This is a genomic window from Gardnerella vaginalis (assembly GCF_001563665.1).
Taxonomy (GTDB): Bacteria; Actinomycetota; Actinomycetes; order Actinomycetales; family Bifidobacteriaceae; genus Bifidobacterium; species Bifidobacterium vaginale_A.
The window spans coordinates 1-47,278 of sequence record NZ_KQ961866.1 but is presented as its reverse complement, the minus strand read 5'-3'; the positions used below and the strand labels follow the sequence as shown (position 1 = coordinate 47,278).

Sequence of the window (47,278 nt, the reverse complement as noted above, 5' to 3'; positions counted from 1 at the left end):
CCCATTTGATAGGAAAATCCTGTAAATAAACCTATGTGTTTATTTAATGTTCTTATTGCGTTCTTATTGCGTTTGTATTGTGCTTATATCTTGTGAAAATGTCCATTATTATGCATAAATTTATGTTCTGTATGCTTTCGATAAGTAGATGCCGCGTAGTTTGCTTATCATCAGTCTAGCCTGCTTTATTTAAGATTTGGCAGATGGAAGCCCTGAAAAGCAAACTTTTTGGGAACGATTAGTCAAAGTAAAATCGCAATTTAGTTGATTTACTTTTGATGTAGCTTACGCCGATACGTGGCGGCGAGGAGGAATTATTATGGTGAATGCTGTAGAAGCATTTGATGCTAAGCATCTTAAGTCTGCTGAAGAAATCCCAGCTTTCCGTCCTGGTGACACTGTTGATGTAAACGTGAAAATTCAGGAAGGTAACAATTCTCGTATTCAGACTTTTACTGGTGTTGTTATCGCTCGTAAGGGTGCAGGTGTACGTGAAACTTTCGTAGTTCGTAAAGTAAGCTTTGGTACTGGTGTTGAGCGTCGCTTCCCACTTCATTCCCCAGCTATCGATTCGATTAAGCTGGTTCGTAGTGGTCGCGTTCGTCGCGCTAAGCTTTACTACTTGCGTTCTTTGCGTGGTAAAGCTGCTCGTATTGCTGAGCGTAGAGATAACTCTGCTAAGTAATACTTGCTTTAGCGTATTTGTTTGTTGAGTTAGCGTTTACTGTGATATCACTTTTATTGATTATATTGTGATTGATCAGTAAACGTTGCTTATAAAAGTCTTATTGTGCAAATGTGTTATGCGCTATGAGTATGCTACTTACGGTTGCGCTATGAGTATCGCTTTAAGATTTATTTAGTAGCGCTTTAGAGCTTTTATTGTATTTGCAAAATGCTAAATAGTATGTCAAAGGATTTATATGACTGCTGACAACATGGATGAAATCGATAATCACATCGTTACAGTTGCAGGGCATGGCATAGATCCTTCTCCTGTTCCTCAAGATGAGGATGCGGAGGATGCGAGTGCGCACGAAAGTTCTCGTAAAAATTCTACTAAAGATTCTCGCAATGGTAAGCATGCTAAAGATGCTAAAGATAATAATCGTTCTGAAAAAAGTTCATGGCGTGAGATACTCGCGTGGTATGTTACTCCAATAGTTTTGATTGTTCTTATACGCATGTTCGTTTTGGGAGCATACACAATCCCTTCAGGTTCTATGCTAGAAACAATTCACATTGGAGATAACGTTATTACTTCTAAGCTAACTCCTAAGATTTTCTCTTTGCATCGCGGAGATATAGTCGTTTTTGAAGATCCTGCAAATTGGTTAAGTCAAGACTCTCAAAATAAAGCTGGCATTCTTGGCTCAACTCGTGGAAACCTTATTAAGCGTTTAATTGGTTTACCTGGAGATACTGTTGAGTGCAAAGGTAAAGGTGAGCCGATTGTTGTAAACGGCGTAGAAGTGTTGGAATCTTCTTACATTCGGCCTGGTGTAGATCCTAGCGATTTTCCATTCAAAGTAAAAGTGAAACCTGGTCATGTATTTGTTTTAGGAGATAATCGCTCTAATTCTGCTGATTCGCGTTATCACAGGAATGACGGTGATGACGGCTTAGTTCCTATTTCAAAAATAGAGGGAGTAGCTGTTGCTCGTTTCTGGCCACTTAATCGCATTGGGTTATTAGATTCACATCATGATGCTTTTGAAAAAGTCCCTAATTACTCTAAATGATTAAGTCTAATTATTTTGTTTATTTAATTTAGTTTTATTGTTTAATTATTTTTGATTTGATATGTCTAAAATACCTTTAATTCCTTCGTTAGATTATGAGCGCGATCTTTTAATTAAAGGATACGATTTTGTTATTGGTATAGATGAAGTTGGACGTGGCTCTTTAGCTGGTCCTGTGATGGTTGGAGCTGCAATACTTGGAGCTAGTGAGATAAATCTAGAAAACGTTATGCCAGAAGGTTTAGCGGATTCTAAACTTCTTACAGAACGCAAGCGAGAAGCGTTATATGAGCCTTTGAAAAATTGGTGTAGCGCATATTCAGTTGGATCGTGTACGAATCATGAAATAGATGACTGGGGAATTGAATACTCTTTAGGAATTGCAGCTTTGAAAGCTATAGGCTCTGCTCAAGAAAATCTTATAAAGAATATAAATAATGCAAAGAACATAAATAGCATTACGAATACAAATAGTACAAATAATGCAAATAGTATCAATAATGCTAATAATGCAAATAAAAATCTTAACGAATTTGAATCTAATTTGTTAAATAAAATCGTTAAACACAATAAAATGGCAGTAATATTAGATGGGCCATACGATTATATACATAAAGTTTTTAATACTTTTGATGCGCCTATTTTACCTATTTCAATTGATGTGAACACTTTAGTAAAAGCGGATCGTAAATGTGCTAGTGTAGCTGCAGCGTCAGTTATTGCAAAAGTTACAAGAGATCATATGATGATAGATTATGCTGGTTTAGAAAAATATGCTGTTTACGATTGGGCGCATAATAAAGGTTACGGATCTGCTGCACATCGAGAAGCGATATCTAAATACGGAGCTAGTGATTTGCATAGGATTTCTTGGCATCTTTCATAATCTATACTAAAAAAGAAAGCTGGAAAAGTGGCGCATAATAAGCGTGTTTCTATGATAGATGTAGCGCGTGCTGCAGGAGTGAGTCATCAAACTGTTTCAAGAGTCATAAATAATTCCCCAGATGTTTCTGCAGCTACTCGCGTAAAAGTTATGGACGTGATCGATAAATTAGAATATCGTCCAAGTAATGCTGCTCGTGCGCTAGTTACAAGCAAATCGCATACTATTGGTCTTATTATTGGCGAATCAATGATTTTAGGCGTTAAAGATATAGTTAGTGCGATTGAGTCGTCTTCTAAGTCGCGTGGATATTTCCTATCTTTAAGCATGGTTAATGAGGTTTTGTGTACTCAAAGCGATATAGATCTTATTGTAAAAGGATTCGATGAGCAAAATATAGATGGGCTTATAATAATAGCTTCAACAGATGCGATGTTTTCTGCATCGTGTAAGCTTCGTTCGAATATTCCTCGAGTTATATTAACTTCTACGCATGGTTCAGTAAGTATTCACGAAGGAAGATCTTTACTGAAACAAAATTCATCTTCTAGCGTTTCAAAATTCTCGTTTATTGGAGTTAATCAATGGCGTGCTATGGCAGATGTTGTAAGTGTTGTAAATTCTAGCGGTCATAGGGATGCTTTGTATGTAGCTGGTCCTTTAATGTGGCGCGATGCTGCTACTCGTCTTAGTGCTTGGAATAAAATTTCTCAAGCAAATTCAATGAGATCTAGAATTATGCAATGCACGTCTTGGAAGTCTTCTGAAAGTTATTCGCGTATGAATCATGTTATAGAGCAATGCGGTATAGAAGGAGCGCAATTGCCAAGCGTGATTGTTACAGCAAGCGATTTACAGGCGATTGGCGTGATTCGTTCACTTTATGAACATGGATTTAAAGTTCCTGCAGATGTTAGCGTAGTAGGATTTGGCGATGATTGTGGAATGTGTGACTTATTTCCACCTCTCACAACTGTTAATATTGAGCCTTTAACTATAGGCTCGTTAGCTGTGCGAGAAATGATGCGACTTATTTACGGAGGTTCTGAGATTGTATTTGCAGATATGGCTCATGGAGTTGGATTGAATCCTGCAAGTGTTGTGCTGCGTGCATCTCTTGGGAAGCCAAACTATATAAAATAAATTTTGTTTTTTATTTTTGAATTTGTGTGCGTTAGTGCTTTTGTGTCTATGAGTGCGTATTTCAATAATATATAAATTCGTATAAGTCTACGGCTATATTTGTGCATTATGCCTACGTATGATTTGGGATTAGAACGAGTATCTCTTGAATTTGCGACTAAAACGATTTTTACAGATGTAACTCAAGGTGTATGTGAAGGGGATCGCATTGGAATAGTCGGGCGTAATGGAGATGGAAAATCAACATTATTACGTCTTCTTTCTGGCGCTCTTTTACCTGATTCTGGTCGTGTAACTAGGCGCGGTGGATTAACTTTTGGAATGTTGGATCAGCGAGATCCTCTAGACGATAATGCAACTGTGCGTGAAGCTGCTTTAGAAAATCGAGAAGATTACGAGTGGGCTGCGGATACTAAATCTCGTGAAATAGTTGAAGCATTATTAGGTGGAATAAATCTTGAAGCACGAGTTGGAACTCTTTCAGGCGGTCAGAGAAGAAGAGCTGATTTAGCGCGATTATTACTTCATGATTGGGATATTCTCGCTTTAGATGAGCCTACAAATCATTTGGATGTTGTAACAATACATTGGCTTGCTGAACATTTACTTCATCGTTGGACTCCTGCAACTGGAGCATTGCTTTTAGTTACGCATGATAGATGGTTTTTAGACGAAGTTTGTAACTCTATGTGGGAAGTTCACGATGGCACTATAGATCCTTTTGAAGGTGGTTACAGTGCATATATGTTACAGCGTGTTGAGAGAGAACGTCAGGCTGATGTTCGTGAGAATCGTAGGCGTAATTTAGCTCGTAAAGAGTTAGCTTGGCTTTCTAGAGGAGCAAGAGCTAGATCTACTAAACAAAAATTCCATGTAAAACAAGCTAGAGAATTGATTGCTGACGTTCCTCCAATGCGTAATACGCTTGAATTAAAGAAGATGGCAACTTCGCGTTTAGGTAAGCAGGTTGTGGATTTAATTGATGTGACTCAAATTTTTGAAAACAGCCATAAACTAGCAAATATTGATACAAATATTGATACAAATATTTCTAATAGCATAGTAGAAAATAATTTGCGAGATGATTCTAATACTGTAGATTCTTCGTCATCCTGCTCAAATTTGAATGAAATAGATATTGTTCATTCTTCTTTTGATCAGCCTATGCATAATGGTTCTGTAACTATTTCAATAGATAATACTTCAAAAAATTCTTCTCAAAGTAATTCAGAAGACATTTTGGAAGATAATTTAGAAGATAATTTAGAAACGTGTGCATCAATACAAAAGACTGTAACAGGCAGAATGATTCTTGATGATGTTACTTGGCTTATAGGGCCTGGAGATCGTTTTGGAATAGTAGGTGCTAATGGCGCTGGAAAATCTACATTATTAAGCATTATTGATGGTTCGTTAAAACCTACTTCAGGTCATGTAAACATTGGAAAAACAGTGAAGTTCGCTGTGCTTTCGCAAAGGCTTGATGAGCTAGAAAAACTTGGAAAATACAAAGTTAAAGAAGTTTTAAGCAGATACAAGCCAAGTTACGTAATTGATGGCAAGGAAGTAACTCCCGGACAATTGATGGAAAGGCTTGGTTTTAAGCCTGAGCAGTTGATGACTCCTATTCGAGATCTTTCTGGCGGTCAAAAACGACGTATGCAATTATTGCTGATTCTTCTTGATGAGCCAAATGTTCTAATTATGGACGAGCCTGGAAATGATCTTGATACTGATATGTTGGCTGTGATGGAAGATTTACTTGATACGTGGCCTGGAACTCTTATTGTTGTATCTCACGATAGATATTTGCTTGAACGAGTAACTGATCAGCAATTTGCTTTAATTGATGGTAAAATTCGTCATTTACCTGGAGGAGTAGATGAATATTTGCAAATTGTTGAACGTTTGCAGCTTAAAAATGCGAAGTCTTCTTTAGCAAATCCTTTTAATTCTTCTAATCCATCAAATTCTTCTAATTCTTATTTGCAATCTTCAAATAAGAATTTGGAAAGCTCTAAAAGTGATGCTTCACAGGGATTATTTGCTGAAACTTCTGATTCGTCTGATTCGTCTAATTCTTCTAAAACTTCTGATTTGTCAAAAGATTCTAATGATTCAAGCTCTCAAAAATTAACTGGCAAAGCTTATCACGATGCTGTAAGACGAATTGCTGCTATTGAACGAAAGTTAGCTAAACTTGAATCGCAAAAGGCAGATATTGAATCGAATATGGCTTGTCATGATCCAAGTGATTTTGTTGGATTGCAAAAGTTAAACGAGGAATTGCAAAGCTTTGAGCAAGAATCAAATTCGCTAGAAGAAGAATGGATGAGTCTTTCTGAGTCGATTGAGTAATAAAGCTGATTTTGTTAGTGTTGTAAAGCTAATTTTGTTAGTGTTTCTAGATGAATTTCTATTTAGTTTGTAGATATTTCTATTTATTTAGATGTAAAGATTTCTATTTATTTAATAAATTCTTCTATTTAGGTAGTTGTAAATACTTCTATTTGGTTGGTAAAGACTGCGCGTTGCAAGTGTGAAGAATTGAAAGCATTTCTTGTTTTTCAATAGAAGTTACAGATAAATCATACTTGCGCTTAACTGCGATTTGCCTTGCAACGTATGAGCATCTAAATGATTTGTTTGAAGGTAGCCAATAAGCTGCTGAAGCAGAACCTTTCTTTTGATTTGCATCTCCTTGTACTGCAAGAAGATTTAGCATGTCGTTTCCAAAGCGTAGTCGTTTAGCAGAATCCCATTTCCAAGCTCCAGATTGCCATGCGTTTTCTAGAGCTACAACATGATCTATTTGTACTAAAGAACTTGTTTTGCGTCCGCGCTTAAAGTTAATCTCTAGGCCTGTGTAAGGGTCGTGTAATATCCCAGATTTTACTTTGCATGAACCTACATAAGTAAAACGCACGTGTATTAAATCACGAGCTAGAACGTCATCTCGTACATCGCATCCATTTCCATCATCGTCTGTAGTGCGATATCCGAAAATATGACGTTCGTACCCGCCTTTGTGAGGTGATTTTACAGATAATTGTTTCAATGCGTCTGCAGCGCTACCGTATGCTTCATAAGATCCTGTAACTTGAGCTACGTTATTGTTAAAATGAGGTAGCATCAATCCTATTATGATTCCAATAATTGCAGCTAATAAAATTAGCCATAATAGTGATTTCCATGAACGTTTTCTAGTATAGGATTCGCTTTTAGAAAAACTTGAAGAATTAGCAAATCTTCTAGTCACTTGCGTTCACCACCCAAGGCGTGCGTCGCAAAACTACGTCAAGCATTTGCTTCAATAAGCTAGCTAATACAATCACAGCCATAACAGCGTAAACTGTGCTCCAAGATGGTACATTTGCAGGATTTGGATGCACATTTTGAGCAATTACCATCATTCCTACCATCATTCCTGTAAGTGAAAGCGACATAATAAGCGAGCACATTCCACCAAGTCTACGAGCTAATCTCATACGTTGTGTTGCAAGACGTTCCATAGTTTGAATCATATTGTCTACGCAACGCTCACCTAAACGGAATGCAAGAACTTCATCTATTCCAAGCTCTATATCTTTAACTTCGCGTTCAACAGCTTGCATGTGGTTGTTCATGCTCTTTAATATCTTGCGGGAGCGCATAAAACGATACCAAGGTATAAGCAAAACAGCTAAAACGTAAACAACAATGGATATTATCATCAGCTGAATGTTGAAATACCATAGTAGTAAGAATGCGGGTATTGATGCAATTGTTAAGCCTAAAGTCATTGTAAGAGTGATTTTGCGTTGACGGCTGTGATGTAGATCGATTCCAGCGAAAGATGCAATTAACGTTATAAGCCTTAAGAACATGCAAATTAACGCGCCTTGCAAACACTCTTTCATAGTAAATCCAAAAATAGAACGTCCAACTATAGCAAACATTGCAGCTACTGTGCAAACAGGAATGAAAATAGCAGCGAAAACGCTTATTGCTGTTGCAAAAGTAGAAAGAATAGCTTTTAGTAAACGAAGTGTCCAATATACGAATCTAGAACTTTTGCTTTCTTTATTCGAAGATTGCGCGTCTTGTGCTTCTTGCGATGAGCTACTTGTAACATAAGCATTCGCATTAGGACTTGCAAAAGAACTTGCATCAGAATTATTTTCTGAAGATCTGTAGATGCTTGATTTGGTGGCATTTTCAGCAGAAATTTGTGAAAATGAAGAATTCGTTACTTTAGTTTTATCTGGTTTATTTTCTGAAGTCTTATTATCTAATTTATTTAATTTATTTAATGAAATATCTAGTATTGAATTCTTATCTATAACGCCATATTCTTGTGCACTAGCTGGCATTAGAGCGATTACAATAGATTTTCTTGCTAATTTACGCAATATTGCACAGATTTTAGCAGCTTCGCTTTCGTCCATATAATCATTTGAAAAGTCAACTATATACACAGGAGTATGTCTTAAAATTGCGCGCGCTAAAACGAGTTTTCGCATAATGCATGCTTTAGAATTATTTTCTTTAGAAAGATTCTTCAATCTATCAATTCGTAAGTCTAAGCCATCATAATCTGCATATACCATTCCATCAATTCGAGCTTCGCGCAAAGCTTCCCACATTGACGTAGTAGTCGCTAGTGGCGCTGCCATAAGAAGATTTGCTCTTAAAGTATCGTCAAAAAGGTGGCTTCTATTACTTACAACGCTAACTAAATCAGCTAGTGCTCCAGGTTTAGCTCCGCAAAGAGATATGCTAGAAGATTTCTCTAAGTCAAAGGTTTTAGCTTCTACGAATGGTGAATCATTTTTATTGTAATTATTTGATGAATAGCTTGAGTAATCTGAACTATCGTCTAATTCATAGCGATCGTTATAAGTCAATTCTACTTGCGTATCAGTGCTAAAGCCTGCACAAGAGAATACTTTAGATTTCATAATTTCATTGAATTTAGCTGGTATTACATTAAGAGATCCTGCGCGTGCTACAAAAGTCATATTTGAATAATCTGAATAATCTGAATTGAGTTTAGAATCTTTCGTAGCTAGATTATATGATCCTTCGTTAGAATCTTTTGACTCAGATTGTAAATCTGCGCTTACATGTAAAACAAGATTATTTGCTCCGTCTGGCAAAGTTAATTTAGTTGAATCGTCTGTAAATGAATTTAAAGATGAAGAATTTGCGAATTTGTTTAGCAGATAATAAATTCTTATGAATGAGCTTCTAGCTGAATTAGCCATATGCATGTATCTTCCGCATCTACGCAATGGTTCTATGCTAAGCATAAGTAATGGCATAGTTAGCATAGCTGAAGGTAATCCTACTGTGCGAATTGAAGAAATCCATATCGTAGATATGATCGCTGCTGCTGCAGCAATATAAGCGAAGAATGCGCATAAGCATCGTATTGTTGAAGATACGTCTATGAAGAAAGCACAACATGAGGTAGCGATAGTAAATATTGCAGTCATTAAAGATATAGCTGCAATAGATGGATTAACAGAGAATAGCACTACGCTTATAACTAAAGGCGTAACAACGGAAGCAAATACTTGAGGTACAAATAATCCGCACCAGAATTGCATATTCACTACATCGTTATTTACTGAAATAGATTTTGAAGATTTAGTATCATAATTCAAATTGCCGAAAGAGTACGGAGAATCGTTGTCTTTTATTGCTCTCAACGAAAGAATTGCGTGTAGCATTTTAGGCCTTAAACGCATTGCAACATGAGTGCTAATATCTCCGCCTAAGCTATATGACCATCTTAAAATAAGGTATTTAATAACTGCAATTCCTACGAAAGCAACTAAATAAGATGTTAATTCAACTGTTGTTATCAATGATTGATGAGATGTGTGTATTGGTCTTAAAACTGGAGATAAGATTCCTACGAACACATAAACTAAGCCGATATTTAAGAGAGAGGAAATGCTCAAGCATATTGCTTTTAATGCCACTAAATGTTTAACTCCAGGCACGAAAGCAAAGAAGCGATTTATCATCTGGCAGCCCTTTCTCTTATGATAAGTAGCGCTTTTAACTCGCTACGTTTGTTTATAAAATTCACACAATGATGCTCAACATCCATTTCAAAAGTTCGAGTATTGGACTTTTGAAGTTCGTTGATAGCAACGTTTATAACATGTTTTTTGCTTAAAAATTGTTGCGTCATACTTCATTGCTTATACTATTATCCAACTCAATATTCGTATACAAGATTACGCTGAATGCATGCATTCGACACGCCGTGAATTAGTGATTTTCTTCTGTGTAATGCGCTTATTTAAAACATTTGTATTTCAATAAAAAATGAAAAGATTGCTGTGAAGTCTTGGTGGAAGTTTTGGTGGAAGTTTTTAGGAACTGTTGCTGTGAAGTCTTGGTGGAATTCTTATGCGTAATGTGAATCTAAAATTTGTGTAAGAAATATATAGTTCGTAAGGTTTTTGTGTTGACATGAATAGTGTGGCGTTTTATAATTACCTCGGTCGGTAGGTAAGGCTACCACGGGGATAAGGGTTGCTACCGCAGCACAGTGGAGACACTGCAAGTTGGTCAACAGTCGTTGTCGTTTCAAGGCTTCGACTAATGTAACGCCACCGCCCTGCGAAGCTGAAGCTTGAACGACGAGTGCTTTATTTATTTGGCTCTCATATTGCTGATCACACAAGTGTTAAGTACAGTTTGTGTGATTTGAAGTGCAAAATGAGCTAATGGATTTAGCATTGGTTTTCTTGCGTTCCTCCCGGTTCAATGATGAATATGTGTTTGCTTTAATGCACGAGTTTTAGGAGGTGATTTGCCGTGGAAGACAGTAGCGATAATAGTAGTCATAGTAATGAAAAGCTGAGTGACGGCTCTGATAGTAGTGTCGGAAGTAGTACTCTGGATGTTCCTTCTAAATTTAATAAAGTCGGCAATCACCATCAAATAATTTGAAGCGCATTGTGTGAATACAATTAAAAGCTACGAGTGAAAATTTAAAATAAAGTTGTAAAGTAAAGCTTAAAAATAAAAGAATAAAGAAAAATAGTGCATAAAGCAAGAAAATAATGCATAAGGCAAGTTTTTATAGGAACTTTATGAATATTTTCTAAATTGAGTACATAATTTTTTTTGTTTGGGCTTTGTTTGATATTTGTAGATTTTACTTAGAGTTGATTTTATTTGATGAAATTTTTACTAATAACTTTTTAAAGTTTCGCGCGTTACATCTTGTTTTTACGGTGTTAGACGGCTTATGTATTGCACGTTCCTCGCATGAAATCATATTTATGCGGTGTTTAATCGAGGACTTTATGACAATTTTCACTATGTCGCATAAGAGTGACACCAATAATCAAGTAGATGCAAACACTCGCTTTGTATCAGATATAATCGTTTGCATTGGAATATTTGCTTTATTTGGCGTTACAGCGTATTTGCTTCAGCGCATAAACCAGCCAATTGGGCCTTATGGTATTCCTTCAAAAGTGTCTACAGATTTAATAAATCTGCCTTATTACACTTTGAGATCTGTTTTTCGCATGTTTCTTGCACTTATAGCATCGTTGATTTTTACTGTTGTCTATGGTCTTGCTGCTGCTCGTAGTAGAAGACTTGGCAAAGTTTTAATACCTTTGCTTGATATTTTGCAATCAGTACCAATACTTGGTTTTCTTTCGGCTACTGTAACTATTTGGCTAGTTATTTTCCCAGGGTCAATGTTGGGTGTAGAAGCTGCATCTGTTTTTGCTATTTTTACAAGCCAAGCGTGGAATATGACATTTTCTTTCCATCGTTCTTTACTTAGTGAGCCTAAAGAATTAGACGAAGCTGTTAGATCTTTGCAATTAACTCATTGGCAGAGATTCTGGGTATTAGATATGCCTAACTCAATGATTCCTTTACTTTGGAATTGCATGATGTCTGTTGGAGGCGGATGGTTCTTCCTGACTGCATCGGAGATGATTTCTGTTAATAACAACACTTATGCTTTGCCTGGTATCGGTAGCTTTGTTGCACAATCAGCTGCAGAAAATAAGCTTGGCAATATTTGGTGGGCTATTGCATCAATGGTTGTAGTAGTTCTTGCTATAGATTTCTTATTGTGGAAACCTCTTACTGCTTGGTCTGAGCGTTTCCGTATTACTCAAAGTGCAGCTGATGAAGAGCGTAAAAGTATGATTTTGACAATTATTCGTCATTCTCATGCAGATGAAATTGTTAGCAAACTGTTTTCTCCACTTCGTGAGTTTCTTGAAAAAATCACACGACCATTTGGAAGAACTGGTGCAAAATGGCCTCATAGTGCATCTCAGCGTAAGTTTGGCGATTGGGTTTTCAGCATTGTTATGATTTTGCTTATTTGTGCTGGAGTATTCCAAATGCTTTATTTTGTTAATTCAAAAGCAGGATTAAATGAATTTATTACAGCTGGAGTGCTTGGTGGAATTACATTTTTGCGAGTTGCTGCTTTGATTATCGTCAGTTCTCTGATTTGGGTCCCTATAGGTGTGCTTATTGGTATGAATCCTAAGATTTCTAGAATTATGCAACCTATTGTGCAAATATTGGCAAGTTTCCCAGCAAACTTCATATTCCCATTTGCGATGATGTGGTTTATGACTTGGCATATTGATCTTGGTTTTGGAAGTATTATTTTAATGGCTCTAGGTACTCAGTGGTACATTTTGTTCAATGTTATTGCTGGTGCAAGTGCTATTCCTGACGATTTGCGTGAGATGACTCGTAGTTTTAGGTTGAGTCAAGTATTGCGTTGGAAAACTTTGATTTTGCCTTCTATTTTCGGTTCTTGGTGCACTGGTGGTATTACTGCTGCTGGTGGTGCTTGGAATGCTTCGATTGTTTCTGAAATAGTTGAATACGGCAAGCATCATATGCAAACTTCTGGTTTAGGTGCGTATATCACTTCTGCTACTACAAATGGTGATGCTGCTCGCACATTAGTTGGAGTTGCTGTAATGAGCTTGATTGTAGTAATGAGTAATCGACTATTTTGGTCTCCTTTGCAACGTATTTCCGAAAAGCGGTACGTATTAAATTAAATATGATTATTCGTTAATTAGAGCTAATAAATCTTCAATGTAAACAAATTAAATAATTATTTAGTAGAACGGCAAAAATTATGACTACTACAAACAGAAATGCATTAAAAAATGGTTCTCTCGTTACTAGCGATATTATAGATGCAAAACATATTAGCCAAAGCTTTACATCTGATAGCGGCACTACTCAGCATGTGTTGCATGATATTTCCTTCACTCTTAAAGAAGGCGAGATTGTTGCTATATTAGGTCGTTCAGGAGCAGGAAAATCCACTCTTTTAAGAACTATGGCAGGTCTTATTCAACCTACTGAAGGTAATGTTACTTATCGTGGTCGTGAGCTTACTGGACCAAATCCAGGAGTTGCAATAGTATTTCAGACTTTCGCATTGATGCCATGGCTCACAGTTCAAGATAATGTTGAGCTTGGATTACGCGCTCGCGGTGTTAGTAAAGAAAAGCGTACTGAATTAGCTTTAGCTGCTATAGATTCAATTGGTTTGGATGGCTTTGAAAGTGCTTATCCTAAAGAACTTTCTGGTGGAATGCGTCAGCGTGTAGGTATTGCGCGCGCTTTAGTGCTTCGACCAGACGCATTATTTATGGATGAGCCATTTTCTGCTCTTGATGTTCTTACTGCTGAAAACTTGCGCCAAGAAGTTTTGAAGTTGTGGTCTAGCGAACAAAGAGATATTAAATCTGTGTTGATTGTTACTCATAACATTGAAGAAGCTGTTCAAATGGCAGATCGTGTTGTGGTTCTTGGATCTCATCCGGGTCATTTGATTGCAGATGTTGATGTTGATTTGCCTCGTCCGCGTGATAAACACAGTGCTGAATTTGAAGCAATGGTAGATAATTTATATGCTATTCTTACTGGTTCAGCTCCAGAAAGTTCTGAAGAATCAAATACTTCTGATTCAGTAGAAGATCAAGTTGCAACGCAAGAAGTAGAAGATGAAGATTCTGAAGATAATGAAGCTGCAGCAATTGCAGATATGCTTGTAGATAAACATCATGAGCAAGAAGTAGTTGCTGAATCTGAAACTAATGTTGATTCTGAAGATAATGAAGCTACTAAAGAGCCTGTTGCAATGCATCTTTTGCCTAATGCAACTCCTGGCGGTATGGCAGGTTTACTTGATGTGATTTCTGAAGTGCCAGAAGGAATCGATTTAGCAGATTTGGCAGCTGATTTATCGTTTGAAATTGATGATTTGTTCCCACTAGTAGATGCTGGAACAATGCTCGATCTTATTACTGCAGATAACGGACATATTACTATTACTCCAGCTGGAGAAGAGTGGCATAATGCTGATATTTTGCATAGTAAGCAAGTTTTTGCAAGATTAGCTATTGAGCATGCTCCACTAGTACACGCAATTGACCAAGCATTAAGTCGAAATCGCAATGGCAAGTTGCGCGGTGAGTTGATTTTAGATTTGTTACGTAGTAAGCATACAGATGCTTTAGCTCGTCAACAATTTGATATTGCTATTAGTTGGGGTCGTTATGGAGAATTATTTGATTACGATGCTGACGATGATGAGCTGACTCGCACAGTTGAAACAACTCCTCTTGATGGCGTGTCTCGATAATTTTTAAGATGTTTCAATCCCTAGCAACATGTATACTTTCACAGGTTGTGGGCTTGTAGCTCAGTGGATAGAGCGTCTGCCTCCGGAGCAGAAGGTCGTGGGTTCGAATCCCATTAAGCCCACTAATTGTTTTTCTTAAAGTAATTACAGTCAGGGTGACGTGTTCTTATGAAGTTGTTCCGCTTTTTTGATCTTAACGTAGTGCCAGTTAAGCATTCTGGTAAATCAAATAAATCCGGTAAGTCTTCTGATACTAAATCTTCTGATAAAAACAATCGTTGGAAGTTTTCTAAGGCTTCAATTATCCCTGCTATTTTTTTGATTGCATCCTTCTCATCTCTTATTTATCCTCATGCTGCAATGTGGTTAAGCCAGTATCATATGTCTGAAGTTGCTGCAGAATACGCAAGACTTGTTACGCATGCGATTCCAGCTCCGCATGAGCAGATTGAGCGCGCGCGTGAATATAATAAAAAACTTTCAGTTGGTGCTATTTATGAAGCGAATACTAATATTCCTACTTCTCATGGGGCTACGTCAGATGAAAGTCAAAATTATTGGGACCAATTAAAAGCTAGTGATGACGGTTTGATGGCTCGTTTGCGTATTAAAAAAATTGATCTCGATCTGCCAATTTATCATGGAACTTCTGACGATACTTTGCTTAAAGGTTTAGGACATTTACGCGGTACTTCGTTGCCTGTTGGTGGAATTAATACTAGATCAGTGATTACAGGTCATCGTGGTCTTGCTAGTGCAGAAATGTTTACAAGACTAGATGAAGTAAATAAAGGCGATACTTTTACAATTGAAGTTTTTAATGAGATTCTTACTTATCGTGTGATTGATAAAGTTGTTGTAAATCCTGATGAAACTAAGAAGATTGCTGTTGTTCCAGGTAAAGATTTAGTTACGCTTATTACGTGTACGCCGTTGGGCATTAACACTCAAAGGATTTTGGTAACAGGTGAGCGTATTGTTCCAACGCCTTTGTCGGATCAGTCTTTGCGCGGTAAAAAGCCTGATGTTCCACATTTCCCGTGGTGGATTGTGTGGTCAATTTTAAGCCTTCTTCTTGTTATTGGTTATATATTATGGGCTGGTTTCCCTGTGAAGAAAAAGAAGCGTAAAGAAGATAAATCTGATTCTAAAGAGAAATCAAGAGATAAAGAGATAAATAAATAAACGAAAGAGATAAACGAAATAGATAAACGAAAGAGATAAAGAGGAGAAATAAAGATAAGAAATTTATAAAATTCATCTTTATTTTTCTTTATTTGTTTAATTTTTTGGAATATTAAGTTAAGTTTTGTCTAAAAGTATGTTAAAGTATCTACTAACGCAATTTTGCGTTAGCAACTATATACTTAGCTTATTTTTAGTATACGTAGTTGTTGTTTTTGTGCAATTTAAAATTTGTGGTGCAAGCTCTAGAAACCTAAAGTTTGCACCACAATATTTTTTAGTTATCTGTTTTTAGTTATTTTATTTTTTTAGCTCATTATTTTAGCTAATCATTTTGTGCTATAGCACTCATTTTTAACTTCCATTTTAGCTGTTTGCTATTTTATTAGTAAATCACCTTAATGCTCGATGAGCTTGATTAAAGAAGTTATATTCATATATGCATGAAGTCATATATGCTTGAGCTGCTAGAACGCGATCTTTTGGTCCTGCTTCTTCAAATGCACGCTCTACGAATCCGATAGCAGATTTTACGCCTTCCTCAAATTCGTCAGAAGAGTACATGTTAATCCAATCGTGATAAGGATTATCAGGAGTATTTCCAGAAATCAAAGCACGACCAACTTCAGCATATAACCAATAGCAAGGCAATACTGAAGCTGCACCTATAACATAATCATCTGCAGAAGTTCTTGCTAGCAAATGATTTACATAAGATAGCGTTACAGGTGAGCAAGATGGATCCATTTTTATATCCATTCCACCAAGCCAATTAGTGTGTAATTGAGATTCAGCTTCAATACATAAAGCAGATCCTGAAGCCCAATGTACTCTGGCTTCATTGTCAGTTGACTTAGATGCTACTGCAGCTAAAGCACGCGAATAGCGCTTCAAATATTCTGCGTCTTGGTTTATGTAGAACGCAAACAAATCTTTATCTAGACTTCCATCACACAAAGCCTTAATAAAAGGCATATTCATAATATTGTGATCTACATCTGCGCTCGCGTTCCATAATGCTTGTGTCCATCGTCCACAAGGTTCTAGAACTGGCTTGCGTGGAGTGCTGTGAGCAGGAGCAATAAGTGTTTCTGGGCTGCACCCATCGAAATTATGACTTCTCATGTGTTCCCAAGGTGTAGCAGAAGAATCTAGCTCCAAGCGATAATTTCTAGCAGCATGATTTACAGGTCCATGACCTTTTCCAACATGCAAATATTCTCCGCATCTAATAGCTTCATTCAACCAATGAGTAGTCCAAGCTAATGCGTTTGATACTGTGCTATAGTCACTTAACTTTTTGCCTTCTAATAATGCCAATCCTATGCGAGTTGCAAGTGATGAAGAAAGTGAGCAGCCAGTACCGTGAGTAGTAGTAGTGTTTATGCGAGGGCATGGAACATGTATTGTATTTCCGTCTGGGAATACTACAGTGTTTCCAGCGTCAGCATCTGTTAAGTGTCCGCCTTTAACAATAACAATTGTGTTGTTTTCTGATGCCCACTTACTAGCTTGATCGCATGCTTCTTCAAAATTAGTAGCAGGTTGCTTATCGCATAACACTGCTAATTCTGGAATGTTTGGAGTGATTATATCTGCTTGTGATGCAAACTTTCGCATAGCATCTTCAGCTGATTTTTCTAGAAGTCTGTCTCCTGAAGTTGCAACCATAACTGGATCTAAAACAATAACTGGAACAGGATGATTTTTTAGCCATTCTTGAACTAAGTTAATGTAAGATGTATCTCCTAACATTCCGATTTTTACAGCGTCAATATCAACATCATCGAATACTGCTTCTAATTGCGCTTTCAAAAAATCCGTAGGGGGAGTATATACATTTCTAACTCCGCAAGTATTCTGAGCTACTAGATTTGTTGTTACACACATTCCATAACCGTGTGAAGCCATAATAGATTTCAAATCAGCTTGAATTCCAGCTCCACCTGTTGGATCAGTTCCAGCAATGCTTAATACTCTAGGTACAATTGGCTCATTCAATGGTGGAAGAGATGAATGACGTGCTGTTTCAAGAGATAGAGCAGTGTTTGTATTTTCAGTCATTGTTATCAATCTTTCTTAATAATTGCATGTAATTTATTTGCTTCTTCTTTAGGATTTTCTGCGCGCATCAAAGCAGATACTACGCATAATCCATCTACTGAAGAGTCTTTTATAGGAAAAACAGTTTTTTCGTTTATTCCGCCTATTCCAACTGATTTAATTCCAAGTTCTTTAGCGCGTTTTGCTATTTTTTCCAAGCCTTCATTCGTTAGTGCAGGACCTGCATCTGGTTTAGTAGAAGTAGCCCATACAGGACCAATTCCAATAACGTCAGGAAGAGGGATATTCTCTTTTAGGCACTCGTTATATACAGAATCTACTTGCTCTGTATTTTCAATAGAAAGACCTACCATCCACTCTGCTGGAATTGTTTTGCGAGCTTCAATATATGGCATGTCAGTTTGACCAATATGCAAGTTAAAGCCTAATGTTTTAGCGCATTCTACGCGATCGTCAACGAAGATAGGAACATTTCCATGACCGTTAGCAATTAACTTTTGACGTAATTGGCGAGCTTTATTATTAAAAGTTTCACTATCTGCGTATTTATCTCGCAATTGAACTACGCCAGATCCGCCTTCTACACAATCAAGTGCGATGTCAATTTCTGAGCGTTCGCTCATATTAGGATCTGTTATGAAGTAAAGTGACCAGTCGACTGGGTCAATATTGAATTCAATATCTGTTAGTTCCAGCATTTCTTCAGCGCTTAAATCCATAAGCGCATCCATCCATAGTGTGCGGAAAGTTCCAGGAGAAGTTGATCGTTTCGATGCCCAAGTTCCAGCTGCTGCTGCGTGTACGTGCGCTGCAACTGTAGCAGCAAATGGGCGCTCGCGATTAGCTCCAACGTATGCAGCTACTAGTGCACCAAGTGAGCATCCAGTTCCAACTACTTTTGTCATTATTTCATGGCCTCCGGCAACTCGAGCTGAGCAACCATGACCGTAAATTGCATCTTTTTCGCCAGAAATAGCCACAATTGATCCATATAGTGCAACTAACTTTTTTGCTGCACAAACTGCTGAATCTACGGAATCGCCTGCATCTACGCCTTTTCCGCCGCTTGCTTCACCTGCTAAACCTAATATTTCAGACGCGTTTCCTCTTATTACTGCAGGCTGATTTTTTACAGCTTCGCGAGCGTACTGTGTGCGTGGACCTAATCCTCCAACGGCAACAGGATCGAAAACCCATGGAGTATGTGCTTTTACAGATCCGCGAATAGCTGCTTCCATAGATTCTCTATCTCCAGGACGGTATGTTCCAAGATTTACAAGTACGCCAGACGCGATTTGAGGGAACACTTCTGCTTCGTCAGGATCTACTACCATTGCAGGAGATGCTCCTGCTGCTAAAAGCACATTAGCTGTAACTTCTTGAACAACATTATTAGTTACGCAATGTGTTAGTGGATTCTTTGCTCTAACTTCTTCAATGCATGATTTCACATCTTCTATGAATTGCTTTTGTCGAGCTTCAATAGAGAATTCACTGTTTTTGTTATTGTCAAAACACGACGTTTTTGTCATGATTTTCCCTTCGCTAGTACTACCTAGATCAGGTTCAACGGGTATAATCTCAGCGCTAAGCGCACCCCGAACCTCTATTTGACTATATCCGCGTGTTATGACGTTTTATTATTTCATTTTGCGAGCGCGACAATCTTTAACGCTTAAGAAAACTAATCCAAGACAAATAAAAATCAGAGTGAAAATTACCAATAAATAAGCGACTCCTATGCCAAGAGTTGTGGCGTTAAATGTGTCTGGAGCGAATCCAAACCATCCTGCTTTAGCTCCATAATTCAAGAAGTTATATGGAGCTATCATGGCGTGTTCACCCCATCTTACTCCAACAACTTTTCCTAAAAATACAGAAAAAGCAACGTATGCGAGTGGTGGAATAGTTGCAAAAAGTACATGATAACGTTTTGAGCGGAATAAGTAGTCGAAAAGTATGAAGTCTAATATTGCTAGAAGTGGAGTAATGAAATGTACGCAAAGGCTACTTGCTCCATTGCTCATATATGCTCCTATAAAACCTAATTTATTGGTTGGAGCTAAGAAGCATAAGTAAAGAGTAAATGTTACTGCTATTGAAATTGTCATCATAAATTTGAAAATGTACCAAGCGTTAGTTTTAGTATCTTTCCAAGTTTTAGTTTCATCTCTTATTTCTGTGTTTATTTTGCATGTTATATCGTTTTTACAATTAGATATGCTGTAAGTATCCCAAATGAATGAGCCTGCAAGAGCTAAGCAAATCATGAGGTTAGAAAGATTTGTGAAGTATGAAAGAGATAGCCAGCCTTGCCATGATGCAGCCATTCCGTATATAGATGCGACTATAGCTATTACGCGTACGCTTGAGCGGATAATGTAATCGCGAGTTGTAAGCGCTTTAATTGTTGCGTTTATTGAGTCTGTTGAGTTTGTTGAGTCTGTTGAGTTTAAGTTTTCTGTTGCGTTTATTGAGTCTGTTGTTTCTAATGTTTCTGACGTTTGCAATGCTACTTTTGACTCTGTTTCGTAGTCTTTTTTATATTCATCAATATTCATTTTCACTTATCTTTCTTTTTTAGTTTGTTTTTATTATCTTTTTTATTTTTTAATTTTTAAGTTTTTTTTTTAAGCGCTTTTTCTAAATAGCCTATTTTTCAGCTTTTAGCATGCTTTTGTTTTTAGTTTTTTACTTTAACTTAGATTATTTTCTATCATGTTTCTAATGTTTCTTAAGCGTTTATCATGATTCTCTTATGTTGCTTTCTTGTGTATTTTTATTTGCTACGAGATTTTTCGTCAGCTCCAATAATTATTTAACTATAAAAAATTTTTTTAATCTGTATAGGATTATTCAAAAATAGCATATGTTTTTTGTGCAAAAAGTTTAATGATTATTATTAGAGTGATTTCACCGTATAATTGTGGATTGTAATTATATTTGAACGAAATGCAGTGGGGTAAGCTATGAATCAATTACAAGCATTGTTTGAAGGTAAGTTGTGTTCTAGCGTACCACTGGAATCTAATCGTTCGAATTCTTCTGATTCTATTACAAATACTTTGCTTGTTTTTGGACCTCCAAATAGCGGTAAAACACGTTTTGCAATTGATGCTGCTTTTAAAGCGATGTTGCATTATTCTAATTTAACTTCTTCGCTAAAGTCTTCTAGTAGCAGAAATAATCCATATGGTCCTGTTTACATGAGTGTGCAAAATCGCATATCTGCTGACCAATATTCTAGTGAAATCATCAATAAATTAGGTGCATCATTCCAATCTAGACCTGTTGGAACTTTGCCAGCTTTGGCTTTCCGAATTGTTTCTGATTTTTCTTTATTAAATCATAAATCCTCTCCGCGTCTTATTAACGGAGCAGAACAAGATTCTTTGTTAAGAAGCGTTGTCTATGAACATATATTGCATGTTCTTAGAGGTGAAAGTGGCAGTTGTGACACTTGCAAATTATTTGAGACATATTTTAATAATTCTCAATGGAACACAGTTGTATTGAATTATGATATTTCTAACGATAATTCAAGTAATTCATATAGCTTAAATGAGCGTAATAATAACAAGAATAAAACGTTTATCAGTTCTGCTTTTATTCACGAATTGAGAGATATTATTGCGCGCTTAGATGAATTGTTAATAATTAGCAAAGAAGATGAATCGCGTGTTTTAGAAGAATTAACTAGTGGTGATTATTCGGCTCTTAACACGCGTGACTTTGTTGAACGTTTAAGTGTTCAATGGAAACTTGGATTTGCATTGCGTTCGTCTTATAGAAATATGTTGCGTAAAGAATATGGAAATTCTGCGCGTTATGATGCATCTACCTTAATGGTTGAAGCATCTAAAGCTGTAAAAAAATTAACTGAAATAAAATCGGGTTATGCACATATTCCTTCTATGGTTGTTGTTGATGATTTTCAAGATGTTACTTTAGGTGGATTCAATTTTCTTGAAACTTTATCTAGTGTTGGCGTTCGTATGGTTTTAACTGCAAATCCTGATGAATCCGTTCAATCATTTAGAGGAGCGTATCCTGATTATGTAGTTGAAGCTGCTCGCAATGGTTCTTTGAGAGCTAAATCTATTTCTATTGAAGATATTATTAGTGAAGATATTATTAGTGAAGATTATTCTAGCTCTTTTGCAAATTCGTCAGCTCAGTCTTCTAAGTCTTCTGAGTCTGCCGAATCTGCGGAGTCTGCCGAATCTGCGGAGTCTGCCGAATCTGCGGAGTCTGCTGAATCTGCTGCGTCTTCTGCATCCAATAATTCAAGTGAATCATCTGAAAATATTGTAGATAATTCAACTTTTGTTTCTAAGCAAATACGCTCTAATCCTATAGATTTGGAATCTTTATCTCGCAATATTGATTCTTCTATTTCGTCGCTTATGTTTACAGATATGCCACTGTCTAAGCGGCTTTGGAAACTACGTGCGCAAGACAATAGCGTAGATAGCACAAATAATATTTCCAAGTCTTCCAAGTCTTCTTCTTATGCTTATGGCTCTATATATCATTCTCCGCGCGAAGAATTAGATATGATTGTTTGGCAAATTAAACGTGCTCATTTGGATTCTAATTGTAAGTGGAGTGACATTGCGTTAATCGCGCATGATAACGATACAGTTAGGCTTTTTGGCGAAAGATTATTGCGTGATGGCGTTCCTGTGCGATATTCGTCTGTTAAAAGAACGTTATCGGATGAGCCTTTTGTGCAAGGTTTATTTGCAATGATTGAGTTAGCTCAGTTAAGTCTTCGTGGATTAGACGATATCTCTCGTGAAATATCTGTTGGCACTCTTACGTTGCATGAACTAGCATCATATGTTCGTTGCAGAATTATTGATTTTGTAAATAGTCCTTTAGTTCAAAACGAATATTGTGAAGATTCTTCTAAATCCACTTTGAGAACGAAGCATAAGAATAACAGTGCATATAGTGAAAATGCAAATAGTAATATTTATGATGTAGGAATTTCTTCGTATTCTTCAAATAATGCTATTCCTGCAAATATGTCTAGCGTAGAAAATGTCATGAGATCTATGGCATCTCTTAACTCAATGATGTCTTTGAGTTCAGAGAAAAATTCAGATTATGATTCTTCTCCTTTGCGAAAAATATTTGATGAATTTAATTTGCTAAAAGATAAAATGTGCAGTAACTCTAGTGAAGATACTGAAAATTATGTTGTTGATGATCGAATTATTGATGAAACAAATCAGGATGCAGATGAAAATTCAAATCAAAATATAGATCAAAATTCTTTCGAAAAAGTAGATCAAAATTCTGCTGAAAATTCTGAAAATGCTGAAAATTCTGCTCAGAACGCGTCTAATACGAAAGATGATGCTAAAACCAAAGATGTCAATAATTCTTCAAATATTGTTGAGTGTGTAGATTTATGTTACTTGCTTATTTTATGTGAATTATGCGAAAGCTTATATGATTCGGATTCTTTAGATAATAATTCTTGCATCAAAGATGATAGCAATATAAATAGCGATAAAGATGAATGCGAATCGTTAAATGATGAGTATTGCATTAACAATAAAGCTAAGCGAAAAATTACTAAGATTTCGTTATTAACTTTATTGCATAATATGAGTCCTTCTAGTAGTCACAATATGGCGCTTATTTATGCATGTAAGTTAATTTATAATTTGGCAAATAGTATGAAATGTAATCCTACTTTAGTGGAGCCAAAATATGTGCTTTCGCAAGCATGGAATATTTGTTCAGTTGCTGAAAAATGGCAGATTATTTCTTTACAAAATAATGATTCTGGTCGTATTGCGAACAGTCGTTTGGATGCAGCTATGAGATTATTCTCGTATGCAAAAGAGTTTAATATGACAGAACAAAACATGTCTTCTGCTATTGAATACAAGCCTATAACCGGAAATCTTACTGGTGCTATTAACAGGTTCATTGAACAAGTTAGAGGTTTAGAAATTCAGGCAGATTCTCTTGCTCGAGTCGCTCCTTTGCCAGATGCTGTAACTCTCGCAACTCCTGCTGGTTCTGCTGGAAAGCGTTGGAAATTAGTATGGATTCCTCAAGTTCAACAAAATGTTTGGCCGAATGTTGAAGCTCGTAATACAATGTTTGGCGCTGAATCTTTAGTTGATATGACTATAAATAAGCGAATTGCTAAAATGCTAAATCGTCCGCTTTCTATTGATATGAAAAGTAGTTTTGGTATATCTGTAAACTCTAAAACTTCTGTTTATACAAGTGAGCAGAGAAGTTTTCTTGTTGCAGTAACGCGTGCAAAAAGTCAATTGTATATTAGTGCAGTTCGTAATGATGATTTAGTTCCATCTGATTTTTTGTTCAGGTATATGCCTTCTCAATTCTTGAGTGATGATGATGGTTCAGCTTTATACACGCCGATTGATCATAAATTAGCGTCTATTGATACAGATGCTAGATCTTTAGTATGCGTTGCTCGCGCTCAGCTGATGTGTGCTATTAAAAATTGTGATAAGAAGAAGATTGATGATGCGCTTTGTGCTTTGAAATTATTGAAAGATCATGGAGTTAAAGCTGCAGATTTTGAAACTTGGGATTTTGTTAATAAACATTCTGATGCGCCTGATTCTGCGTCTGATTCTGCGTCTGATTCTTCTGATGCGCCTGAGTTATCTGAGGAGTTGTCTTTAGATTCGTCATCTGAGGATTTAACTGAGAGCTTAAGTGATGATTCGAAGTTAGCTAAAAATGTATCTTCATCTAAACGAATTATTAGTCTTTCTCCTTCTAAAGTTGATGCTTTATGGAATTGTCCTGTGTGCGCTATGCTTGAAAATGAATTCAGTGGCCCACAAAAATCTAGTACAAGCGCGAGTTTTGGTACTTTAATACACAACACAGCTTGTTGGGCAAGTAATGAAGCTTTATTAGATACGCGTTATTTACGTGAGAATTATCCACAATTTATTGGAAGATATGATGAAAAAAGTGAAGAAGATTACGTTAATGCAGTAAAACATATTGCTAATACTATGCGTAAATATTATGAAGAGATTGAAAAGACTTCTTCTGTTGATGAAAATGTGCGCAGTCGCTATATGTATTTAACTAATAAAAGAAAAGTTGATAAAGCTCTTTACGATATTGCGAATTATTTTGTTGAATCTGCTAGTGGCTCATATAGTGCTAGAAATATTTTAAAAGACGATTTAGGTAGAGTTATTGGATATGACAATTCTATTGATAAAAAGTCTAAAGGGCATTATGCTTTAGGTTATTTTGGTACTTTAAAACGTTCTTATAATGAATGTCAATTGCGTGCTACTTTTGGATTTGAAGATATAGCTCGAATTTATTACAAGACTTTGGGTGTTGATTTTAATCCTAGAAAAAGTATTGATAGCAATGGGAATTTGTGTTCAAATTTGACTCCTGAAGAGTCTAAAAAACTAAATAGTCTTCGTTCTATTATGGGATTCCTTGTAGGTGGATGGCCTACGAAAAATAATGAAGATATTTTAGTTCGACTTTCTGGTCGAATGGATCGAATGGAAGTTAGATCTTGCGCAAATGACAATGACTCTGCGTCTGACTCTGCTGCGTCTGACTCTTCTGCTCTTACTGGTTCGAGAGCTAATATCAGTAATAGTGCGGAAAATAGCTCTGAAAATAGCTCTGAAAATAGCTCTGAAAATATTGAATCTCAAATAACTAGTGAGTCAATAAGATTGATTGATTATAAAACTGGTATTGTTCCATCAGAAAAAGAAGTTTTTTCTGATTTGCAATTAGTTTGTTATCAATTGGCTTTGCATTTCTTTAGTTCAGATTGTGAATTTGCGCGTGCAACTTTGCTTGAGTATTTTGACGAGAAAGAAGTAGAAGAATTTTTGCAATCAAATCATAATCATTCTAAAACTAAAGATTCTCCTATAGATAAAGAAATGTTAAACGTGTTGAGTTTGGCTCGTAAACGTAATATTTCTGGCAGCATGCTTTTCCATGTAGTTAATAAAAATTATCCTGCTGAAAGCAGAAATATGGCTGAAAATATGTCTCAGCCTGCGTTATTTGCTGGAGATAAGTTAAACACAAATAAAATAGATAAGCGTTCTGGGTACTCTAGTGCTGATAGGCTTTACTGTTTACCTGATTTATATGTGGATTTGAAGCCTATAGATGTTGATGAATCTGATTGGCAAGATTTTATAAATCTTGGATCTCAAGCTCAATGGTCTCTTATGATGATTTCTAGAGTATTTTTTGCTGCTAGTGCATGCTTAGTAGAATCATTTGAGCGCGAACCTGAAAAAGAGCATATTGCTAATTGCAAGTGTGGAACAACTTGTCCTTCTTGCTCTGGTAAAAGTGACACTGTATATGAAGTTAGAAGTGCAATAGAAGAAGCAAAAAAGTTAAATAGTGAACTCAACTCTGTTAGTGATGATGTTAAGTAGACGGTGAATATGATGAGCAAACAAGTATTAAACGAAAAATTGCAAGAAAATGTGCAAGAAAATGTGCAAGTTAAAAGCGAAAAAATCGTGTTTAGTGACGAACAATCGCGTGTTATAAATTCACCTTCAGACTCAAATATTCTTGTTGTTGCTGGAGCTGGTAGTGGTAAAACTTTCACAATGACTCAACGAGTAATTGCATTGATAAATCAAGGTGTTGCTCCCGAATCAATTCTTGGTCTTACTTTTACTAACAAAGCTGCCTCTGAGTTGTTATCTCGAGTTTCTGCAGCTGTAAGTAAATCTTCGTCAAATTCATTCTTAAAGCCAGAAGTTATGACTTATGATTCGTTCTTCCAATCAATTGTGCGTAAATATGGAATACTTATTGGTTTTAGTCAAAATGTTATGCCTTTAAGTAATGCTGGCGCTTATGAGTTGATTAAGTCTGTTGTTGGAGATTATTTAGATAAAAATAGTGCAAGCTTGGATTTGTATTCTTCTGATAGTGTTATTTCGTTATATAACTTCAATTCTTTATGTAAAGATGTTTTAAGTCTTTATTCAAATATTGCTTGTTCAATGATTGGTGTCGATTCTCAAGGTAATGTTTGCGATAGCGTTGTTCAAGCTGTTGATAAAATTCGTGCTTGGAATAATGATTTTCTTCAGTTTATGAATAAAATTGTTGAAAATAAAACTTTGGAAGAAAATTCTAGTAGTGATATTGCTATTCCTAAATATAGTAAAGCTAAAAGTAAGTCAGTTGAAGAAAAAAATGAGCTTTTTAAGAAAGCATGTAATAAATTTGAAAAATATTGGGAAAATGCATGCGTTGAAGAATGCATGAATCTTATTAGTGCTGCAAAAAAGCGCAATATTTTACTTGATTTAGTTTTAGATTTCGATAAAGCTAAACATAAGGCAAATATGGTACAATTCAGTGATTTTACTATTGCAGCGTATCGTTTAGTCACGCATTTTCCTTCTATTGCAATCCAATACAGAGAACAATATAAGCAAGTTTTGTTAGATGAATATCAAGATACTTCTACTACTCAATCGATGCTAATAAATAGGCTGTTTAATAATAATACTGATATTTGCAAAGATGGTATTGTAAATAAAAATGAAACTTATATTACTGCAGTTGGAGATCCGTTCCAAGCTATCTATGGTTTTCGTGGAGCTAGTTCTGGCGCTTTTATTGCTTTTAAGAATTCTTTCAAATCTAAAATTGATAAAAATTTAAGCTCTGATGCTAATACTTTAAATCCTGTTAATGATTTAGAAAGTAATTTATCTGAGTGTTCTTTAACTACTACTCGTAGAAATGCTCATCTTATTCTTAAACTAGCTAATGATTTGACGAAACCTATGCGTGATTCTGAACTACAAAATAAAAGTAGTGTTGAACATCGTGAAGTTGATGTAGAAGTTTTGAAACCTATGGATAATGCTACTTTAGGAACAGTAGCAGCTGTAGTAATGCCAACTAAATATCAAGAAATTGAAGCTGTAGTTAGGTTTGCAAAACTATTTTCGGATCCTACTTTAACGCCATTTCCTGCAGATGAAAATCGCAATCCATTAAAGCCTAGAGTAGCAATATTATTTAGAAGTAAGTTGTCTATGCCTTTGTATGCAGATGCTTTACGATCTGCTGGCTTAAAAGTTAGTGTAGTTGGTTGTTCGTCAGCAAAAGAAGATCCTTGTGTAAAAGACGTTCTTGCTTTATTGAATGTTGTAAATGATCACAGTTGCTCTTCCTCTCTTATGCGATTGCTCGCAACTCCAAGATTTTCATTGTCTGCAAAAGATTTGAAAACTCTTGCAAATATTGCGAATGACGCAAATATTAAATACAAATACGATATTTACGTGCAAGCTGGATTGCTTCCTTACGGTCTTAGCGGAGCTGAAATGATTAAAGCTGTGAAAAATCAGCGTGCTAATTCCTCTAATACTTCCTCACAAAATAGCATTGATAATGGAGTATTTTTAGCAGATATATTTATGCAAAATATTCCAGAAAATCCTTTTAAATATAAAAACAAGAGTGGAATAAAATATAATAACAGTAGCAAAAAGTCAAGTGATTCAAGTGATTCAAGCGATTCAAATAATTCAAATAATACTGTTTGTGAATTATACAATAAATTAAGTAAACATGGTTATGCTGTTGTTAGGCGAGTAAGCGATATGTTGCAAACTGTTACTCGTGCTTGTAATAATTCTTTGAATGATGTTATGCGTGTTGCAGTTGAAGCGTTGAATGTGGATATTGATTCAGCTGTTGCATCATGCATAAAAGACGATTGTATAAACCGTGAAAACGTATTGCACGCTATGCATTCCACACTAGATTCTTTGAATTCTATTACAGATACTTATATTCAAGAGATGGGTGAGTGGCAAAAACCTTCTTTAAAGGGTCTTATGTCTTGGATTGAATCAAGTGATGATTTTGATTCTGCAGATTCTATAGAAGATGATAATGCTCAAGTAGTGATGATGACAGTTCATCAATCTAAAGGTTTGCAATGGCCTGCAGTTGCTGTTGTGGGTCTTAATGCTAAAAAATTCCCTAGTAGTCAAGGTGATAATCTTAGTTTTGCTTTAGATAGTGATGATGATGTTGAATATATAGATAATCTTAAAAACAGTGGAGCTGATTTAATATTTGATTCTTCTTTGCTGGCGTCTTCTGCGCATGTTCCAATTGAATATGCATCGTCTGTGCCTGTGCCTTTGCGAGTTGATTCAGGTAATTTACCGCATTTTCCTCACGATGCTAGTTTGAGTTCTGGTATGCATCCTCTTGAGTCATTGAAAAAATATGATAGCGTAGAAAAAATTTATGATGAGATTAAAACTAATCGCCGTGTTGCTTTGCGTGCTTTAGCTAAGTATGTATATGAAAGTGATGCTATTGAAAGCGGAGTAGATCTTGATCAGTTTTTGTCTGATGATACTAAAGAAATATATAGGAATAATTGCGATATTTTGACTCAATCTGAAGAACGTGGCAATCAACTTCATATGGAAGAAAGGCATTTGCTTTATGTTGCTATGACTCGTGCTCAATTTGCTACTATGCTAACTTGTGCTCGAACAACACAAATGGCTAGCGATGACGCAAAGTCTGATATGAAACTTTCTGTTTTTATGAAAGAAGCTTTAAATTCTCTTTATAATATGGAATCTGATTGTGAGAATTTAAAATCTGATACTTTTAATGATAAAACTAGTGAATATAAAAAGATTATTTTGAATAAGTCTGCTGATGTTAAGTCAGATGATGTTAAGTCTGATGATATGCAGTCAGATGATGTTAAGTCTGCTGATGTTAAGTTAGATGATGCGAAGTCTGCTGATGCAGAAGATGAAGTATGCAATGAATCAGATTCTAATTTTGGAATTGCTGTTGGTGAATATGCTTCTAAATTGGCGGACGTTTTGCAAGAGCGTACGAATCAGCCTGCATCTATTGGAAATATTGTGTTGCCATGGCCTATTACTTTGAGCAAAGATTTAGAAGATACTTTAAATGAGTCTGTTCGTTTGATGAAAAGTAATATAGATAATTCGTCTAGTGATTCTAGTTTGTGCTCTAGTTCTGACTTGAATTATAGTTCTGATTCTTCTTGCTCTAATTCTTGTAATCTAGAAAATCTTTCTCTTACGAATAGAGTAAAGATGTTTATTAGTGATTCAGATTTTGGATTAAAAAATTATAATTCTAATAAAGATCTTGCGGAATATGTACGTCAAAAAGCTGAAGATTCTGAAAAAAATAATTCTAAAGCATTAAGTATTACTACATTGCAACGTAGTGCGAAAATTTCTAATTCTTCTAATAAAAGTAATTCTAGAGATATTGACAGGCGTATGCTCGCGTATATACGTCCTATTCCATCAGTTTCTACTATAAATTCAGATATGGGAACGAAATTCCATGAATGGGCTGAAAGCTTTGTAAATGCTGGCAATTTAGAGATGAGTAATTTCGCAAAAAATGAGTCTTCTGTGTCTGATGAGTCTTCTAAGTCTTATGACTCTTCTAATTCTTCTGAGTTTGGCTCATCTACTTATAGCTCAAGTGCGATTTTAGATTCTTATGATGATTTTTCAAATAGTATGATTTCTCGTATTGATGTGCAACTTTCAATATTTGCACACTTGGTCTCTGAATCAAAAGTTTGTGCTTTAGCTGAGCGCAATAATTTAACTGATTCTCAGCAAGCTTTAGCAAATTCGTTAGCAAATTCGTTAGCAAATAAAAATATTGCATTAAACAATGAAAATAATACTAATTTAGTCAATTGCGATATTAGCTCCTTAAAACTAGACGACAGAGAAGATTTATTGAACATTTGGAAGACTCGATTAGTTAAATCTCGTTGGGCTAAAAGAGTTTCTTTGGCTGCAGAATTGCCTATTTCTTATGCTTTGGAATCAAATGGGAATAATCCTCGTGTATTAAATGGCATTTTGGATGCAGTTTTCTTAGGCGGATTAAATCCTAAAGATACTTCTAAACGTTTTACTGTAGTTGATTGGAAGACTGGTAAAAAACCTACTGTTAAAAAAGAAATAGAAAGAAAATTAGTGCAATTAGATTGGTATCGTCTTATGCTTTCTGCTTTGACTTCCGCAAAACTCGATGAAATTGACGCAACTCTATATTATGTAAGTGAGGAGAATGAAGAATCTCGCGAAATTCACGCTCTATTAAAAACTGAGCAACAGATTCGGTCTGAATTATCTTAAAGAATAATTTAAAAATCTTTAAAATATGCATACATAGTGGGTATTTGATACTCTGAGAAGTAAATGATATTTGTGTGAGTGAGTATGGTTCAATCATGCAAAATGTATGAATAATATGTAAATATGTATAAAATTTGCTTGTGAAGCCTGTTCTATAATAGAAAATTTATGCATAATAGAAGTAATATTCATGAATAATAACTGTGTAATAATATACGAATAGCGTTCTGCCAAGAAACGTATTAAGAAAAAGTTGAGGATGTAAAATGGCTGTTGAATTTCGCCCAATGAATCTGGGTGATCTCGATGCTGTAGTTGATGAGTATGAACGTACATGGGGGATTTCTGATTCTGTTGGATCTGATGCATCTAAAGAACTTTCAAAAAGATTCGTATTGCACTATTTAGCGCCTTGTACACATAGCGTTATTGCATGCGATAATGATAAATTCTTAGGATTGCTTCTAACACGCGTATTTGGCGATGATTTAATATTTCCTGAAGTTGCAAAAATGTTGCATAAGCAGGAATTATTGATGGGCACTTCAAATGATATTCATTATGTTGACGCTTTAGATAGCGCTAAAAGCATGCGTTCTATTGAAACTAAGCTAGAGGCAAAATCTCACATAAATGATTTAACTCAAGCTGAATTAGAACTCTTTTTAGTATCTCCTGCAGCTCGTGGGCATGGAGTAGGCGGTGGATTGTGGTCTAGAACTATGCAACACTTGCGTCATCGCGGAGTGAACCGTTATTATTTGCATACAGATACTGCTTGTGATGTGAGTTTTTATGATTATCATGGCTTAAAAAGAGATGCACAATGGATGCATCAAAATCATCCAAAAGATGCTGAACGAGTTAAAAATTTAGTGAGTGATTTGTTTATTTATTCTGGTGAACCAAGAATTAAATCTTCTCGTTCTAGAGCTCGTTCTAATACTCGCGCTTAAAGAAAAAGAAAATAAAACAAGTTATAGAAAAATATAAAAATAATAAAGTGTATTCGATTATTTAATTATTTAATTACTTGATTATTTAATTTGAAAACATAAAACAATTTTAGTTGATATTGGGAGTTTAATGTATGTCGTCATCATTGCAAAAGAAGCCTACAGCGGCTACACAATACGCGCGCCTTTTTGCGCATAAAGGTGTTAAGTCGTTCTGTATATCTGGCGCTCTTGCGAGATTGCCGATGTCAATGATGGGTTTAGGAATAGTCCTAGCTATAAACAATCTTTATAAAAATTGGACTGTTGCTGGAGCTATGGCAGCATCATATGTGTTAGCTCAAGCTGCAGTAACACCGCTTTATGCAAAACTTTTTGATAGATTTGGTCAAAAGAAGATTGGAACAATAGCACTTTCTGTACAAATCATTGCTATGTTAGGATTTGCTATTGCAGTTCTATTCCATGTGCCTTTAACGCTATTATTTGCGCTCGCAATTGTTATGGGTGTTACGCAATTCGCGTTTGGTGCTCTTGTTCGTACTCGATGGGCATATACATTGCGCTCAGAAAAGGATGATTCTTTACTTAATGTTGCATATGCACTTGAATCAGGAATTGATGAAATAGTTTTTATTTTTGGACCTATTCTTTCTGCGTGGTTAGCTACTTCTGTACATCCTGTATCTCAATTATTTATTCCAGTTCTAGCTAGTGGGATCGGCGGTTCTTGGTTCTTTTCTTTGCGTAATACTCAGCCTACTGTTATGGAAGTTGTGCAAATAGAATCTGCTTCTTCATATGATGAAGATGTAAGAGAAGCTGTTAAAGATGTTTATGCAAATCCTGATAATGTTCGAAATGCTGCGTCCATTGACAATTCTAGTGCGAACGCTAATAGTAAAAATAACAGTTTAATAGATAAATTGAGCTTAAAACAATTACATACTTCTAAATCTAATAGAAAAACTAAGAACGTATTGCTTTATAGAGGAATTATACCGTTACTTGTTATGTTCTTGATTTTTAACATGAGCTTTAGTGCTTTCGATCTTTCTGTTACAGCAGCATTGAAATCTCAAGGTTTAGAAGATCATATCGGTTTGCAGCTTGCGTTATTCGCTTGTGGCTCGCTTGTAGGTGCGATGATTTTTGGATCTCATAAATTCCGCGGATCGAATTGGTCTCATTTAATAGTGTTCCTAGCTTTGCTTACTCTCGGATACATTCTTATGTGTATCAATTTAGATCGTTTGCTAGTGTTGAGTATTTTTGAAGTTCTTTCAGGATTATGCGTATCTCCAATTTTTGCCACAGCAAATTTGATTGTTAAAGCAACGATTCCAGAATATTCTCTTACAGAAGGTCTTTCATGGCTTCCTACGGCTTCTGCTGTCGGTTCATCGCTCGGTTCTATGGTTGCTGGCTGGGTTATTGATACTTGGAATATACACGTTGGAATGTCTGTTCCTTGGATTGCAACTCTTGTAGCTATTCCATTTGCTGTTCTTGGATGGTTTATTGTGATAATTCTTAAGCGAAGAAAACAAAAATAATAATTTTGTGGAATCATTGTAATATCTGGGGCAACAAAATTTGATTTGTGCTTATAATTAGATGTAAGTGTAGATTCATGCTTGAATATGTTCACACGCAAAATATATATTTGTTAATTGTGAGCATATGTGTGTGATTTAATGGATTTGATACTGTTTTATAAACAGGGGGTATATTATGTTTGAGCATAATAATTTAGTGGATCAGGTTTTGTCGGCAGCGAACTTTTCAACTGGTCAGTCTTCATTAGTTACAACTGGAGCTGCAGTTATTGGTATTTTTATTTTCGCTATTGTTATAGTTGCTATTGGTATTGGAGTTGAAATCTGGTTCAAAAATCGCCATTAGTTTTGTTCTTAATACAATATTTTTGTTAATCCGGAATTTATAACGTTTTATAGAGCTGATCCATTAACGAAGCGCTCGTTTAGAATTATTTACTTTTTATAAAATAGTTATTTATTTCTAGTAAATATTGCGTGTGTGAGTGTTATGATGCAAAAATTTAAGCCATGATTTGTTGTTAAAAGGTTATGAGTTGGAAACTTGTTTTGGCGATTTGCTTTTGGATAGCTAGAAATAATGTGGATTTTCATTTAGTGATAAGTGAGAAAATCAATTGAAATCTTATATGCTTTCAGATGAGCAATCATCTGTAAATGATTTATTTGCGACTGGTAAGGCTAAAGTTGATGAATTAGCTAATAAAGCAGTTGCTGAGCTTGAATCGCAAATTGTGAAAGAAAGCAATAAGACAAAAAATAAGAAAAATGCGAGTAAGTTAGTGAAAAAAGATAAAAAATCTATGCAAAGTGAAAGTGCTAAATCCAATAAAAATAAATTGCGTATGCAAAGTAAAACATCTCGAGCTAATATTCTTCCTCCTGTTGTAAACGATCAGCGTGAAGGCTCTTTAATTGCTCCGCCAAAATATCGTAAAGGTTCTATGCGAATTGTTCCATTAGGCGGACTCGGTGAAATTGGTCGCAATATGAACGTTATAGAGTATAACGGCCATATTCTGCTAATAGATTGTGGTGTTTTGTTCCCTGAAGAAGAGCAGCCTGGTGTTGATTTAATCCTACCTGATTTTCACTATATTCAAAATCGCTTAGATAAAGTAGAAGCATTGGTATTAACGCATGGTCATGAAGATCATATTGGTGGTGTGCCATATTTGCTTAAAATGCGTCCAGATATCACATTGATTGGTTCAAAGCTGACTCTAGCTTTTGTTGAAGCTAAATGCAATGAACATAAAATAGAACCTAAGATGATTCAAGTTGAAGGTCGAGAAAAAATTAAAATTGGACCTTTTAATTTGGAATTTATTACTGTAACGCATTCTATACCAGATGCTCTTGCTGTATGTGTTAAAACTCCTGCCGGTACGATTATTGATACTGGTGATATTAAGCTGGATCAGCTCCCACTAGATCACCGTATTACTGATTTAGTTGAGTTTGGACGTTTAGGTGAGCAAGGTATTGACTTGCTTATGGCTGATTCTACGAATGCTGAAGTTCCAGGATTTGTTAAACCTGAAACTACTATTGGACCAGCTTTGGATCGTGCTTTTTCTGAAGCTACTCGAAAAATTATTGTTGCAAGCTTCTCAAGCCATGTTCATAGAGTGCAACAAGTAGTTGATGCTGCACATAAATTCGGCAGAAAAGTTGTTTTTGTTGGCCGTTCTATGGTTCGTAATATGTCTATTGCAGCAGATTTAGGCTATTTGCATATTCCGGAAAATACTGTTGTTGATTTGAAACAGGCTAAAGATATTCAAGACGATAAGCTTGTTTACATGTGTACAGGCTCTCAAGGTGAGCCTATGGCTGCTCTTGGGCGAATTGCAGACGGAAGCCATAGAGATATTACAGTTAATGAATTTGATACTGTAATTCTTGCAAGTTCGCTTATACCTGGTAATGAGCATGAAGTTTATAAGGTTATTAACAAACTTGTGCAGATGGGCGCTCGTGTTATTAACAAAGATAATGCTGCAATTCATGTTTCTGGTCATTGTAATGAAGGTGAGTTGCTTTATTTGTATAACATTGTTAAACCGAAGTGTGCTATGCCAATTCACGGAGAACATAGACATTTAGTTGCAAATGGTTTGATTGCTGTTAAAACTGGTGTTGATCCGCAAAATGTTGTTCTAGCTGAAGACGGTGACGTGGTTGATTTATATCATGGAAACGCTGCTGTAGTTGGTTCAGTTCCATGCGGTTATGTTTATGTTGACGGCGATTCTGTAGGTGAGCTTACAGACGAAGAGCTTGAAAAGCGTAGGATTCTTGGTACAGAAGGCTTTGTTTCTAGTTTTGTTGTAGTAGATACTAACAAAAGTGATGTTGTAAGCGGGCCAAAGATTTTTGTTAATGCTATGGCTGAGGATGAGTCTGATTTTGAAAAGATTCGTCATCAAATAGTTCAACAATTAGAAGATGCTATGATTCATGGAGAGCGCGATACTTATAAGTTGCAACAAATTATGAGACGAGTTCTTGGAGGTTGGATTGCGCGCGCTTTGCGTAGGAAGCCAATGATAGTTCCTGTTGTTGCAGATGTTGCGTCAGAAGATTGTAAAGATAATTTTCTTAAGTAAATAAAATAGTTTGTTAATAATTCCTATATGTAAATGCATGTAATAAAACCAAAGTTACGTAAAGTTAAAAAAATAAGAATAAAAATTGCGTAAAAAATTACATAAAAAATTACATAAAAATAAATTTTCAGGAATATGAAACAAAAAAGTAACGTGATAGTAGAGTTGTTGAAATCAAAAATATAGTACAGGCATCTAAACTATTTAATGACTATTTTATGAAAGGATTGTGGCATGACCACTTTGCAAACTAAAGAAGATGCCGAGGCTTTGATTAAAAAAGAAGGCATTGAATACGTATCCGTGCGATTTACTGATTTGATTGGCGTACAGCAGCATTTCACTGTTCCAGCTAGCGAATTCTTGCATGGGGCTTTCACAGACGGTATGCCTTTTGATGGATCTTCAATGCAAGGATTCCAAGCTATTAACGAATCTGATATGAACTTAGTCCCAGATGTTGATACTGCTTATATTGATCCTTTTCGTAAGCATAAGACTTTGAATGTTGCTTTTTCGATTGTTGATCCTGTTACGAATGAGCCATATTCGCGCGATCCTCGTCAAGTTGCTCTCAAAGCTGAAGCATATTTGAAATCAACAGGTATTGCAGATACAGCAAGTTTTGCACCTGAAGCTGAATTCTTTATATTCGATAAAGTGCGTTTTGCTAACGATATGCAATGCTCATTCTATGAAGTTGATTCTAACGAAGCTCCTTGGAATTCTGGAGTTGATACGGAAGATGACGGAAGTAACAATATTGGATTTAAGAATCGCGTCAAGCGCGGATACTTCCCAGTTCCACCAATTGATCACAATCAGGATTTGAGAGATGATATGGTAGCCAATTTGCAAAAAGTTGGCTTGATTCTTGAAAGATCTCACCACGAAGTTGGCGGTGCAGGGCAGCAAGAAATCAACTATCGTTATAACACGCTTGTGCATGCTGGCGATGATTTGATGAAGTATAAGTATGTTGTTCATGAAACTGCTGCATTAGCTGGTAAAGCTGCAACCTTTATGCCAAAACCAATTGCAGGAGATAATGGTACTGGAATGCACTGCCATCAGTCTTTGTGGAAAGATGGTAAGCCGCTTTTCTACTCTGAAACAGGTTATGCTCAACTTTCAGATATTGCTCGTTGGTATATTGGAGGCTTAATTAAGCATGCTTCTTCTGTGTTAGCGTTTACTAACCCTTCATTGAACTCTTATCACCGTTTGGTTCCAGGATACGAAGCTCCTGTGAATTTGGTTTACTCAGCTCGTAATCGTTCTGCTGCAATCCGAATTCCACTAGCTGGTACAGCTCCTTCAGCTAAGCGCATTGAATTCCGTGCTCCAGATCCTTCTTGCAATCCATTCTTAGCCTTCTCAGCACAGCTTATGGCAGGTTTAGATGGAATTATGAATCATATTGAGCCACCAGCTCCAATCGACAAAGATTTGTATGAGTTACCTCCTGAAGAACATGAAGGTATTAAACAAGTTCCTTCTTCGCTTGGTGAAGCTTTGCAAGCTTTGGAAGAAGATCATGACTTCTTGCAACAAGGTGATGTGTTCACAAGTGATTTAATTGATACTTGGCTTGATTTAAAGCATGGTGAAATGGATTTGGCTCGTTTAGCTCCAACTCCTCTCGAGTATGAGCTTTACTTCCACATCTGATTTTATATAAATTTTGATTTTAAGCGTGCTAGAAAAGTAGAATTTGCTTTTTAGCACGCTTATTTTTATTGCATTTATTAAAAATATTAAGAAGTCTTTTAATAATTCGTGTCTAGCTAGGTCGTGTCTAGCTAGGTCAAAATAGTGTATTCCATTACAATAGAGCCTATGAGTAATAGCAAATCTTATTTGGATAATCGTCTAAATCATTGTGGCGGTCAAAACGCTAGTAGTGAGAAACTAGATTTAGCATCGCTGTTTCCTGTAAAAGGCGATGATAGAAGACCTCCTGATTGGCTATCTCGTGCGCTTTTATATGTTGTAATATTTGCGTTTATAGCTATTTTTATATGGTTTGCGTGGGCAAATATATCGTTTGTTGTGTTCGATGTTGTAGTTTCAATGTTCATTGCACTAGCTATGGAACCGCTAGTAATTAAATTGGTAAAACATGGTTGGAAACGCGGTGCTGCTGCAGGCGTTACATTATTCAGTTTAATAGTATCTGCTGGCTTACTTTTAGGTCTTTTTGGGAATTTGTTTGTGCAGCAGGCTATTTCTATGGTTAGTGGTTTTCCTAAGCTTTATGAGCAAGTTGCGAAAGTAGTATTAAATGTAACACATGTAAGACTTCCTAATATTGAGCAACTAATAGTAGAAGTATTGAAAAATATACAAACTTCATGGGTTGTTGATTTCGGTGGTTTTGCTCTTAACACTACTTGGGGCTTGTTTACAAGTTTGCTTGATTTACTCACTATAGTTATGGTCACATATTATATTTCTGCTGCAGGTCCTAAGATGCGCCGTAGTTTGTGCTGCTGGTTGAATCCTAAATCTCAGCGTCGTTTTGTGTTTATTTGGTCGATTGTTCAAGAACAGATTTCGAGTTTTCTTTTTTCAAGAATTATACTTGCGCTAATAAATGCTGTTGGAACTGCAATATTTCTTATCTGTATGAAAGTTCCGTATTGGTTGCCGCTTTCGTTATTCTGTGGAATTGTTTCACAATTTGTTCCAACTATAGGTACGTATTTAGGTGGAGCTTTGCCAATTATATTCGCTTGGAGTTCGAATGGATTTGGTACTGCTTTAGCTACTTTAGTTTTTGTAACAATCTATCAGCAGATTGAAAATATGGTAATTTCTCCTAAAATTTCAGAAAAAACTATGGATTTGAATCCTGCAATAGCTTTTCTTTCCGTTTTAGTTTTTGGTGCAATTTTTGGCGCGTTAGGAGCTTTCTTAGCTTTACCTATTAGTGCAAGTCTTCAGTCGATTTTCAAAGTTTATACGAAAAGATATGAGATTATTGATTCTCCTTTGATGCAAGATCCTAAGCCTGATCGTAAAACGATCGTTGTTACAGGTGCTGAAGCTATTGGAAACAACATAGTTAAACCTGTTCGAGATAGTGTATCTCGCGTGCTTAAAGGATCTACTTCTCGTGTGACTATGAATGACGATTTGCTTTATTGGTATAAGCAAGCTTACGATTCTAGTAATGATTCGATAACGTATAATAATGCTGGTAATGCTGGTAATTCTGGTAGTGCTGGTAATTCTGGTAGTGCTGGTAATAGTGAAGAAAATTCTGTATCTGTAGATGATATAAATTCAAATTCGTCAAATCTTCTAAACTCTAATGAAAGTGTTGATTCTAACGATGTTGAATTATCTACGATGGTAATATCTCGAGAAATGCTTAATAGAGTTAGCAATACAATTAATGATGAAGTAAATAATTGTGTAGGCAATAAAGTAAGCAATAACGATGATGTAGCTGGTGACAATAATGATGATTCAAATAGTAGAGAAGATAATAACGAGAGTAGTTGCGAAAGTGATAATGAAAGTAATGGCGATGCATCTATTGACAACATGGAAGAAACCGAATCGCCTGTAGATAGTTCAGGAGTAAATTCTTCTCGTAAAATAAGCGGTTCTCGTGCTAAAAAATCTACTTTTTGCGATAGTGTTAAAAATATTACACATAACAATCCACGGAGCAACTGGAAGAAATGATATTATTATCTGTTTTTGACGTACTCGTTATACTAATTGGCGTAGCGAATGTGCTGTATCAAGCTGTATGTGCTGTAGCTTCGCTTGTTGCAAAACCAATTGAATTTCCAGATGCTCCTATGGATAAGCATTATGCTGTATTGATTTCTGCTCGTAATGAGGAAGCTGTAATAGGCAATCTTATAAATTCAATTAAAGAGCAGACATACAATCAAGATTTTATAGATATTTGGTTAGTTGCAGATAATTGTACTGATAACACTGCTAAAGTAGGCAGAGATCTTGGATGTAATGTGTTAGAAAGATTTGATAAAAAGCATATTGGTAAGGGATATGCTTTGAGTTTCCTTCTTGATCACATTATGGAAAAAGGAAAAGATCAAATATATGACGCTTATTTTGTGTTCGATGCAGATAATCGTTTAGATAAGCATTACTTTGAAGAGATGAATAAAGGATTCCATGCTGGATTCCAAATACTTACAAGTTATAGAAATTCAGTTAATCTTTCAGATAATTGGGTGTCTTCTGGTTCTGCATTATGGTTTATACGAGAATCGCGATTTACTAATAATTCTCGTATGCTTTTTGGCTCTAGTTGCCATGTTGGCGGTACTGGTTTTATGTTCTCTCGCGAGATTATGCATAGAAACCGTGGATGGAAGTTCCACCTTCTTACGGAAGATCTTGAATTTACAATGGATTCTATTCTTCATGGGGATCGCGTTGGATATTGTGGTTCAGCTGTGCTTTATGACGAGCAACCTGTGTCGTTTAGTCAAAGTTGGCGTCAGAGATTGCGCTGGAGTAAAGGCTTTTTGCAAGTATTTAGATATTATGGTTCTGCTTTAATAAAGCACGGTATTCAAGAGCGCGATTTTTCGTCAGTTGATTTTTCGCTTGTTCTTTGCCCGTTCATGGTACTTGCAATTATTCGACTTATTTTAGGATTCATATTTGCTGCATGCGGATTCGTGACTTGGATGAGTCAGGTTGAAGCAGTTAGTAATTTCATTATCACTACTTTTAGCAGTGTTATTGGTATGATGATTTTCGTTTCGCTTACTGTTATTGTAGAGCATCGTAAGCTTGGAGCAACTAGTAAAGAGTTGTTCGCGTATGCTCTAAGTTTCCCAATCTTTATGCTTTCATACGTACCGATTTCATTCCAAGCTGTTTTCTCTAAAAGTGAATGGAAGCCAATTCATCACACTGGACATTAGTGCGCCAATCTGCCGGAGCGCTTGGAGCGTAGCGCGAGAAGCGCTTTGACTGAGCTTGAAATTGCATAACGCATTTCAAGCTCCTTCAAAGCGTGATTTGGCTCAAATGTAAAGTCCAGTGGACTTTACATGCCAAATCAGCCGAGCAGCTACTAATAGCCGCGAGGAATAGCGCAGCTAATCTGCGCTAACGATGACCTGCCTTTTCGTTTTGTCTCAGATTCGTTAGATTTGTCTCATCAATGATGCAAATATAACGAGTTTAGGATAAAAGCGTTACAAATGCCTCACTAGTGAGACAAATATAACTAAAATCAGCCAAAAAGCGTTACAAATGTCTCAAGCACGAGACGAATCTAACGAATTCGTAGTGTGTTTATACGCAAGATATGAGATAATGGAAGCCTTGGTGTAAACGTGCGATTGTGCAATAATGTGGCGCAATGCGTGCGTTTATATGTATATTGCGAGGTTTCTATGGTAGATTCTGTTCCATCTGCAAATATGTCTGGCAGTGTTCCAGTTTTTGGTGCAAACACTTATTCGAGTGATTTGAGTGATAATAGTGCAGAAGTTCCAGCGGTTTCTATTCGCGGATTTGTTAAGACTTTTGGCAAGAAAGTTGCTGTAGATAATCTTTCGTTGAGCATTCCAGCAGGGTCTTTCTACGGCTTAGTTGGTCCTAATGGTGCTGGTAAAACTACTACGATTAAGATGCTTACGGGCTTGCTTATGCCAGATTCTGGCTCGGCTTCGATTTTTGGCAATGACGTTTGGAGTGACGTAAATAGTGCTAAGCGCGCAATCGGTTTAATGCCTCAAGCTGACGAGATTTTTAAGACGATTACCGGACTTCAGCTTTTAACTTACGCTGGCATGCTTCGCGATATGAGTCGCGCGGAATCCGTAAAGCGCGCAAATGACTTGCTTTCAGCTTTTGACTTAACAGAAGCTGCAAACACTATTGTTTCTGACTATTCGACTGGTATGACTAAGAAGATTTGCCTTGCAACAGCAATGATTCATAGCCCTCGAGTGCTTGTGCTCGATGAGCCTTTTGAAGCAGTAGACCCTGTTTCTAGCGCGAATTTGAAGGATATTTTAGCCGAGTATGTTTCTACTGGCGGAACGGTGATTATTTCTTCGCACGTTATGGAATTAGTTGAAAAAATGTGCTCGCACGTGGCGATTATTAACGAAGGTCATGTTGCAGCTGCTGGCACTCTTGCGGAAGTTGCTCAAGGCAAAGATCTTGAAGATCGATTCATGGAGCTTGTTGGCGGACGTCACGCGGCTGCGCGCATTGATTGGCTTAATGGTGGCAAGTCTAATAACGCTCCTGCATCTTCTGCGCCTTCTGTATCTCCTGAATCTTCTGCATCTTCGACCAATTTCAACGCTTAAATAAGGAGAGCCATAATGTCTATGATTTTTACAATGGTTCGCCTTCGCTGGGCGCTTACTTTTTCTGTTATGAGAAAGTCGATTTGGCAAAAAATCGGCTTTGGTATAGTCATTGTTTTTGGGCTTGCTATTATATGCGCTCTTGGTTTTGCTGGCTGGGAAGCAGGAAAGTATCTTGATCCAGGGATGCTTCCAGATACTAAAGATTGGCAGGAATTCCAAGCTCTTCCAATAATGGTTGCGTCTATTGTGTCAATTTTTACGCTGTTCGTAAACTTGTTTATGTTTGGAAGTGACACAACACTAAAGTCGCGTAGTTTTGCGCTTTACGGTATTCCTTACGTAAAGCAGCAAGCTGGTATGCTTCTTGGCTCTCTTTTTGGAGCGCTTTCTATAAGCAGCACAATCGCGCTTGTTTTGTGGTCTTTAGCGTACCGAAGCTTTGGAATTGTGCCAGTTTTAGTAAGCGTAATCGCAGCTCCGCTTTACGTTGCAACAATCGTGTCTTTAAGCAAAATGCTTATTGAACTTTTAGACACTATTTTAATAAACAAGCATTCAAGAAACATTTTTTACTTTGCTATTTTTATAGCGTACATGATTTTTGTTGCATCAATGAACGGGCATGGTAGTTCACCAAATAAAATTTTGATCAGCTCAAGTTTGTGCTCTGTATCTGCTTTTACGCCATTAAGTGCAGCTATGGCTTTGCCGCTCGATGCTATTAATGGAAATTGGCTTGCCCTTGCTACTCGCTTCCTTATTTGCGTTGTAACAATTGCTGCTTGCTTTGCAATCTCTGTATTTTGTGCAAAATTAGAACCTAAGCTACTGCGCAGTGAACAAAAAACAGTTGTTAAAACTAAGGGAATTGGCTTATTTGCAGCAGTTCCAGACAACACAGTCGGTGCGATTATTGCGCGAATTATTAGCGTTATGAGAAGAGATATGCGCCAACTATTTTTGCTTCTTATGCCTCTTTTTATGCTGATAGTTCCAACTGCAAGTGTTGCTGGTGGCATAGGCTTTGAGAGTTTGGCAGATGGTTTAGGCGTATCTGGCTGGCTTATGTATGCTGCTTTGATGATTGGCATGGTTGTTGGAAACAATATTGCATACGATGGCACAGCTTTTACTATGCACGCGATTATTGGCGTAAAAGGCGTGAACGATCGATTAGCGCATTCAATAGTTTGGTCCGTGATTTGTGTTGTGTATTTTGTTCTTCTTGGAGTAGGATTTTACGTTTTCCTCTTCTTTGTAGCAAATATTCAACAAAGTGTAAATGCGTTTATGTTCCAGATTCTTTCACCAATCGGAGTAGCTTTTGCTTCCATAGGCATAGGCTTAATTTCTTCGTGCATTGCAATGTACCCTGTGGCATCAATTGAAAAGCCATTTTCTAGGCCGCAAGGAAGTGCTGGCGCTAGATCCTTTGCTCCATTAGGTTTTATGCTTCTTGCTGCAGTATGCATGATTCCATCTATTGCTGCAGCTATGGCGTTTTTGGCTATTAACCCGAATCTTTTGTGGATTGCAAGCATTATGTTCGTAGTGAACGGCGCAATTGTGCTGGTTGTTGGCGTAATTATTAGTGGCAAAGTAATGGATAAGCGCATAATTCGCATTGTAGAAAACTTGCGCAGATTCGCCTCGATTACTGCGTAGGTTTATATAATTTGCTAAAAGCTAATAGATATCGCTTTGATTACAATCAGCTTTTAATAAGTATTGTTGATTTTGTTGATTGTTGATAGTTAATGCTTTTATGTACTAAATATTTGTGAGTGTTAATGTATCTATCGCATGAGATAATAGCCAACGGTACTTTTGTTGCTGCTTCTTGCGATTTTACTTATTTGCACGTAATTTACTTGTAAATTGTGGTGTTTGTTAGCGTAGATTTTGTAGTAGTTTGCGAACAATCAACCGTGAAGTTAGTACGCTTTCTTCAAAGCGATATTTTTCGTAAAGCTGTAGCAAACGCTGGAATTCCAACGTTTTAAGGATGGTATATTACTTTGGCTGAGTTTATTTATCAAATGATTAAAGCGCGTAAGTCTTATGGAGATCGCGTAATTCTTGACGATGTTACTTTAAGCTTCCTCCCAGGTGCAAAAATTGGTGTAGTTGGACCTAATGGCATGGGTAAATCTACTCTGCTTAAAATTATGGCTGGCTTAGAGAATGTTTCTAATGGTGAGGCTTATATTACTCCAGGTTACACTGTTGGAATTTTGCAACAGGAGCCGCCGCTGGATGAAACTAAAACAGTTGGCGAAAACATTAAAATGGCGTTTGGTGAGATTGCGCAAAAAGTGGCGCGCTTTAATCAAATTGGCGAAGAAATGGCTAATCCGGATGCTGATTTCGATGCTTTGATGGAAGAAATGGGAAAGTTGCAAACGGATATTGATGCTGCTAACGGTTGGGATTTGGATTCCCAGCTTGAGCAGGCAATGGATGCTTTGCAATGCCCTGATCCAGATTCTCCAGTATCTGTATGCTCTGGTGGTGAAAGACGTCGAGTTGCATTGTGTAAGCTTCTTCTTGAAGCTCCTGATTTATTGCTTTTAGATGAGCCTACGAATCACTTAGATGCTGAGTCTATTTTGTGGCTTGAACAGTTCTTGCATAACTATAAAGGTGCTGTTATTGCAGTTACGCACGATCGTTACTTTATGGATAACGTAGCAGAATGGATTTGCGAGGTGGATCGCGGTCAGCTTTACCCATACAAAGGTAACTACACCACTTATTTGGAAACAAAAGCTAAGCGTATGGAAATACAAGGCGCTAAGGATGCTAAGCTTGCTAAACGTTTGAAGAATGAGTTGGATTGGGTTCGTAGCTCGCCGAAGGCACGCCAAGCTAAGAACAAGGCTCGTTTGGAACGTTACGATCAGATGGAGCAAGAGGCACGTAATTCCAAGAAGCTTGACTTCTCTGAGATTCAGATTCCAGCAGGTCCACGTTTGGGTTCACAAGTTTTGGAAGCAAAGCATATTCACAAAGCTTTCGGCGATAGAGTACTTATTGACGACTTGTCATTTACTTTACCTCGTAACGGTATTGTTGGCGTGATTGGTCCAAACGGCGTTGGAAAGTCTACGCTTTTCAAAACGATTGTTGGCTTAGAACCACTTTCTGGAGGTGAGCTTACAGTTGGAGATACTGTGAAGATTTCTTACGTTGATCAGAATCGTGCAGGATTGGATCCTAATAAGAACTTGTGGGAAGCTGTTTCAGGCGGACTTGATTTTATTGAAGTTGCAGGCGTTGAAATTCCTACTCGTGCATACGTTGCAAGCTTTGGATTTAAAGGTTCGGATCAACAGAAGCTTACAGGTGTGCTTTCTGGTGGTGAACGTAATCGTTTGAACTTGGCTTTAACGCTTAAGCAGGGTGGAAACTTACTTCTTCTCGATGAGCCTACTAACGATTTGGATGTTGAAACTTTGGAAAGCTTAGAAAATGCTTTACTTGATTTCCCTGGTTGTGCAGTTGTTGTTTCTCACGATCGTTGGTTCTTAGACCGTGTTGCAACGCATATTCTTGCTTGGGAAGGCGATGACGATAATCCAGCTAAGTGGTATTGGTTTGAAGGTAACTTCCAAGCTTACGAAGAAAATAAGATTGCACGCTTGGGTGAGGAAGCTGCTCGTCCGCATCGCTTGCATAGGAAGCTTACTAGATAACTTTTTTGATTTTCAATCGTTATAATTTGTTTGATTTTTCAATAAAATCTTAAGTTTTATGCGCTAGGCATTGTGAAATTAAATCATATTGCTTAGCGCTTAATTGATTCGATGTGTGTATTAAAATCACGTATTGAACTAAAAAGGAGAATAAATGCCAATACTTGATAAAAACGATTCTGCTAAAGTTCAAGAATATGAGGATTTTGTAAAAAACTCTCCATTTGGATACGCTACTCAAGATATGCAGTGGGCAAAAGTTAAAAGCAATTGGATTAGTGAGTATGTTTATCTTGAAGAGAATGGGAAAATTACAGCAGCTATGTCTGTTCTTGGCATTAAAGCTGTAGATAATAAAGTGTTTCTTTATGCTCCTAGAGGTCCGGTATCTGATTTTTATAATATTGAAACTACTAAAAAGCTTATTGATGAAGCAAAACCTCTGTTTGCAAAATATAATGCATTTCTTCTAAGAATGGATCCTTGTGTAAAAGACGATCAAGATCTTGTTAAAAAGTATAGGGATGAAGGTTTTACTTTTAGAAGTGAAGGTGAAAATCCTCATTCTTTCTCTAATCCTCGTTGCGATATGATTCTTAATATGGAAGGCAAGTCTGAAGAAGACTTAATGGCTGGCTTTAGCGCTATGACTAGAAGACATATACGTGCTTCAATAAAAGCTGGTGTTACTTCCAGGTGGGGAAGATCTCAAGAAGATATCGATACTTTTTATAAGCTTACAGAAATTATGGCAGATAGGCATGGTATTACGCACAGACCTAAAGAGTACTTTGAAAGGTTATTAGCTGCATATCCAGATATTAGAATTTATACTTCTGAGTATGAAGGAGAACCTATTTCTTGCATGATTGGTTTTCCTTACAAAGATATGATGTGGTATATTTACGGTGCCACTGAGAGTGTGAAGGGCAAAGTTAGCCCAGGGTATCTTTCTATCTGGGATTTAATTCTATGGGGTAAAGAACTCGGCATGAAGTATTTCAATATGGGTGCAGTTTACTCTTTTGATATTAGTGATGGGCTTTATTTCTTTAAGTATGGATTCTGCAAGTCTAATGAGCCTTCTATGTGGATCGGTGAATTGGATGTTGTGCTAGATGATGATGCTTACAGTAAATTCATAAGTAGATAGCAGAACTTGTTATTTATTTTATAGTTTGTTTTATAGAATTCTCTTATTTGTTGTGGCTGAGCTCTCGGAGTTTCTCTCAT

The 47,278-nt window shown here is 36.5% G+C and carries 27 protein-coding genes, 1 tRNA gene, 2 pseudogenes and 2 riboswitches; of the genes and pseudogenes, 24 read left to right on the top strand and 6 right to left on the bottom strand.

Annotation, left to right across the window (positions count from 1 at the left end; genetic code table 11):
* Nucleotides 1-319 precede the first annotated feature (319 nt).
* The 5 genes from rplS to HMPREF3230_RS03520 all read left to right on the top strand — a co-directional run bounded on the left by rplS (nt 320) and on the right by HMPREF3230_RS03520 (nt 6,129).
* Entirely contained in the window at nt 320-685 is a 366-nt protein-coding gene (gene rplS / locus HMPREF3230_RS03540; protein ID WP_075523582.1) for a 50S ribosomal protein L19, read from the top strand.
* Nucleotides 686-923: 238 nt separating this feature from the next.
* Entirely contained in the window at nt 924-1,742 is an 819-nt protein-coding gene (lepB, locus tag HMPREF3230_RS03535; RefSeq protein WP_075523581.1) for a signal peptidase I, read from the top strand.
* 61 nt (nt 1,743-1,803) lie between these two features.
* Nucleotides 1,804-2,628, top strand: a complete 825-nt coding sequence (locus HMPREF3230_RS03530) for a ribonuclease HII (protein ID WP_075523580.1) — start codon at nt 1,804-1,806, stop codon at nt 2,626-2,628.
* Nucleotides 2,629-2,655: 27 nt separating this feature from the next.
* A complete protein-coding gene (locus HMPREF3230_RS03525) occupies nt 2,656-3,771 on the top strand; it encodes a LacI family DNA-binding transcriptional regulator (RefSeq protein WP_230955912.1) in 1,116 nt (371 codons plus the stop codon).
* Between the two features lie 108 nt (nt 3,772-3,879).
* Nucleotides 3,880-6,129, top strand: coding sequence for an ABC-F family ATP-binding cassette domain-containing protein (locus HMPREF3230_RS03520; protein ID WP_075523579.1), 2,250 nt, complete (start codon nt 3,880-3,882; stop codon nt 6,127-6,129).
* Nucleotides 6,130-6,277: 148 nt separating this feature from the next.
* Here the strand turns inward: HMPREF3230_RS03520 and HMPREF3230_RS03515 are convergent, their stop codons facing one another.
* Nucleotides 6,278-6,904 carry an HNH endonuclease family protein gene (locus HMPREF3230_RS03515; RefSeq protein WP_082266269.1) on the bottom strand — a complete coding sequence of 209 codons (627 nt, stop codon included), beginning with the start codon at nt 6,902-6,904 and terminating at the stop codon, nt 6,278-6,280.
* 118 nt (nt 6,905-7,022) lie between these two features.
* Nucleotides 7,023-9,785, bottom strand: a complete 2,763-nt coding sequence (locus HMPREF3230_RS03510) for a hypothetical protein (protein ID WP_075523577.1) — start codon at nt 9,783-9,785, stop codon at nt 7,023-7,025.
* A 478-nt stretch (nt 9,786-10,263) separates the two neighbouring features.
* A riboswitch (M-box (ykoK) riboswitch) is annotated at nt 10,264-10,421 on the top strand.
* Nucleotides 10,422-10,587: 166 nt separating this feature from the next.
* Between HMPREF3230_RS03510 and HMPREF3230_RS06665 the strand changes: the two genes are divergently transcribed.
* The 5 genes and pseudogenes from HMPREF3230_RS06665 to HMPREF3230_RS03490 all read left to right on the top strand — a co-directional run.
* Complete coding sequence (locus HMPREF3230_RS06665) at nt 10,588-10,722, top strand: hypothetical protein (protein ID WP_255408297.1); 135 nt, start codon at nt 10,588-10,590, stop codon at nt 10,720-10,722.
* A gap of 359 nt (nt 10,723-11,081) precedes the next feature.
* Nucleotides 11,082-12,830 (top strand): ABC transporter permease, encoded by a 1,749-nt coding sequence (locus HMPREF3230_RS03505; RefSeq protein WP_075523576.1) that lies wholly within the window; start codon nt 11,082-11,084, stop codon nt 12,828-12,830.
* A gap of 80 nt (nt 12,831-12,910) precedes the next feature.
* Complete coding sequence (locus HMPREF3230_RS03500) at nt 12,911-14,428, top strand: ABC transporter ATP-binding protein (RefSeq protein WP_075523575.1); 1,518 nt, start codon at nt 12,911-12,913, stop codon at nt 14,426-14,428.
* Between the two features lie 49 nt (nt 14,429-14,477).
* Nucleotides 14,478-14,550 (top strand) — tRNA-Arg (locus HMPREF3230_RS03495).
* Nucleotides 14,551-14,602: 52 nt separating this feature from the next.
* Nucleotides 14,603-15,589, top strand: a pseudogene (locus HMPREF3230_RS03490) (class C sortase); the annotation flags it as partial.
* 417 nt (nt 15,590-16,006) lie between these two features.
* Here the strand turns inward: HMPREF3230_RS03490 and HMPREF3230_RS03485 are convergent.
* The 3 genes from HMPREF3230_RS03485 to HMPREF3230_RS03475 all read right to left on the bottom strand — a co-directional run bounded on the left by HMPREF3230_RS03485 (nt 16,007) and on the right by HMPREF3230_RS03475 (nt 20,244).
* The gene (locus tag HMPREF3230_RS03485) at nt 16,007-17,677 is read right to left on the bottom strand and encodes a bifunctional hydroxymethylpyrimidine kinase/phosphomethylpyrimidine kinase (RefSeq protein ID WP_082266267.1); all 1,671 of its coding nucleotides are present in this window, start codon (nt 17,675-17,677) and stop codon (nt 16,007-16,009) included.
* Between the two features lie 5 nt (nt 17,678-17,682).
* Nucleotides 17,683-19,209, bottom strand: a complete 1,527-nt coding sequence (gene thiM, locus HMPREF3230_RS03480; protein ID WP_075523574.1) for a hydroxyethylthiazole kinase — start codon at nt 19,207-19,209, stop codon at nt 17,683-17,685.
* A riboswitch (TPP riboswitch) is annotated at nt 19,197-19,288 on the bottom strand. (Overlaps the previous gene by 13 nt.)
* A gap of 29 nt (nt 19,289-19,317) precedes the next feature.
* Complete coding sequence (locus tag HMPREF3230_RS03475; RefSeq protein WP_419471024.1) at nt 19,318-20,244, bottom strand: Pr6Pr family membrane protein; 927 nt, start codon at nt 20,242-20,244, stop codon at nt 19,318-19,320.
* A 402-nt stretch (nt 20,245-20,646) separates the two neighbouring features.
* On the opposite strand from HMPREF3230_RS03475, the gene HMPREF3230_RS03470 reads away from it, so the two are divergent.
* Together HMPREF3230_RS03470 and HMPREF3230_RS06715 are read left to right on the top strand one after the other, a co-directional pair.
* Entirely contained in the window at nt 20,647-26,124 is a 5,478-nt protein-coding gene (locus HMPREF3230_RS03470) for a 3'-5' exonuclease (RefSeq protein WP_075523573.1), read from the top strand.
* Nucleotides 26,125-26,133: 9 nt separating this feature from the next.
* Nucleotides 26,134-29,175, top strand: a pseudogene (locus tag HMPREF3230_RS06715) (UvrD-helicase domain-containing protein); the annotation flags it as partial.
* Nucleotides 29,176-29,315: 140 nt separating this feature from the next.
* On the opposite strand, the gene HMPREF3230_RS06710 reads toward HMPREF3230_RS06715, so the two are convergent.
* Nucleotides 29,316-29,522, bottom strand: coding sequence for a pentapeptide repeat-containing protein (locus HMPREF3230_RS06710; protein WP_155642897.1), 207 nt, complete (start codon nt 29,520-29,522; stop codon nt 29,316-29,318).
* Here HMPREF3230_RS06710 and HMPREF3230_RS06705 point away from each other — a divergent pair.
* The 12 genes from HMPREF3230_RS06705 to HMPREF3230_RS03415 all read left to right on the top strand — a co-directional run bounded on the left by HMPREF3230_RS06705 (nt 29,443) and on the right by HMPREF3230_RS03415 (nt 47,198).
* The gene (locus HMPREF3230_RS06705; protein WP_155642896.1) at nt 29,443-30,897 is read left to right on the top strand and encodes a PD-(D/E)XK nuclease family protein; all 1,455 of its coding nucleotides are present in this window, start codon (nt 29,443-29,445) and stop codon (nt 30,895-30,897) included. The two genes, HMPREF3230_RS06710 and HMPREF3230_RS06705, sit on opposite strands and share 80 nt — an antisense overlap.
* A 266-nt stretch (nt 30,898-31,163) precedes the next feature.
* Complete coding sequence (locus tag HMPREF3230_RS03460) at nt 31,164-31,853, top strand: GNAT family N-acetyltransferase (protein ID WP_075523571.1); 690 nt, start codon at nt 31,164-31,166, stop codon at nt 31,851-31,853.
* 134 nt (nt 31,854-31,987) lie between these two features.
* On the top strand, nt 31,988-33,409 hold the full coding sequence (locus HMPREF3230_RS03455) for an MFS transporter (protein WP_075523570.1): 1,422 nt from the start codon (nt 31,988-31,990) through the stop codon (nt 33,407-33,409).
* A 178-nt stretch (nt 33,410-33,587) separates the two neighbouring features.
* Nucleotides 33,588-33,758, top strand: coding sequence for a hypothetical protein (locus tag HMPREF3230_RS06400; RefSeq protein WP_155642894.1), 171 nt, complete (start codon nt 33,588-33,590; stop codon nt 33,756-33,758).
* 499 nt (nt 33,759-34,257) lie between these two features.
* Nucleotides 34,258-36,024, top strand: a complete 1,767-nt coding sequence (locus HMPREF3230_RS03450; protein WP_230955913.1) for a ribonuclease J — start codon at nt 34,258-34,260, stop codon at nt 36,022-36,024.
* A gap of 234 nt (nt 36,025-36,258) precedes the next feature.
* Entirely contained in the window at nt 36,259-37,695 is a 1,437-nt protein-coding gene (gene glnA, locus HMPREF3230_RS03445; RefSeq protein WP_075523568.1) for a type I glutamate--ammonia ligase, read from the top strand.
* 168 nt (nt 37,696-37,863) lie between these two features.
* On the top strand, nt 37,864-39,720 hold the full coding sequence (locus tag HMPREF3230_RS03440) for an AI-2E family transporter (RefSeq protein WP_082266266.1): 1,857 nt from the start codon (nt 37,864-37,866) through the stop codon (nt 39,718-39,720).
* Nucleotides 39,717-40,943, top strand: coding sequence for a glycosyltransferase family 2 protein (locus HMPREF3230_RS03435; protein WP_075523567.1), 1,227 nt, complete (start codon nt 39,717-39,719; stop codon nt 40,941-40,943). The genes HMPREF3230_RS03440 and HMPREF3230_RS03435 overlap by 4 nt, the downstream gene beginning before the upstream one ends.
* Before the next feature lie 477 nt (nt 40,944-41,420).
* Nucleotides 41,421-42,347: an ABC transporter ATP-binding protein gene (locus tag HMPREF3230_RS03430; protein ID WP_075523566.1), complete on the top strand. Its 927-nt coding sequence runs from the start codon at nt 41,421-41,423 to the stop codon at nt 42,345-42,347.
* 15 nt (nt 42,348-42,362) lie between these two features.
* Nucleotides 42,363-44,015 (top strand): hypothetical protein, encoded by a 1,653-nt coding sequence (locus tag HMPREF3230_RS03425; RefSeq protein WP_075523565.1) that lies wholly within the window; start codon nt 42,363-42,365, stop codon nt 44,013-44,015.
* Between the two features lie 353 nt (nt 44,016-44,368).
* Entirely contained in the window at nt 44,369-46,045 is a 1,677-nt protein-coding gene (gene ettA / locus HMPREF3230_RS03420) for an energy-dependent translational throttle protein EttA (protein WP_075523564.1), read from the top strand.
* A gap of 154 nt (nt 46,046-46,199) precedes the next feature.
* Nucleotides 46,200-47,198, top strand: a complete 999-nt coding sequence (locus HMPREF3230_RS03415) for a lipid II:glycine glycyltransferase FemX (RefSeq protein WP_075523563.1) — start codon at nt 46,200-46,202, stop codon at nt 47,196-47,198.
* Nucleotides 47,199-47,278 lie beyond the last annotated feature (80 nt).

What these genes read in the sequence shown, in the direction of transcription:
- rplS (WP_075523582.1), top strand. Translation starts at nt 320, where the DNA reads ATGGTGAATGCTGTAGAAGCATTTGATGCTAAGCATCTTAAGTCTGCT.
- lepB (WP_075523581.1), top strand. Translation starts at nt 924, where the DNA reads ATGACTGCTGACAACATGGATGAAATCGATAATCACATCGTTACAGTT.
- HMPREF3230_RS03530 (WP_075523580.1), top strand. Translation starts at nt 1,804, where the DNA reads ATGTCTAAAATACCTTTAATTCCTTCGTTAGATTATGAGCGCGATCTT.
- HMPREF3230_RS03520 (WP_075523579.1), top strand. Translation starts at nt 3,880, where the DNA reads ATGCCTACGTATGATTTGGGATTAGAACGAGTATCTCTTGAATTTGCG.
- HMPREF3230_RS03515 (WP_082266269.1), bottom strand. Translation starts at nt 6,904, where the DNA reads ATGCTACCTCATTTTAACAATAACGTAGCTCAAGTTACAGGATCTTAT.
- HMPREF3230_RS03510 (WP_075523577.1), bottom strand. Translation starts at nt 9,785, where the DNA reads ATGATAAATCGCTTCTTTGCTTTCGTGCCTGGAGTTAAACATTTAGTG.
- HMPREF3230_RS03505 (WP_075523576.1), top strand. Translation starts at nt 11,082, where the DNA reads ATGACAATTTTCACTATGTCGCATAAGAGTGACACCAATAATCAAGTA.
- HMPREF3230_RS03500 (WP_075523575.1), top strand. Translation starts at nt 12,911, where the DNA reads ATGACTACTACAAACAGAAATGCATTAAAAAATGGTTCTCTCGTTACT.
- HMPREF3230_RS03485 (WP_082266267.1), bottom strand. Translation starts at nt 17,677, where the DNA reads ATGACTGAAAATACAAACACTGCTCTATCTCTTGAAACAGCACGTCAT.
- thiM (WP_075523574.1), bottom strand. Translation starts at nt 19,209, where the DNA reads ATGACAAAAACGTCGTGTTTTGACAATAACAAAAACAGTGAATTCTCT.
- HMPREF3230_RS03470 (WP_075523573.1), top strand. Translation starts at nt 20,647, where the DNA reads ATGAATCAATTACAAGCATTGTTTGAAGGTAAGTTGTGTTCTAGCGTA.
- HMPREF3230_RS06705 (WP_155642896.1), top strand. Translation starts at nt 29,443, where the DNA reads ATGCAGTCAGATGATGTTAAGTCTGCTGATGTTAAGTTAGATGATGCG.
- HMPREF3230_RS03460 (WP_075523571.1), top strand. Translation starts at nt 31,164, where the DNA reads ATGGCTGTTGAATTTCGCCCAATGAATCTGGGTGATCTCGATGCTGTA.
- HMPREF3230_RS03455 (WP_075523570.1), top strand. Translation starts at nt 31,988, where the DNA reads ATGTCGTCATCATTGCAAAAGAAGCCTACAGCGGCTACACAATACGCG.
- HMPREF3230_RS06400 (WP_155642894.1), top strand. Translation starts at nt 33,588, where the DNA reads ATGTTTGAGCATAATAATTTAGTGGATCAGGTTTTGTCGGCAGCGAAC.
- HMPREF3230_RS03450 (WP_230955913.1), top strand. Translation starts at nt 34,258, where the DNA reads ATGCAAAGTAAAACATCTCGAGCTAATATTCTTCCTCCTGTTGTAAAC.
- glnA (WP_075523568.1), top strand. Translation starts at nt 36,259, where the DNA reads ATGACCACTTTGCAAACTAAAGAAGATGCCGAGGCTTTGATTAAAAAA.
- HMPREF3230_RS03440 (WP_082266266.1), top strand. Translation starts at nt 37,864, where the DNA reads ATGAGTAATAGCAAATCTTATTTGGATAATCGTCTAAATCATTGTGGC.
- HMPREF3230_RS03435 (WP_075523567.1), top strand. Translation starts at nt 39,717, where the DNA reads ATGATATTATTATCTGTTTTTGACGTACTCGTTATACTAATTGGCGTA.
- HMPREF3230_RS03430 (WP_075523566.1), top strand. Translation starts at nt 41,421, where the DNA reads ATGGTAGATTCTGTTCCATCTGCAAATATGTCTGGCAGTGTTCCAGTT.
- HMPREF3230_RS03425 (WP_075523565.1), top strand. Translation starts at nt 42,363, where the DNA reads ATGTCTATGATTTTTACAATGGTTCGCCTTCGCTGGGCGCTTACTTTT.
- HMPREF3230_RS03415 (WP_075523563.1), top strand. Translation starts at nt 46,200, where the DNA reads ATGCCAATACTTGATAAAAACGATTCTGCTAAAGTTCAAGAATATGAG.